Below are 54,464 nucleotides of genomic sequence, written 5' to 3' on the forward strand. Positions count from 1 at the left end.
GAACGCCCCGCTGAATCAGGCCAGCGTGGTCTCCGTAGGCCAGGGCCCGACATTCACCCACACCAACACCAACAACGGCAATGAAGGTGGCTACTCCTCGGTCAACGACCGTCAGTTCGCCCCGGACAACGTGAAGACGGTGTACGTCAACGTCAAGTAACGGCCGACGACCTCGAGACGGGCGCCCAAGCGGGCGCCCGTTTCGTGTGTGAGGGAACAACCCCCGGCACGCATGCCGGCGGTCAGCCGTGCAGCGCCTGCAACAGCCGATCGACATCGTCGTCGGTGTTGTACAGATGAAAGCCCACCCGCACCCGCCCGGCCCGTACCGCGGCCCGAATCCCGGCCTGCCTCAGGCGGATCGACACCGCGTCGGTATCGGCAACGGTCAGCGACACAATGGCCGAGTCAACGGCCGGCATCGTCAGCTCAGCGCGCACACGGTTGGCCAACCCCACGGTGTGCGCGTGCACGGCCGCACGGTCCAGACCGGCCAGCCAAGGCAGGCTCGCGCCCGCACCGATGGCGCTGACCCACGACGGCGACGCGTCGAGACGCCTGGCACCGGAGGCCAGGCGCAGCGGGAGGCCGTAGACGGTGGCCCAGGGGTTGTCCCCCGCATACCAATTCGCCGCGTGCGGGGTCAGCTTTTCGAGCACCGAGTCGCGGACCGACATCCAGGCCATCCCGCGCGGCGCCAGGAGCCACTTGTACGCCCCACCCACCGTCACGTCCGCCCACGACAGATCCACATCGCACCAACCCAGCGCCTGCGTGACATCGATGACCGTCAGCGCCGTCCCGGCCTGGGCGCGAAGCGTCTCGACGTCGAGCACCGATCCGGTCGCCGACTGCGCCAGACTGACCGCCACCGCGTCGAACTCCCCCGCCCGTCGCTCCAACTCACCGGGAGCCAACTCGGTGACCGTCACTCCGCGCGCCGCTTGCGCGGCGAAGGGGAAACTCACACTGGTGAACTCGCCGGCCAACGTCGCGACCCGAGCACCGGCGGGCACCGCGGCCGCCACCAACCCCAGCAGCGCCGACACACTGCCCCCGATCGCCACGGCGGCGGCCGGCACGCCGACCAGCGCGGCGTAACCGGCACGGGCCGCCTCGACGTCCCGGTCGAAGTCGGGCGCATACACCGCACCCCGGCGCCACGCATCCACATGAGCAGCGACTGCCTCGGCGACGAAGGTGGGCGGCAGCCCGACCGTGGGCGAGTCCAGGTAGCCGTCGGCGCCCGAGAACTCGGCACCGAACGCGACCCGGCTCAGGAGGAACTGTCCTCACCGCGCAGCCGCGCCTGCAGCTGTGCGCGGTCACGCTTCCGCCGTTCGTCGACGGCGGCGATGCTGGCGGTGGCCCGCTTGCGCAACGGCGCGAAGATCCAGATGCCCAACGGGAGCGCGATCACGATGGCGAAGAGCAACGCGATCACCACCGGGAACTCCTCGATCCCGATCAGCTGGGCACCGAAGAAGATGGCCGCCGCCAGCACTCCCACCAACAGCAGCCGCGCAACCAGGTAGGCCAGTACATCGATCATCATCTGACTGGTCCGGGGCTGTTCAACCACGAACCCGAGCCTACCGACGCGCGTATATTCGGACCAAGGAGGTTATTCGTGTCGTTCCTGGTCCTCATGCTTCTTCTGGCCGCAGCGGTGTACGTCGGCTGGCGGGTCTACAAGGCTCGCGCGGACCGTCCGAGACCCCGAACCATCGGGCCCGACGACGATCCCGAGTTCCTGTGGCGGCTCAACCACCCGGACAACAAGCCGCGGTCGTAGAGCTCAGAAGCGCGTATCTGCACCACGATTCGCGCTGGGAAATCCATCGGCGACCACAGCTGCCAGTTCGATCAGGGACTCCCGGGTGTCTCGCCGCAAGCGCTCCAGATCGATCTCCGCGCCCTCCTCGAGATGCGGGTCGAAGGGCACCAGCTGCACCGCCCGGCACCGCCGCGAGAAGTGATCCACCACCTTCTGGATGTCGATCTTGGCCGACCGCGGCCGCACCGCATTGATCACCGCGACGGAGTTGCGGACCAGCTCCTGATGGCCGTGCGCGTCGAGCCAGTCCAGCGTCGCCGAAGCGCTGCGGGCACCGTCGACCGAACCGGAGCTGACCACCACCAGGGTGTCCGCCTTCGCCAGGACGGCGGACATCGCCGAGTGCATCAGCCCGGTCCCGCAGTCGGTCAGCACGAGGCTGTAGAAGCGTTCGAGTACCTGCAGAGTCCTGGCGTAGTCGTCGCCGCTGAACGCTTCCGACACGGCGGGATCGGTCTCCGAGGCCAGCACCTCGAGCCGGCTGGGACCCTGCGAGGTGTAGGCCCGGATATCGCTGTAGCTCTGGATCCGCGCCGCGTCGTGCAGCAGGTGGCGCACCGTCGCCTGCGTCTCCAGTGGCACCTTCTGGCTGAGCGTGCCCCGGTCGGGGTTGGCGTCCACGGCGATCACCCGGTCCCCGCGCACCGAGGCGAAGGTGGAACCCAGTGTGGCGGTGATGGTGGTCTTGCCGACGCCGCCTTTGAGCGACACCACCGCGATGCGATAGCAGCCCGCCAACGGCTGCCTGACATGCGCGACGAGATTGTTGCGATGAATGTCCTTCGGACTCTCACCGACATTGATCAGCTTGCCCGAGGCCAGGTAGAGCGCGCGCCGCCATCCGCTCGACGGTGGCGGTTTCACCTCCCGCAACAGCGAACTGCTGGACAAGTCGGGGTACGGCGTCTGCGGGATCTCCGGCCGGTACGGCACGGGTAACGCGCTGGGCGGCTGCCCGAAATCGGGCTGGGCATACTCGGGCTGCGCATACTCGGGCTGCCCAAACTCGGGCTGGGCATACTCCGGAGCCGGGTAGTCCGGGCGAGGTGCACTCGGCGGCGACACGAAGTGAAAGCGTTCGGTCTGCGGTTCCGACGACTGCTGGTGCTGTGGGACATCCGGCCATTCCGGTGGCGGCGGGTTCCAGCGCGGCGCGGGCGCCCCGGACAGTCCGGTGGGCTCGCTGAACCGCTGCTCGGACCGGAACCCACTCAGCGGCCGCGGTGGGCCGTCGCTGACGGCCGGCGTGCCGTACCCGGGCGTGTGGAACTCGGTGTAGGTGGTCGGCGGCTCGGGCTTCTCGTGCGCCGGCGAGTCGTGCTGCTGCTCCTCGGCGGGCTGCTCGGCGAACCATGTTGTCGGCTCGTCCTTTTCAGGATCGTTTTCCCGACCGTGGCGGCCTTCAGGGCTGTGCGACGGGACCTCCTGCTCCCGGCCCTGCGTCGCCCTCGTCCCTCGGTCTCCTGGACCGGTCAGGGTCTCCTGCTCCCGGCCCTGCGTCGCCCTCGTCCCTCGGTCTCCTGGACCGGTCGGTAGATCAGACAACACTTCTCCTTCGAATAAGTCAGCTCACCCCGGCGTAGGAGTGCAGACCCACGGTCACCAGGTTGATGAAGAACAGGTTGAACACCATCGCCACGAAGCCGACGATGTTGATCCAGGCCGCCTTACGGTCGCGCCACCCGGCCGTCGAGCGGGCGTGCAGGTAGGCGGCGTAAACCACCCACGCGATGAACGACACCGTCTCCTTGGGGTCCCAACCCCAGTAGCGGCCCCATGCCTCCTCGGCCCAGATGGCACCGAAGATCACGCCGAAACCGAACACCGGGAACGCGAAGATGGTGGTGCGGTAGGCGATTCGATCCAGGGTCTGCGCGTCGGGAAGGCGCTGCACCACACGTGCCACCGCCCCGTCGCCATTACCGAATCGTGACATTTTCAGCAGGAACAGGATGCTGGCCACACCGGCGATCAGGAACACCCCGGAGCCCAGGCTGACCACCGACACGTGGATGGGCAGCCAGTACGACTGCAACGCGGGCATGACCGGGGCGGCGTGGCTGTAGAGCCACTTGCCGGACACCGTGAGCAGGATCAGCACCGGCACCAACACGAACACCCACAGCGACCGGTACTGCGGTTTGCGCAGCACCACCACCGAGCCGATCAGCCCGCACAGGCAGGTCAGGTTGATGAACTCGTACATGTTGCCCCACGGCACGCGTGAGGTGGACAGCCCGCGCAGCACGATGCAGGCCAGCAGCGCGGCGATACCGACGTACACCAGCGCGATACCCGTGCGGCCGATGCGTTCGTCGACGGGCCGCCGCGGAGTGTCGGCCACCAGGCCCGGGCGGTCGCTGTCGACCGCGACCGATCCGTTGTGTGAACCGGCCATCACCAGTTCGCGTTCGGTGACCTTGCGGCTGCGGCTGTAGGCCAGCTCGACGGCCAGCAACAGCAGCGCGACCACCAACACCACGACCGACGACGTGAAAGCCCAGTCCGAATACCGGGCCAGCCCGATGTCGACGGCATCTGAGTTCATCGAACCTTCTCTCTAGACGGGGCCGGTGACGCGTCGGTGGAGGCCAACAGTCGCTCCGTCAACTTCTCGAACTCGTCTCCCCAGCCGGAGTTGTCGGTCCGCGCCAAGCCGCCGAGCTCGACGTTCACGGTACCGTTTGCGCTGGCTGGGGCAATCCGCACCCAGATCCGGCGCCGGCGGATGATCAGCGACACCATCAGCCCGCCCATCATGGCCAGCGAGAACACCAGCACCCAGATCTGACCTGGGTCGTGTGAGACCTGCAGGTTGACGAACGGGGTGGCCCCGTCGAACCGGACCGTGGTGCCGTCCTGCAGCCGGACCTCTTCCCCGGCGCGCAGGTTCACCCGTTCCTCCCGGGTCAGCCGGCCCTGGTCGATCAGCTGCGGATCGAGGTCCCAGATCGACTGCGGGCGGCCGCTGTCCAGGCCGGCGTCACCACGGTAGATGTCGACGGCGACCGCGGGGTCGTTGAGCTCCGGCCAGCTGGACGACAGCAACGTCCCGTCGAGCTGAGCGGTGGGCGCGAACAGCCCCTGGATGGCGATCTGCTGGTTGCGTCGCTCATCAGGGTCCGGGTACATACCCGCGGGCGGATCGATGCGCACCGCACCGGAGGACAGGAACGTGGTCTGGTCCTCGGGGCGCCACTGGATGGTCTGGCTGCGGGTCTGCCCATCCGGGAACGTGACAGTGAAGCTCGGCGCGAAACCGCGGCCCTGCAGATACACCCGGTCGCCGCCGACCCGCAGCGGATGGTTGACCTCCAGCCGGTACGGCTGCCAGGTGTCGGTGGTCAGGTCCTCGCCGTACTGGTATTCGATATCGGCGGCAAACGAGGTGGCCTGCCCGTTGGACAGGTACTTCGCCTCGAAGTCGTTGACGCGCACACACATCGGGTTCAGTGAGGTGCCGTCGACGGTGTTGCCCGCGCGAAACGAATCGAAGGCCGCCGGTGAGGCCGAGCAGAATCCCGGGCCGCCGGTGATCACGATGACATTGCCCTCGTAGCTGAACAGCTTGCCCGCCGCGACCGCAACCAGGATCCCCAGAAGGGAGAAGTGGAACACCAGGTTGCCGAACTCGCGCAGGTAGCCCTTCTCGGCGGAGATCTCGGTGATCTGGCCGGTTTCGTCTTTCCGTATGGTCTTGCGCCAGCCTCGCAGCCGTCCGGCGATCTTCTCGGCCAGCTGATCGGGCTCGGCTTCGACCGTCGCCTCGTGATGCTTCGGCAGCCGGGCCAGGTTGCGGGGCGCGGGCACCGGGACGGCCCGCAGGCTACGGGCGTGTTCGACCATCCGCGGGGTCAGGCAGCCCACCAACGAGATGAACAGCAGCACGTAGATGGCGGTGAACCAGAAGCTGGAGAACACGTCGAAGAACTGGAAGCGGTCCAGCCACGGCCCGATGGTCGGATGCTCGGCCAGGTATTCGTCGACCTTGCCGGCATTGAGGCTGCGCTGCGGCACCAGCGCGCCGGGCACCGCGGCCAGCGCGAGCAGGAACAGCAGCACCAGCGCTGTGCCCATCGAGGTGAGCGCCCGCCAGGTGTTGCGAATCAGGGCGAGGAGCCTTCTCAAATCGGCAGCCTCACGTCACTGACGAAAGCGTCGCGCACATAGGACACGAAGTCGCTCCACAGTCCGGTGACCAGCGCCAGGCCGACGAGGATCATCAGCACTCCCCCGATGATCTGGATGGTGCGGGTGTTGCGGCGCAGCCAGCCGAGCCCGCCCACGGCCCACGACGACCCGAACGCCAGGATGATGAACGGCACCCCGAGGCCCAGGCAGTAGGCGATCACCAGCGTCACGCCGCGCGCCACGCTCGCGCCGTCGGTGGCGGAGGCCACCGTGATGACCCCGGCCAGCGTCGGGCCCAGGCACGGCGTCCAGCCCAGCCCGAACACCGCACCCAGCAGCGGTGCGCCCGCCACCGACGACACCTGCCGCGGGGTGAACTTCGCCTGCCGCTGCAGCGCGGGGATGAAGCCGATGAACGCCAGGCCCATGATGATGGTCAGCACACCACCGACCTGTTGCAGCACAACCTGATTGGTGATCAGTGTGGTGGTCATGCCGAGCACGGCGACGGTGCCCAGGATGAACACGGCGGTGAACCCGGCCACGAACAGGACCGCCGACCCGGCGATGCGGACCTTCGAGACGGTCTTGACGGTGCCCCGGTCATCGACGCCGACGACGGCCGCGAGGTAGGACAGATAGCCCGGCACCAGCGGCACCACACACGGCGACGCGAAGGACACCAGCCCGGCCAGCACACATGCGCCGAGCGCCAGCAGCAGCGGCCCGGTGGCGGCGAGTTCGGTGAAACCGGTCATTGTGTCGAGCCTTCTACACCCTCTTCGGCGGCCAGCCGTTCGACCACCGGTTGCAGGTCCTCGGCCAGCAGCTCGCGCAGGAACACCGCGGCCACCCGATGCTCGCGGTCCAGCACGATGGTCGACGGGATGACCGTGGTCGGGTACTTGCCGCCGAAGGCGATCATGGTCCGCATCGCCGGGTCGTAGATCGACGGGAACGTGATGTTGCGGTCTTTGATGAAGTCGACGGGAGCGTCTCGGTTGTTGTCACGCACGTCGATACCGAGAAACGCCACGCCGCTGGCTTTGGTGGCGTCGTAAACCTGCTGCAACTGGGTGATCTCGGTGCGGCAGGGGGCACACCACTGGCCCCACACGTTGATGACGACGACGTCGCCGGCGAAATCCTCCAACGACAGGGTGGTGTCGGGATCCATCAGATCCGGGCCGCTCAACGGGCCGGGGGTGCCCCGGTCGGCGGGCGGGTCGTAGAAGATGTCGGTCTGCCCGCCCGGCGCGACGAACTCGAAGGTGCCGCCCTGAGCCACGGCGTCGTCACCGGTCGAGCATCCGGTGAGTGCGAGCAGCAGCACGCACCCCAGGATCACCAACCGACGCATCACAGGTGTCCAGCCGGCTCCGCGTAACCCCAGCCGATCAGCTGGTCACCGTCGAACTCGAACGACGTCAGCGACGCCAGGTTGCACATCCGGGCGCCCTTGGTGGGCAGGTGGGCCAGCCGCTTGCCCGTCATCGCCCGCCGCAACGTCTCGACGGGTAACTGGTGGCTGACGCACACCGCCTCGTGGCCTTCGGCTTTGACCCGCGCCCGGTGCACGGCCGCGATCATGCGCGGGGCGACCTCCTTGTACGGCTCCCCCCACGACGGCTTGAGCGGGTTGCGCAGTTTCGGCCAGTTGCGGGGATCGCGCAGCGCACCGTCACCCGGGGCCACCCGTTGTCCCTCGAAGATGTTCCACGACTCGATGAGATCGGCGTCGGTGTCGATGTCCAACCCGTGCCGCGCCGCGGTCGCGGCGGCGGTTTCCTGCGCACGCTCCAGCGGCGAGGCCACCACGTAGGTGATGTCGCGGTCGGCCAGCCAGTCCGCGACCGCTCTGGCCTGCTCGCGGCCCCGGTCGGACAGGTGGTAGTCCGGCAGCCGGCCGTAGAGCAGTTTGTCCGGGTTGTGCACCTCGCCGTGGCGCATCACGTACACCCGTGTCTTCACGCGTCGGGGCCCTCCGCTGTCGCCGCGGCGCGGGCGGCGTTCGGCAACGCCGCCGCGATGTGCTCGAACGCGTCGTCATCGAGAGCGGCTGATACGAACCAGGTTTCGTACGCGCTGCACGGCGGATAGACACCGGCGTCGAGCAGCGCGTGGAAGAACGGCGGGAAACGCCAGGTCTGGGTGGCCCTGGCGCCGGCGAAGTCGGTAACCGGCGCGTCGGTGAAGAAGACACTGAGCATGTTGCCGGCGCGCTGGATGACGTGGGGCACAGACTCTTTGGACAACGCCTCGGACAGCAGGGCATCGAGGCGGTCGGCGTTGGCGTCCAGCCTTGCGTAGGCGGCGTCGTCGGCGTTGCGCAGCGTCGCCAGCCCTGCGGCCATGGCCACCGGGTTACCGGAGAGGGTGCCGGCCTGATAGACCGGGCCCAGCGGCGCCAGCCGCTCCATCACCTCGGCGCGACCACCGAACGCGGCGGCCGGCAGGCCACCGCTCATCACCTTGCCGAAGGTGAACAAATCGGCATCCACGGGGTCGACGCCGTACCAACCGCTGCGGCTGACGCGGAAGCCGGTCATCACCTCGTCGAGGATCAGCAGCGCGCCGTGCTCGGCGGTGATACGCCGCAGTGCCGCGTTGTACCCGGGCCCGGGCGGCACGGTGCCCATGTTGCCGGGGCTGGCCTCGCTGATCACCGCGGCGATCTGGTCACCGAAGTCCTTGAAGGTCTGCTCGACGGCGGCGACGTTGTTGTAGGGCAGCACGATGGTGTCGGCGGCCTGCGCTCCGGTGACCCCCGGCGACGACGGCAGTCCCAGGGTGGCGACACCGGAGCCGGCGTCGGCGAGCAGCGCGTCGACGTGGCCGTGATAGCAGCCGGAGAACTTGACGATCTTGGGCCGGCCGGTGAAACCGCGGGCCAGCCGGACCGCACTCATGGTGGCTTCGGTGCCGGAGTTGACCAGCCGGACCTTCTGCACCGGCGCGACGCGGCTGATGATCTCGTGCGCCAGTTCCGACTCGCACGGAGTGGGCGCCCCGAAGGACAGGCCGTGCTGTGCGGCGTTGGTCACGGCTTCGACGATGGCCGGATGCGCATGCCCCAGGATCATCGGGCCCCACGAGCACACCAGGTCGACGTAGCGGTTGTCGTCGGCGTCGGTGAGCCAGTAGCCCTGGCCTTTGACCAGGAAGCGGGGGGTGCCGCCGACCGAGTTGAACGCTCGGACCGGCGAATTCACGCCGCCGGGGATCACCGCGGAGGCATCGGAGAAGAGCTTGGCGGACCGCTCGGTACTGGTCTTGGTACTGCTCACGACCACCAGTGTCCCAGTTCGGACCAAATCGTCCACTACAGGGTGTAGTTGACTGGTCCGACGCATTCACCGAAACGGTGACGCAGACCACACTGCCGGGGCAACACTGAACCATGCGCGTCGCGCTGACATTGGCGTCAGTGATCGCGCTGATCTGCGCCTGCGCCACGGCACCCCAGCCGGCCACGGCCTGGCGAGGCTGCGGTGACCACCTGGAGTGCGCCACGGTGACCGTGCCGGTGGACTGGGCGCGACCCGATGGGCCGACGCTGGAGCTGGCAGTGGCCCGCTACCCCGCCGCCCACCACCGGCAGGGCACCGTGTTCTTCAATCCCGGCGGCCCCGGCCTGTCCGGCGTCGACGCCCTGCGGGAGCGCGGCGCCCAGTTGTCGGCCCTGGTGGGCGGCCGGTTCGACATCGTGAGTTGGGATGTGCGGGGCAGCGGCGGGAGTTCCCCGATCTCCTGTGCCGACGGCGAGTCCACGCCGCTCGACTACGGGACGGGCCCGCTGCCGGCCGACTTCGCCGCCCGGTGTGGTGCATTCCACGGCGAACTGCTGGCACATCTGAGCACTGCGGCCACCGCCCGCGATCTGGACCGCTTGCGGGTGCTGTCGGGCGAATCCCGGGTGTCGTTCTACGGCGAGGGTTACGGCAGCTTCCTCGGGCAGACCTACGCCAACCTGTTCCCGCAACGGGTTCGGGCCATGGTTCTCGACGGCATCGTCGACCCGGTGGCCTACACCGCCGGCGCCGAGGAACGGGTGGCCAACACCTTGTCCGATGCGGCCCGGGTGTTCGACGAGTTCGCGCGGCTGTGCCGCCGGGCGCACGGCTGCCCGCTCGAAGACGCGAACGAGACGCTGGCCGGTGTCCTCGAGGCGGTGACGTCGACGCCGCTGGGCCTGCTCACCTACGAAGCAGCGCTGGTGGCGCTGCACAGTTACCTCGGCACCCCCGCCCGGTGGCCGGAGATGGCCGCCGCCCTGGCTGCCGCCGCGGACGGCGACGGGTCCGCGCTGGCACAGCAGGCCCGACGGCTACGCCCCGGCCTGGCGGCATCGATCCCGCCGGCGGCCGGCATCGGGTGCGCCGACAGCCCCGCCCAGGTGTCGCGGTCGACGTCGCCGGCGCGGCTGAGTCTGTTCACCGCGATGAGCCCGGTGGACGGGCCGCTGGCGACGTGGTGGTCCTGGATGCCGTGCGCGTCCTGGCCGGTGCACGGCGCTGAGGTCTACACCGGCCCCTGGAGCACCCGCACCGAGACCCCGATCCTGGTGATCGGCACCACGGCAGATCCCGTCACCCCGTACCGCAACGCGCGAACCGTCAGCGCGCTGCTCGGCAACGCGGTGTTGTTGACCCACACCGGTTACGGCCACCCGAGCGCCGCCGATCCCAGCGACTGCACAACGGCCGCGGTACGCGAATACCTGGTGTTGCTGCGCGCACCGCGCGACGGCACGGTGTGCCCGTCGAACCACCAGCCGTTCGACCCGGATTTCGGCCGGTGAGGTCAGGGGGTGGCCAGGAACCGGTGCCGCATCAGCCGCGCCACCACGCCGTCGGGCATGGGAATGCTGCCGCGCGCCAGCTCGACGGGCACCGGTGGCAGATCGCCGTGCACGTCCCGGTGCAGCCGCTCCATCTCGGTGTCCAACCGGGCCGCGGTCACGGCGGCCTCTTCCAGGCTCCGGGAGATCTCGGCGGGCACCTCACCATCGAACTTGTAATAGATCTTGTGCTCGAGGCTGGCCCAGAAATCCATGGCGACCGTACGTAGCTGCACCTCCACCGGGACGGTGACAGCGCCGGTGGACAAGAACACCGGCACTTCGACGATCAGGTGCAGGCTGCGGTAGCCGTTCGGTTTGGGCTGGCGCACATAGTCTTTGACCTGCAACACGGTGACGTCGTCTTGACGGGTCAACGCTTCGGACACTCGGTAGACGTCTGAGGTGAAGGAGCAGGTGACGCGCACACCGGCGATGTCAGTGATCTTTTCGCGGATGGTCTCGAAGCGCGGCTCGCAGTTCTTGCGCTGGATCTTGTCCAGCACGCTCTCCGGTGTCTTGAGCCGACTGGTGACGTGCTCGATGGGGTTGTACTGCTGCAGGTGCTGGAATTCCTGTTGCAGGATGCCCACTTTGGTGGCGATCTCCTCCATGCCGAACTTGTAGGAGAACATGAAGCGCGAGAACTCGTCGCGGAGCTTCTGGAATTCTTCGAGATCCCACATCGGTTCGGCGTCGATTACCTCGCTCATGCCACCAGCATGCCGGTTGAGGCTGTCAGCCCTGTTCAGAGCTGTCGGCCCTTGCCCGGTCAGACGTGCGCAGCCGATGATGACCCCATGCAACTGCCGCAGTGGCTGGCCGAGTTCAACCGGTACGTCACCAACCCGATCCAGCGGCTCTGGGCGGGATATCTGCCGATGATGGGCATCCTCGAGCACGTCGGCCGCACGTCGGGCCGCACCTTCCGTACGCCGCTGATCGTGTTCCCGACCCAGGAGGGCGTGGCGATCCATCTGACCTACGGGCCGGACCGGGACTGGCTGAAGAATCTCAGGGCCGCCGACGGCCGGCTGCAGCGGCACGGCCGGACGTTTGTGGTGACTGACCCACGGGTGGTGCCCAAATCGGAAGCCACACAGCAGGTCACCGGAGTCGCGCGGCTGTTGTTCGGGCGACTGCCGTTCGACCAGAGCGTTCTGCTGCGCAGGCTCTGATGCGGTTCGCCGATGCTCGCGCCCGGTTCAACCGTCGGGTGGTCAACCGGGTGGTGCGCCCCCTGTCGGGTCGGGTGGCGCTGTGGTCGCTGGTGGAACACGTCGGTCGGCGCAGCGGCACGGTCTACCGCACTCCGGTGTCGGCGTTGCGCACACCCGACGGCTTCGCGGTGCTACTGCCCTACGGCGAGAACCGCGACTGGGTGCGCAATCTTGTTGCTGCCGGTGCGGGACGAATCATCGTGGGTGGACATACTTTTCAGGTGCGGTCTCCGCGGATCGTCTCAACCGCGGATGTCGTGCCGCTGCTGTCGCCGCCGTGGCGGACGGTGGTCACCCGGCTGTGCACACCGTCGGCGCTGCTTCTCAGCCGGGTGTGAGCGGCGGCGCGGTACTGGTCCGGATCACGAACCTCTCCGACGCGGCCGATCTGGTCACGCGCGCCAGGTGAGCAGCTCCCCCGCGCCCTGCGTCATCACCGTGCCCTGCATGAGGCGCAGCCGCGTCGGGGTCAGCTTCCAGCCGGCGAACGCGTCCGACGTCGGCCCGTCACGCCAGGGTTCGATGATCGCGGGGTCGTAGCCGACCGGCTCGGGTCCGGTCTTGAAACGCTCCCAGAGCGCGATGCGTTCGTCGTCGTCGAAGATCCAATCCACCGTACATTCGGCGCTACAGGTGTCGTGCGACGGCGACCAGTAGTTGATCGAGATCTCGGGGTGGGCGGCGATGTGCGCCTTCTTGATCGGGGTGGGAGCGGTGGCGATCCAGCCCGTCAGCTGCGCGCCGTCCCACTCCCAGATGGGGTGCAGGACGCGGCTGCGGGGCCGACCGTCGGCGTCGACGGTGGCCACCGACGCCCAGACGATGGTGTGAGCCATGTCGACGAAGGCAGGGGCTACTTGATCCAGTGACGTCATGGGCTCAAAGTTAACTGCCTAGACCGATACGGTGCGAAGCATTTCCGGCAGGCTCGGCAAGAAATGCACGGTGGCGAAGTCCCGCAGATCGTCGGCGGTGTCCAGCGGCCGCGCACCCGGCAGCAACAAGGCCATCATTGCGTACCGCAGAATCGCGTCGGCCAGGTCGTTGACCACCGCGGGCCCCATCCGCTGCACCAACGCGGCAGGGAAGATCACCTCGAGCGCGGTGGCGATCCGCAGTACCGCCGCTCCATAGTGCTCGCGGGCCAGCTCCAGCGCCAGGGCCGGGTCGTCGCCGATCAGCTGGTTGAGCACCCGGTGGTTACGGAACTTCAGGATGGCCGAGGTGAACGCTTCGACATAGTAGTTCGACTGCGGCCCTTGGTTTTTGAGTTCATCGGCGATGTCGGCGCACAGGGCGACGTTCTCGCGGTCGATCACCGCGGCCACCAGCTCGTCGCGGTTGGCGAAGCGGCGGTAGATGGTGGTGCGGCTGACCTTGGCGCGTTTGGCGACGTCGTCCAGGGCAACCCGACGAAAGCCGTGCCGGTCGAACTCTGCGACGGCGGCGTCGAGGATCCTGGTGGTAACCGGGTCGTCGGCGACGGTGATCATGCGCTCTCTCGGGAGAACCCGGCGGCGGCGATTCCGTTGTAGCGCACTGAGATCGGAAGCTGGTCCCACAGCCAGTTGACCGGACGCGAGCGCCAGAACGCCGCGAAACGCTGATAGCGCTTCTCCTGCTTGGCGTTCCAGGGGAGGTTGAGGGTGGCGCGGGCCTGCGGCGGCATTCCGCCAGTGGTGAGGAACGCGGCCAGCGGGTTGAACACGCGCCTGAGCACCGCCCACGCGGCGGGATGCATACCCTTGGGTTTCGGGAAGCCCTTGGTGACGTAGCCGACACTGTAGGTGGCCGACGGGTGGGCGGTCACCACGTCGTCCAGCATGCGCTGCCAGTACTTTTCGAAGTCGGCGTAGGTGGCGGGCATCGGCCGGTCACTGACTCCGTAGCGCCGGTACCAGGTCTTGGACTCCAGGTACATCTGCTCCTTCTCGGCGTCGGTCAGCCGCTTGACGAAGGTGTCGGCGAAGTAGAAGACCTGATCCAGGAAGGTGGCGTGCGCCCAGAAGTAAGTGTCGGGATCCAGTGCGTGGTAGCGCCGCCCCTGCTCGCCCGGCATCTCGCCTTTGATGTCGTGGTGGAAGTCGCGGACCTGCGGGCCGGCGTTGTCGTCCTCGGAGCCGTACACGGTCCGAAAGATCGGCGGCAGCGACCGTTTGATGCGCGCCGCGGTGTCGGCGAAGAACACCGAATGGTCCTGCACACCCTGGCCGAGTTCGGCGAGCATCAACTGCAGGACGCCGGGGCGCGGGCCGATGAGGAACATCCGGTTGTCGCCGAAGTAGCGCCAGATGAGCGAGTCGGCGCCCAGCGGCAACGCGTCGGTCTCGGCAGGGCGGTCCGCGAGTTCAGTCACTGCAACAGTGTTACAGATTCTGCACTTTGTTCCAACTCGGGGTTCCCACTCGGGGTTCCCACTCGGGGTCGCCGAGCGCACGCATTTGTACGCGACACGCCGCGTGGGGCGGTACAGACACGCGCGCTCGGCCTTGAGTGGGGTCAGGTGAAACGGCGCAGGCGCAGGCTGTTGCCCACCACCAACACCGACGACGCCGCCATGGCCGCCCCGGCGATCATCGGATTCAGCAGCCCCAACGCCGCCAGCGGAATGGCCGCGGTGTTGTAGGCGAACGCCCAGAACAGGTTCACCCGGATGGTGCGCAGGGTGCGCGAGGCCAACCGCAGCGCCGTCGGCACAGTCCGCAGGTCACCGCGGACCAGCGTGACGTCACCGGCCTCGATCGCCGCGTCGGTGCCGGTACCCATCGCCATCCCGATGTCGGCGGTGGCCAGGGCCACCGAGTCGTTGACACCATCGCCGACCATCGCCACTTTCGCGCCGTCGGCCTGCAGGCGCTTGACGGCCTCGGCTTTCTCGGTGGGCAGCACGCCGGCGATGACGTTCTCGGGCGCGATACCGATCTCGCCGGCGACCGTGCGCGCGACGGTGGCGTTGTCGCCCGTCAGCAGTACCGGGGTGATGCCCATGGCCTTGAGCTCGGCGATGGCCTCAGCGCTGCTGGGCTTCACCACATCCGCCAGGCGGATGGTGCCGCGGACGCGACGATCCCACACCACCTCCACGCCGGTCCCCGGCGCCGCCGCAGCCGGTGCCAGCAGGTCCAGCCCGGCGATCGAGCCCTCCCTCTTCACGCTCACCCGAACGCCGTCGACCACACCGGCGACACCGATGCCGGGCTGGTTGGCGAAGTCGGTGACCCCGGGGATGTCGAAACCGCGCTCCCGTGCGGCCGCGACGATGGCGGCGGCCACCGGATGTTCGGAGGCCGCCTCGACGGCTGCGGCGAGCCGCAACACCTCGTCGGCGTCCTCACCCGGGCGAGCTTCGACGGCGCTGACGGTCATCCGGCCGCTGGTCACCGTGCCGGTCTTGTCCAGCACCACGGTGGTGATACCGGTGACGGTTTCGAGCACCTGCGGATCTTTGATCAGCACGCCGAGCTGGGCGCCCCGGCCGGTGCCGACCAGGATGGCCGTGGGTGTGGCCAAACCGAGCGCGCACGGGCAGGCGATGATCAGCACGGCCACCGCGGCGGTGAAGGCGGTGGACGGTGCGGCGCCGGCGAGCAGCCAGCCGGCGACGGTCAGTGCGGCGATCACCAGGACCGCGGGGACGAAGACCGCCGACACCCGGTCGGCGAGGCGCTGAATGGACGCCTTGCCGTTCTGCGCGTCGGTGACCAGCCGGCCCATCCGGGCCAGTTGCGTGTCGGCGCCGACCTTGGTGGCCCGTACCCGGATACGGCCGTAGGTGTTGACGGAACCGCCGAGCACCGACGACCCTGCCCTCACATCGACGGGCACGGATTCGCCCGTCATCGCCGAGGTGTCCAGAGCGGAATCGCCGTCGACCACGTCACCGTCGGTGGCCACCCGCTCCCCCGGCCGGACCACGAAGACGTCGCCCACCTGCAGCTCCGACACCGGGATCTGCACCTCGGCGCCGTCGCGCACCACCACCGCGTCTTTTGCGCCCAGTGACAGCAGCGCCCGCAGCGCCGATCCCGCCGAGCGTTTGGCCCGTGCCTCGGCGTTGCGACCCGCCAGCAGGAACACCGTGACGGCCGCGGCGACCTCGAAATAAACGTGTGCGTGGAAGTGCGGTCCCGGGTTGGTGACGACGGCGAACGTCGACCACAGGAAGGCGGCCAGCGTGCCGAGGGAGACCAGGGTGTCCATGGTCGAGGCGCCGTGGCGAGTCGCACGAACCGCGGCGCGATGGAACGGGAAGCCGCCCCACACCACGATCGGGGTGGTCAGCGCCAGCACCACCCACTGCCAGCCCGTGAACTGCCATGCCATCACCATCGACAGCACGACCACCGGGACCGCCAGCACCGCCGAGCCGATGAGCCGGGGGCGCAGATCGGTTTCCCCGGTCTCCTGCACCGGCGCGTCATCGCCGGGGGCACGAACAGCGGAGGCCTGATACCCGGTGGCTTCGACGGCCTTGATGAGCTGACCGACCGTGACGGCGGGATCGTGCTCGACGTGGGCGCGTTCGACGGCCAGGTTGACGCTGGCGCGCACACCGTCGAGGTCGTTGAGGCCACGTTCGACGCGCGCCGCGCAGGACGCACACGTCATCCCGCGCAGATCGAGATCGGTTGCGACAGTCACCGGTGCGTTGGCCATGCCGCCATAGTACCCCTAGGGGGTATGGGTTTGTGACCTCCGCCAGCGAGCTACTCCGACCACGGCCAGGATGCCGGCGACCGTGACCAACAACAACGCCAGGACCAGTGGTGGAGCGTGCCACGCCACCGAGGTGGTGGCCGGCTCCCCCTCGGTGATGGGCGCGACGGCTACGACTGCACGCACATTGGCCGCGCTGATCACGGCTCCCACAACAGCCACCGCCGCCAGGACCACCTCGACGATGGCGCGACGCCGCGCCGTCATGCGTGCTCGCGGCGGCGCTCGACCAGCTCGGTCAACGCCGCCCGCAACTCGGAGTGCCCGCGCGCCCAGGCCTGCGCGGTGCGTCCACCGGTGAGCTTCAACCCGATTCCGGTGCGCCCGCGCGGCACGCCGGTGAGTTCACCGAGCGCCCGCGACGACTGCCACTTCTCCACCACCGCGGCATCGTCGCGGGGCGGGGCCTTGGTGGGTTCGTCCGGGATCTCCGCGGGATCCAGGCCCGCTTTTTTCATCGCGCGGTTGGCCAGCGCATTGTTTCGGCCCGAACTCTTGGCGGCGGTCCTGTTCAGCCGGCGGTCGTCGTAATAGCTGCGCATCGTGTTCGTGGGGGCGGGATAGACGGCGACGATCTCGTCGACCCCGATGGTCTGCATGCCCTGCCGCAACGACGTCTCCGTCAGTTCGACCGAGGTGTGGATGCGGGCAGCTTTGATCTGCACCGCGATGAAGCCGGACACCAGCACCAGGAATGCCAACGGAACGATCCACTGCACGCCGACCCCACTGGTGATCTGAATGGCCAGCATGGCCAACGCGGCGCCCGGGCCCGCCAGCACCCAGTACCAGCTGGCACCGTTCTCGGAGAACAGGATGTCCTCGTCAGCCATGCGCGGCGTCCTGTTCGTTGAACCAGGCGATGGCCGGTGGCCGAATGAGCGCCACGGTGCCGAAGAGAATCGGCAACACCGCCACCAGCGCCAGCAGATGAACGATCTTGATCAGCACCGCGACGCCGACGACGAGCACTGTGATGGCGACGGCGAAGGCAATGGTGGCGCGACGGAACCGTGGATCGCCTTTGCGGGTCTTGCCGGCCAGGAAGCCCAGGGCGGCGCCGACGACGATGGAGAAGATCCCGATGCTGCGCTGGAAGGTCAGGTAGCTCCGCAGCTTGTCGTCGCTGATACCGGCGTCCGCGACGGACCGGGCGGTCTCGAAGTTCAGCGTTGTCGCCATCAATCCGTTCACCACCAGGAGGACGGCGCCTGCGATGAGCAGCCAGAATGCGATGTCCACCACGCGCGGTCGTGGAGTGGCCGGAGTCGAGGTCATGGTCGCGCCAGCTTACGCCCGGCGATCGATCGCCCGAGGGACGAGGGCGTGAGGAGCGGGCACTTCAGCCACGCCCGGCGATTGACCGCCCGTGTTTCGCGCACATATATGTGCACAGCTACGTCCGACCGGCGTGTCGCGTCGTAAACCACATATGTGTCGCGGACCGCCCGGCACATATATGTCCCCAGCTACGCCTGACCGGCGTGTCGCGCCGTAAACCACATATATGTCGTGGAAGGCGACGCCGACGCCGACAGCGGGCGGAGACTCAGCGAGTGAAGAAGGCGTTGGCTTCCTTGCGGTGCAGCAGCACGATCCCGCCGCCGATCAGCACCGCACCGACGATGCCGCTGACGGCGAAGATCACCGCGGCCACCGCGGGCCGTCCGGTGGCGAACAGGCCGAAGCCCATCGAGACGATCGCGGCCATGCCACCGGCGGTCAACACCGTCCGCGTCCACCGATAGCCGGACCGCATGAGGATCAGGAACGTCACCACCAGCGAGTCCGCCACGACGAGGAACAGCAGCGAGATCCCGATGGCCAGCGGCACCCGGCCTTCGGCGGACAACACGTCGGCGATGTAGTTGATGGTCATCAGCGGCACGGCGATCACCCAGAGCCAGAAACCGGTGTCGACGTCTGCGGGACGCTCCGGCTTGGGCTTGGGCTTGGGCTCAGGCGAGGGCGGCTGGTGATACTGCGGTGCGGGAAAGCTCACGCCAACCAACCTGCCACGTCGGCGGCCCAGTAGGTCAGCACGATGTCTGCGCCCGCGCGCCGGATACCGACGAGCGACTCCAGTGCCGAGGCCTGCAGATCGATCCACCCGTTGGCCGCGGCGGCGCTGATCATCGCGTACTCACCGGAGATCTGATAGGCGGCCACCGGCACCGGCGAGATGTCGGCACACGCGCGCACCACGTCCAGATACGACATCGCCGGCTTGACCATCACCATGTCGGCACCCTCGGCGAGGTCGAGTTCGATCTCCCGCAACGCTTCCCGCGCGTTACCGCTGTCCTGTTGGTAGGTACGGCGATCACCTTGGAGGCTGGAACCGACCGCCTCGCGGAACGGCCCGTAGAACGCCGAGGCGAACTTGGCCGCGTACGCCAGGATCGCCACATCGGTGTGCCCGGCAGCGTCCAGTCCGTCGCGGATCTCGGCCACCTGACCGTCCATCATGCCGCTCGGCGCCACCACGTGTGCGCCCGATTGTGCTTGCGCCACAGCCAGTTTGATGTACTGCTGATTGGTGGCGTCATTGTCCACCCGGCCGCGGTCGTCGAGCACACCGCAGTGACCGTGGTCGGTGAACTCGTCCAGGCAGGTGTCGGCCATGATCACGGTGTCCTCACCGAGATCTTTGACCAGGTCACGCAACGCCACGTTGAGGATGCCGTCGGCCTCGATGCCGATGGACCCGCGCGCGTCCTTGTCCTCGTCGCGGGGCACACCGAAGAGCATCAGCCCGCCCACCCCGGCGGCCACCGCATCGGCAGCCGCCCGGCGCAAAGAGTCTCGGGTGTGCTGCACGACACCCGGCATGGACGAGATCTGTCGCGGTTCGTCGATACCGTCGGCCACGAACATCGGCAGCACCAGATGCCTTGGCTCCAAGGAGGTTTCGGCCACCAACCGGCGCATGGCCGGCGTCGACCGCAACCTGCGTGGACGTTGACGCATACCTAGCGGCTTACCGTCACCGACGACGGCTCTTCTTACGCGGCGGAGGCAACGCACCCTCGGCACGCAGCCGGGCGGCGTGCTCGGCGAGCGCCTCGACCAGCGGACCGACGGCGGCCGTCTCCGGCTGCACGTCCACCCGCAGACCGAATTCGGCTGCCGTCTCGGCGGTTTTCGGGCCGATGCACGCAACGATGGTGCGCGCGTGCGGCTTTCCGGCGATGCCGACGAGATTGCGCACCGTCGAGCTGGAGGTGAAGCACACCGCGTCGAACCCACCGGTCTTGATCATCTCGCGGGTCTGCGCCGGCGGCGGAGCCGCACGCACCGTGCGGTAGGCCGTCACGTCCTCGATCTCCCAACCGCGGTCACGCAGCCCCTCGGCCAGCGTCTCGGTGGCGATGTCGGCACGCGGCAGCAACACCCGGTTCACCGGGTCGAAAACGTCGTCGTACGGCGGGAACTCGTCGAGCAGGCCCAGCGAGGACTGCTCACCCGACGGCACCAGCTCGGGGCTGATACCGAAGGCACGCACCCGGTCGGCGGTCGCCTCACCCACGCAGGCGATCTTCACACCGGAGAACGCACGGGCGTCGAGCCCGAACTCACCGAACTTCTCCCACACGGCGCGCACCGCGTTGGTGGAGGTGAACACCACCCACTGGTAGCGGCCGTCGACCAGACCCTTGACGGCGCGTTCCATCTGGGCGGGGCTGCGCGGCGGCTCGACGGCGATGGTGGGCACCTCAATGGGCAGCGCGCCATGGCTGACCAGACGGTCACTCATCTCGCCGGCCTGATCCTTGGTGCGCGGCACCAGCACGGTCCAGCCGTAGAGAGCCCGGCTCTCCCACCAGTTCAGCTTGGCGCGGTGCGAGACGGTCTTGCCGATGGTGACCACCAGCGGTCCGGTCAGCGGGCCCGCGGGCTCGCTGGCGCCGATGGCGGCGCGATCGGTCAGCTCATGCAGGGTGGCCTCCACACTGCGCTGTGCACAGGTAGTGCCCTGGGCGGTGACCACACAGGGGGTGCTCTCGACCAGTCCGTGTTCGATCAGCGTGCGCGCCGAATCGGCGAGATGCTGCGGTGTGGCGTGCAGGATCAGGGGGCCCGGTGCGGCGGCCAGCGCGGCCCAGTCGACGTCACCGCGCACGTCGGCCACGGTGTGCGCCGAACCCAGGGGCAGGCCGGCGTAGGTGGGCACCGCGGTCGCGGCGGGCAGGCCAGGCACGATCTCGAAGGACAGGTTGGTCTTGGCGACGGCGTTGACCTCGGCGAGCACCGAGTCCAGCGACAACGGGTCACCGGCCACCAGGCGCACCACGTCGACGCCGGTCACCCGGGCCTCGTGCGCCAGGGTCTTGGCCACCTCGGCGGGATCACCGAGCGCCGGACGGATGTCCGGGCCCAGGTTCACCACCGGCGGGGCGATCTCCTCGGCGACGACGCCATCGGCCCCGGCCTGCGGCCCGGTGTCGTCGCCGCCCTTGGTGGCCTTGGTGTCCTTCTCCGGCGCCGGCGCCGGACCGGAGGCCGGTGGCAGCTCGGAACCGGCCAGTGCCAATACTGGTTCGGGTACGTCGGGATCGGTGAACACCAGTGCGGCGTTCACCAAGACGGTGCGCGCCCGCGTCGTCAGTAGGCCCGGATCCCCCGGTCCCGAACCGACGAACAGGATGCGTCCCGGCTTCGGCTTACGGCCTCGACCACTAGATAGGGAGGTCATGTGTGACTCCTGCTCTCATCGCGTGTCCGAAATGAGTTCACGCGCTCCCAGCTCGAACAACTCCGTAGCCACCGCGAGCCCTAGCTCGTCGGCGCCTGCGGGAGTCCCGATGCCGGACGCACGAATCACGTCGGATCCGTCCACCGCCGCCACGCAGCCGCGCAGCGACAGTTCGTCGAAAACGTGCCCGTCCTCATCGATCGACTCGACCACCTCGGCAATCGCGCCTACCGGTGCGGAGCAGCCCGCCTCCAGCTTGGCGAGCAAGGTTCGCTCTGCGGTGACCGCAATCCGGGTGTCCGCGTCATCCAAAACGGCCAACGCTTTTTCCAGATCGGTGTCGCCGGCACGGCACTCAACGGCCAGTGCCCCCTGAGCCGGTGCCGGCAACATCTGTACCGGCTCCAACGTCTCGGTGACCGCGTCGAGGCGTCCGATACGGGCCAACCCCGCTCGGGCTACCACGATGGCGTCGAGATCTCCGCTGCTTACCCTGTTCAACCTGGTATCTAGGTTGCCTCTTAGGGGGCGGATTTCCAAACCGAGACCCAGTGCTCTAAGCTGCGCGGCCCGCCGCAGGCTCGAGGTGCCGATCACCGAACCGGCCGGCAACTCCCCCAGCACCAGCCCGTCGCGGGCCACCAACGCGTCGCGGGCGTCCGCACGCGGCGGAATGGCCGCGATGACGAACCGGGGGTCCTGCGCCGTCGGCAAATCCTTATAGGAGTGCACGGCCATGTCCACCTCTCCCGAGGCGATGGCTTCGCGGAGGGCAGCTGTGAAAACACCCACCCCGATCTCGGCGATAGGGGCCGACGAACGGTCGCCATCGGTGGAGATGATGACGAGTTCGGCCGCGTGCCCGGCGGCGATGAGAGCGTCTCTGATGGTGCCCGCCTGCGTCGTCGCGAGCAGGCTGCCACGGGTACCGATGCGAATCACGGGTGTCGGAAGCCTTGTAATTATCCGGCTGCCTCGGGTTGTGGACCTTCGTAATCGGTTGGCACCAAAGGCAATTCACCCGCAGTGGCAACTGCGTCAACGGCGGTCGGGTCGAGTTCGAACAGTTCACGAAGCGCTTCGGCGTAGCTGTCGCCGCCGGGCGCGCTGGCCAGCTGCTTCACCCGGACGGTCGGCGCGTGCAACAGCTTGTCGACCACTCGGCGCACCGTGTTGGCCACCTCGTCACGGTGAACGGTGTCCAGCCCGGGCAGCCGGTTGTCCAGGCGCAGCAACTCCGCTTCCACCACGTCGGCGGCCCGCTGCCGCAGCGCGGTGACGGTGGGCGTGACCTCGGACATGCGCTGGCCGGCCAGGTAGGTGGCAACCTCGGTGGCCACGATCTGACGAGCGGCGTCGGCGTCGGACGCTGCCGCACGTGCCGACGGCTCCCGCTGGATCCGGTCCATGTCGACCACCCAGACCCCGGGCAGTCCGACCACGGCGGCGTCCACATCGCGGGGCATACCGAGATCGCAGATGACCAGTTGCCGGTTGTCGCCGTCAGCGCGGTGGGCCAGGGCGTGGTGGACGTCGGCCAGCGACACCACCGGGCGCACCGCGCCGGTGCTGGTGATCACCACATCGACGTCGACCAGGGCGACGGCCACCTCGTCCAGGCCGTGAGCGTGGGCGTCCACCCCCTGCTCCCGGAGGTTCTCGGCGAGACGCTCGGCGCGCTGCATCGACCTGTTGAGTACGCGGACCCGGCCGATGCCGGCACGCACCAGATGTGCGGCGGACAGCGCACCCATGGAACCGGCGCCGATCACGGCCGCGGTGCGGCCGACGAGGCTGTCCAGACGGGTCTCGGCCATACCGAGCGCGACCGACACCACCGAGGCACCGGCGGCGTCGATGCCGGTCTCGCTGTGCACCCGCTTGCCGACCGACAGTGCCCGCTGCGACAACTCGTGCAGCGTGCGGCCGACGGTGTGGTTGGCCTCGGCGGAGGCGTAGGCGCGCCGCACCTGGCCGAGCACCTGCTGCTCGCCGATGACGGCGGAATCCAGCCCGGAGGCCACCGAGAACAGGTGCTCGACGGCAGCCTCGGCGTAACGCACGTAGGCGTACTTGGTGAGATCACCCATCGACATACCGGAGTGCTCCGAGAGCACCTGCCCGATCACCGACAAGCCGCCGTGGAACGCCTCGACCACGGCGTAGACCTCGACCCGGTTGCAGGTCGAGAGCACCATCGCCTCGGTCACCAACGGTGACTGCAACACCTGATCGATGATCTTGGCCTGATCGGCTTCGTCGGTCGACAATTGCTCCAGAACGGAGACCGGTGCACTGCGGTGCGACACTCCGAACAGCAGGACGCTCACAGACACGCCACCAATCGAGCGATCACCCAGCACGCTCCCTTGCCGCCAACGGTGAAAAAGCTTGCCAACTTCGGCAGAAACTGACACCCACGGTAACCGTCCGCGTTGCAGGCCACCAAATTGATGGCTGTTTTCTTTCTCACGTACCCCGAGCTGCCAGGTCTGCGCGCAACTGGGGTTCGTCGACATCCCAATAACTGTGTTCGGACCCGTCGAGCATCACCACCGGCAGCCGGTCCCCGAACTCGGCACGCAAGCTGGTGTCCCCCGCGGCGGCGAGTGCGTCGACGTCGACCGTCGTCAACTCGAAATCCAGCTCGGCAGCCAACGCGGCCAGCCGTTCCCGGACCCGCACGCAGATACTGCAGCCGTCCCGTGTCAGCAATTGCACCTGTGCGCGACTCACCTGAGTCAGTCTCCCATCCCAGCCCAGCTCACCCGTCTTAGTAGGGTGAACCCTGCGGCAGGTAGGCGCAGGAAGGGGGTCCGCGATGCTCGGGCGCCACGTCGACGGTGCACAGGGGGTCGCGGGCGAGGCCAGCGCTGAACGGGCAGCACAAGGCCTTTCCGAGGCCGAAGCCGCCGAACTCGACTCCGCGGCACCGCCTCCCCCACCGCCGGCCGACCTGACCGCGGCCGCGTTCTTCGACGTCGACAACACCCTGGTGCACGGATCATCCTTGGTGCACTTCGCCCGCGGCCTCGCCGCGCGCAAGTACTTCACCTACAGCGACGTACTCGGATTCGTTTACGCGCAGGCCAAGTTCCAGCTGACCGGCCGGGAGAACAGCGACGACGTGGCCGAGGGACGACGCAAGGCGCTCGCATTCATCGAGGGCCGGCCGACCTCCGAGCTGGTGGCCGTCGGTGAGGAGATCTTCGACGAGATCATCGCCGACAAGATCTGGCCGGGAACCCGTGCACTGGCGCAGATGCATCTGGACGCCGGACAGCAGGTGTGGCTGGTGACGGCCACTCCTTACGAGCTGGCGGCGACGATCGCGCGCAAACTGGGCCTGACCGGCGCGCTGGGCACCGTTGCGGAGTCCGAGAACGGGGTGTTCACCGGCCGACTGGTCGGCGAGATCCTGCACGGCACCGGCAAGGCGCACGCCGTGCGGGCGCTGGCCATCCGGGAAGGCTTGAACCTGCGGAGGTGCACCGCCTACTCGGACAGTTACAACGACGTGCCCATGCTGACGTTGTGCGGTACCGCGGTGGCGATCAATCCCGATGCCGACCTTCGCGACCTCGCCCGAGAGCGCGGCTGGGAGATCCGCGACTTCCGCACCGCCCGCAAGGCGGCCCGCATCGGGGTGCCGTCGGCCCTGGCGCTGGGCGCTGCCGGCGGGGCCCTGGCGGCCATCGCATCCCGCCGACGATGACCCCACCCCACCCGGCGTTGATAAGCTGCGCCGCTGAAGACCAGTGCAAAGGACGCGTCACCAAGCCATGGCCATAGCTGAAGAGATCATCGGCACGCATTACCGGTATCACGACTGTTTCGTGGTGGGCCGGGAAAAGATCCGCGAATTCGCCAGTGCCGTCAAAGACGACCATCCCGCACACTACGACGAACAATCCGCCCAGGAACTCGGCTACGACGCCGTGGTGGCCTCACTCACCTTCATCGCGGTCGCCGGCCGGCGGGTGCAGATGGAGATGTTCAAGAAGTTCGACGTGGGCATCAATCTGGCGCGGGTGCTGCACCGGAACCAGAAGCTCGAGTTCCACCGCCCGATCGTTGCCGGTGACAAGCTGTACTTCGACTCGTACCTCGATGACGTGACCGAATCCCACGGCGCGGTGATTGCCGAGCTGCGCTCTGAGGTGACCGACGCCGAGGGCAAGCCGGTGCTGACCACCGTCGTCACCATGCTCGGAGAGGCCGTCAGCGACGCCGATACCGATGCACAGGTCGCGGCAATTGCGTCGCGGATCACCGGAGCATAGTGTCGGCGCCTATGCCCAAGGCCAGCGAGCACTCACATGACGGCGCACTGACGCCTCACTTCGAGGACGTGCAGACGCACTACGACCTGTCTGACAACTTCTTCCGGCTGTTCCTGGATCGCACCCAGACCTACAGCTGCGCGTATTTCGAGAAGGACGATTACACCCTGGAGCAGGCGCAGATCGCCAAGATCGACCTGTCGCTGGGCAAGTGCGATCTCAAGCCGGGCCAGACGCTGCTCGACATCGGCTGCGGCTGGGGTGCCACCATCCACCGCGCGGTGGAGACCTACGACGTCAACGTCATCGGCCTGACACTCAGCGAGAACCAGCACGCGCATGTGCAGCGGCTGCTGTCCGACTCGGAGATCGTGAAGAAGTCCGGTCGCAGCGCCGAGGCACGCCTGCAGGGCTGGGAGGAGTTCAACGAGCCCGTCGACCGCATCGTGTCGATCGGCGCGTTCGAGCACTTCGGCCGCGACCGCTACGAAGCCTTCTTCGCCAAGGCCTACGATCTGCTGCCCGACGACGGCGTGATGATGCTGCACACCATCGTCAAGCCCAGCGATGAAGAGTTCGCCGAGCGCGGCCTGCCGCTGACCATGCGCAAGCTGAAGTTCTTCAAGTTCATCATGGACGAGATCTTCCCCGGCGGTGATCTGCCGCAGGTGACCAAGGTCGAGCAGCGCGCCACCGAGGCGGGCTTCACCGTGGCGCGGGTGCAGCCGCTGCGACTGCACTACGCGCGGACGCTGGATTTGTGGGCCGAGGCGCTGGAAGCGCGCAAAGACGAGGCCATCGCGATCCAGAACGAAGAGGTCTACGAGCGGTACATGAAGTACCTCACCGGCTGTGCCGAGCTGTTCCGCGAGGGCTACACCGATATCTGCCAGTTCACGCTGACCAAGGGACGCTGACAGCCCGGCTTTCTGGTTGACACTGCGCTGACGCCCGGCTTTCGACGCAAACTCGGGCGTGAGCGCAGTGTGAAACCGAGGCGCGCGTCTGCGACTCGACCTCAGCCGACCTTTCTGGGCTGAGGCTCTTCACCGCAGACTCGTACCTCGTCTGCGACTCGACCTCAGCCGACCTCTCTGGGCTGAGGCTCTTCACCGCAGACTCGTACCTCGTCTGCGACTCGACCTCAGCCGAAGAACATGTTCCGGCGGCCCGCCAGCAGCTGATACAGCGTCTGCTGGATGGTTTCGCGCACCTGATCGGTCAACTCGAAGGTGACCATCGGGTCATCGGCGGCCGCATCGTCGTAGTCGGCCGTCTCGATGGGCGTACCGAATGCAATGTGCCACTTCGACGGCAGCGGAATGAGCCCGACCGGGCCCGCCCACGGAAACAGCGGTGTCACAGGGAAATACGGCAATCCGAGCAGCCGCGCCAGCAGCTTCACATCGGCGAGCATGGGGTAGATCTCTTCGGAACCGACGATGGAGCACGGGATGATCGGAGCCTTGGTATGCAACGCCGCGGAGACGAACCCGCCGCGGCCGAACCGCTGCAGTTTGTAACGGTCCTTGAACGGCTTGCCCAGCCCTTTGTAGCCCTCCGGGAACACCGCGGTGAGCTCGCCGCCGGCCAACAGGCGGTGCGCGTCGGCCGTGCAGGCCATGGTGTGACCGGCCTTGCGGGCAGCATGTCCCAGCACCGGCATGTCGAACACCATGTCGGCGGCCAGCAGCCGCAGGTCGCGGCGGGTGGGGTGGTGGTCTTTCACCGCCACCGACGTCATCAACCCGTCGAACGGCAGCACCCCGGCGTGGTTAGCCACCACCAGGCCCGCACCCGTCTCCGGCAAGTTCTCGATACCGCTGACCTCGACCCGGAACCACGACTGGAACAGCCCTCTCAGCAAAGGGAGGAACACCGCCTCGTTGAGGTGCGGATCGAAGCCGAACTCGTCCACCACGTAGTCCCCGGTGAAACGCTTGCGTGCGAATTCGGCAACCGCCGCGATCCGCTGCGCGAGCTCATTGGGGACGTCGTTCTCGGCGGAGGTGGCGCCGGCGAAGTTGCGGTGGGCATCGATCTCGCGGACCACCGCGGCCATCTGCTCGGCCGACGCGCGGTCGGCGGGATCGGACAGCAGCGACGGATGTCTGCGAGCCGCCTCAGCGCGCAGACCCGCCCGCCGCGCTGCCGCCGCTCGACTCGAATTGCCATGCAGCGGAATGACTTTCGCTTTGGGCTCACCCGACACGATGGCCACCCTTTCCCCACCCGATTGAATCCATACTCAGCTTCCCCAGCGCTGCGCTGCCGCCACTGCGCGACTCTCCACTGAGCGTACCCACCGCGGGTCGATAATCGGAGTCAAACCTCGACCTCGCACGTAGTCATCGAAGGCCTCGACCGTGGTCCACTTCGGTTCGTACCCAAGCTCTGTGCGCATTCGCGTGGTGTCCATGACGCGGCCGTAGCTCATGTACGCCAGGTGATCGCGATTGAATTCCGTAGCGTTGGTAGCGCGTAACAGCGAATCCATGGCACGCACGCCCACCGACGGAAGCGGCAGAGCGAGACGCCCGGAGCGCCGGATCGCCTGCGACATCATGATGATCCCGGTGGCGCCGACGTTGAATGTGCCCGGCTTCCCGGCCATCGTCGCGCGCTCCAGTGCCCCCAGGGCATCCTGTTCGTGTAGCAATTGCAGACGGGCGTCCCGGCCCACGACGGTGGGCACCACGGGGCCCGCCAGGTAGCGCGACAGGGCGGTGTCCATGGCCGGCCCGATCATGTTCGCCAGCCGCAACAACGTCACCGCGATGTCGGGGCGCCGCCGGTACAGGCCGCGGGCGTAACCCTCGATGTCGATGCTGTCGCGGGCGAAACCGTCCCGGGGCGGACGTCGGCTGCTGCTGTCCTCGGTGAACATCACCGGGTCGTACGGACTGGAGCCGTACACCTCCGACGTGGACTTGAGCACCACCCGCCGCACCGACGGCGCTTTCTGGCAAGCGGCGAACAACTGCATGGCGCCCATGACGTTGAGTTCTTTCAGCGTCGCTCGCCCGCCGGATCGCGGCGCGTAGGAAGCGGCGGCGGCGTGCACCACGGTGTCGACGTCGCCGTTGCGAATCACCTTGGCGATGAACGGGTTCCGGATATCGGCGCGGACGAATTCAGCCCGGCCCATGCGCCGGAGCATGTCCTTGCTCGGAGTCACCGCATCCACGGCGATGACCCTGTCGATCGAGGGGTTGGCCGCCAACCGGGCAGTCAGATATCCGCCCAGGAACCGGCACGCACCAGTGACGAGCACAACCTTCGGTGGGTGCAAGGGGTTTCTGGGATCTGCGGTGTCGCGGTCGCCGCCGCCCGATTCCATCCAGCCAGGTTACCGGCCGGTCACGCCGACGGCATCACTACTCGGAGACTGGCAGGCAACCCACCAGGGTTGCACAGGACGATGCGGGCCCACCCCCAGGCAGGCCCGCATCTCCGATGCGTTTACTTACCGAGTTTTCTGCGCTGCACCCGGGTGCGACGCAGCAGCTTGCGGTGCTTCTTCTTCGACATCCGCTTGCGCCGCTTCTTGATAACTGAACCCATGAACTCCGCTGCCTACCTGCGCGCTTTCGGCGCGCTCACTGACACGACTGAACCTGGCCACCTTACCGAAAGAGTGGCCGCTTACGGAAAACGGGCTCCGGGGCCGCCTGGGCGCCCTGTGCCCGCCCCCTGATCAGCCCGCGTCGAAGTACGAGGTCTCCAGCAGGTCGTGGACCGCTTTGGCGTGCACGCGGAACGAGCGCCCCACTCGCACGGCCGGCAGTTCGCCGTTGTGCACGAGTCGATACACCGTCATCTTGCTGACCCGCATGAGCCCGGCGACTTCGGCGACAGTGAGGAACTGCGTTCTGGCAGCCGGTTGGCCGTCACCGGCTCCACCGTCACGCTTGCCGCTCGCAGAATCCCGTGCCGATGGCCCGTTCATAGACGTCATCGCAACCCAATCAATCAGGCACGGCCAGTTCCAGCGGCTTCCCCACCGCTGGCACGAACACGCGCTTACAACGAGGAGAATAGCGGGGCAGATGGGGTTACTGCGACGGGTGTGGGGTTATCGATCGAAAATTCCTGAACTACTCAGATGTAATTCCCAGCTGCTCAGAGCGCTTTTTGGCGGCTTCGACGGCGTGTGCCACCGCTGCCCGCAAACCTCCGCGCTCGAGCTCGCGCAGTCCTGCCGCGGTGGTCCCTCCCGGCGACGTGACAGTTGCGCGGAGCTGGGCCGCCGTGGTGTCCGGGCCACTCGACACGCCTCCGCCGACACCCCCCTCAGCGGCGGCGCGTCGCCCGTCGTCGATCTGTTCCAGCAACATCGCCGCCGAGCCCGCCATGGTTTGCACGGCCAGATCCGTAGCAACCGATCTGTGCAGCCCGGCATCGACCGCGGCGTCCACCAACGCCTCCACCATCAGGAAAAAATAGGCCGGCCCGGACCCCGATACGGCGGTCACGGCGTCCAGCTGACTCTCGGCGACTGTGAGCACTCCGCCCACGCAGTCGAACATCTCCGCGACGCCCTTGAGTTGCTCCGCAGAGGCGAACCGTCCGCGGGCCAGTGCGGTCACGCCGCCCCCGACGAGAGCCGGTGCATTGGGCATCGCACGCACGACAGGTGAGCCGGCCGGAAGACGCGATTCGTAGAACGACGTCGCGACCCCCGCGGCGATACTCACGAACACCTGCTCCGCGCTGTCTGCGTCGGCCTGAGAGGCCGCCTCGGCCACCTCGGCGACGACCGACTCCACATCCGACGGCTTGACGGCGACCACGATGTACTGGGCGTGCTCGGCGGCGTCGCGCGGCGAGGTGACGAGCACCGAGTACTTCTCGGCGAGATACCTGGCGCGCTCGGGCATCCGCTCGGACACCACGAGATCCTTGACCTGTCGACCGGCCCGCAGCAGGCCGGCCAGCAGCGCCTCACCCATGTTGCCGCCGCCGATAATCGCGATTCTTGCCATGTGGGGCAATCTAGCGCCAGGTCCGCCGCGGCCCGGTCACGAGGCCGGGTGAGACTCGTCGCAGTGCGCCTCTAGCGCCGCTGTCGCAGCTCCGACGGATCACGGGCGGGCACCAGGGCCAGCTGACGGGTCTGCACGACCACACGGCCCGCACAGTCGACCACGAGGTAGTCCTGGTCGAACCAGTGCTGCCCGATCTGCGTCGTGGTCGACAGCACCCGTAACCACCCGTCGGCGGGCCGGCCGCGCAGGTAGGCGGTGAGCTGCACCGTCGGCGCCCAGCCGCGGCGGTCGACGGCGAACGTCACCGGCGCGGAGATGTCACCGCACAGCAGCGCGAACAGCACATCCGGGGCCTCGTCGCGCGGACGCACCCAGATGCGGGTGTGCGGCGTCGCCACACCCGGCTGCAACTGCGACAGATCGGGCCGGATATCGCACCCGGCGACCAGATGGTTGACCCCGGCCAGGGGATGTCCGGGTCCGATCGGGTCGACGTCGGCGGGCGGCTCCGGGCTCATGAGCCCGGGCACCGGATTGGTCTCCAGAAGCGGCGCAGCGTGCGGTTCAGGGATCCCGACGGTGACAGCTGCGCGTACGGCCACCCGCCCGTCCTGGGTGAGATCGACGTCGACGAGGTTGACCTGGCGTCCGCGCTTGCGGACGGTGACCTCCAATTCCACCGGCCCTGGATCCGGCGCCCGCAGGTAGTTCGCCGACACCACGAGCGGTTCGGCGTCCTGCCCGACCGCTGTCCGCGCCGCCTTGGCGCACAACGCCAGCATCACGCCGCCGTGGATCTTGGGGCCGATGGTCCAGTGCTCGTTGAGGTTGCCCGCGAAGACCGCGGAGTCCTCCTCGTGCGTGCTCAACTGCAGGGTCATGGCATGGGAGAACAACGTGGGTGCCGTCATCAGATCCTTCTCAGCGCAACAGATGCGTCCGGGCGAAGGTCAGCGATTCGGTCAGGAGTTCCTCCCGCTCGGCTACCGACCTGGCCCCCGATGTGGTGACCTCCAGGATCACATGCCCGGCGAAGTCGCTTGCGGCCAGCATCTGGCAGATCTCGGCGGTGGGTTGCGTGCCGCGTCCGGGCACCAGGTGCTCGTCGGTGGACGACCCCTTGCCGTCGCACAGATGCAGGTGCACCAGGCCATCGGGCCCATCGATGCCCATCCGCTCCGCCATCTCGATGGCATCGGTGCCCGCGGTGGCGGTGTGCGACAGATCCAGCGTGTAATGCGCGTGGTTGCCGTCCAGCGGGTCATAGGACGGTGCGAACGCGGAGATCCCGACCCCCGGCCCGCCGCCACGTTTGCGCATCCGCTCGATCGACGATTGTCCGGTGCCGAAGAACCGGTCGGCGCGGAACGGGAACATGTTCTCCACCGCAACCAGCACCTCGCTGCCGGCCTCCAGCTCGGCCACCTGGTCGCTGAACCCTTCGGCGTAGCGCCGTTGCCAGCGAAACGGCGGATGCACCACCACGGTCTGCGCACCCAGCTGCTCGGCGGCGCGCACACTGCGGTCCAGTTTGGTGATGGGGTTGGCCCCCCAGACCCGCTGTGAGATCAACAGGCACGGAGCATGTACCGACAGCACCGGCATCGAATACCGGGCGGAGAGCTTCTCGATGGCGGCGATGTCCTGGCTGACCGTTTCGGCCCAGACCATCAACTCCACACCGTCGTAGCCGAGGCGTGCGGCGTACTCGAACGCGGCCTCGGTCCGCAATGGATAGACCGAGGCCGTGGACAAGCCGACCTTGATTGCAGGGCGCACCGGTGGATCGCCTGGGCGGGCGCTAGCTGGCCTGCAGCAACGCCAGCGGCCCGAAGGTGACCAGAGCCCCCACCGCGACCGCAGTCAGCGTGCTGCCGATGTCCTCGGTCTTGCGTACCACCCGGACACCGACCACCAGACCCAGGATGACCAGGACGCCCAGGATGAGGGCGACGATGCTGTTCCACTTCCACAGCTGGTCGAAGGCGATGAACAAGCCGGCACCGAACGCCACCGCCACGATCGACTGGACCGCGATCAGCAGACCCCGCACCGCCAACTGTCCACGCGTGGGCCGGTCCTCGGCCGTGGTGGGTTCTCCGGCGGTATCGACCCGGGTTTCGGTGTCGTCGTCGGTGTCGTCTTCCAGGGCCTCGGCGACCTCGAGCTCGTCGCCGACCGCCAGCTCGGAGTCCTCGGTGCCCCGGCGGGCCAGATCATCGGCCACCGTCTGGCCGCCGAACAGCGGTCCGCTGGTGGCACGTAGGTAGGTCTGCAGGTAGGAGGCGTCACCGATCCCGAGTTCGTCGGGCTTCTCCTCGGTGTCGGGCACCTCGGTTTCGGCCGAACCCGGCGCACGCAGCTCGGTGTCGGGCGTCTCGGCCTCCGGGACGTCGGCGTCCACCGCATCGTCGACGACCGGGTCCGGGCTCATGGTCTCGGCGTCGGCCGGAGTAACACCCTTACGGGCCACCAACGGGAAATGGCTGCGTTCCGGTTTGACCGCGGGTCCGCGCCGGGCCACCGGCGCATCCGCCAGCTCCGGTCGGCTGCCCGGGCGGGCTTCCGGTGCGGCGGCGCTGCCGTTGCCGTTGGTCCGCGCTGCGGGCTCCGCGTCGACCGGCTTGGGTGCCGGTTCCTGCGCCGGGGCCTCCGGCTGCGCGTCGGCCTGCGGTTCTTCCTTGACCGGCTCCTCCACCACGGGGATCTCGCCGGTGCGCACGATCGGGATCTCGCCGGTGAGCTCGGCGACGGTGACGGCATCACTGTTGCCGCGGCGACGGCGGCGACGTCCCCCTGGCGGGGCTGCGCCGATGGTGCCGTTCTTGGCGAGCAGCTCAGCTACCGAGATGGGCCTGGTGCTGGCTTCGCTGTCGTTTGGTCCAGTCATCGTCTGTTGCCTCTCGACCGGTTGTCACGCCGATCCTGCGTGCGGCCTCCAGCATCGCGCACCGGAGTCTCCACAAGAGCCGTGCCGTCGGCTTCGCTGTCCAGTTTGCGCAGGATCAGTCCCTCGCGCAGAGCCCACGGGCAGATGTCCACGGATTCGATCGACAGCGCTCGCATGGTCGCCTCGGCCACCAGCGCACCCGCCACGATCTGCGGGGCGCGCTCGGTGCTCACTCCTTCCAACTCCGCACGGTCAGCCGCGGTCATCCTAGAGATGAACGCTATGAGCTGTCTGAGACCGTTGGCCGTCAGCGTCCGCTTCACTCGCGGGCCCGCACCCGACGGGGCGGCCCCGGTCAGGCGCGCCAGCGACCGGAATGTCTTCGATGTCGCCACCGCAAGATCCTGACCGCCCGCCTTGAGCAAGGTGGCACTCGCGTCGGCCAGCTCGCTGTCGAGCCAGTCCTGCAGCGCCCCGATGGTACGCCGGCTCGGGGGGTCGTCAGGAAGCCACTCGCGGGTCAGCCGGCCGGCCCCCAACGGGAGCGACAACGCCGCATCGGGTTCCTCGTCGACGCCGTTGGACAGTTCCAGGGAACCGCCGCCGATGTCGATGTTGATGATGCGGCCCGCGCTCCAGCCGTACCAGCGGCGCACCGCCAGGAACGTCAGACGGGACTCGTCGACACCGGTGAGCACTTGCAGTGCCACCCCGGTCTCGGCGCGCACCCGCGCGATCAGCTCATCGGAGTTGGTGGCGTCGCGGACCGCCGACGTCGCGAACGCCATCAGCTCCGCGCACCCCGAGCTGGCCGCGATGCGAGAGAACTCGTCGATGGTGGTCACCAGTTTGTCGGCGCCCTTGCGGGTGATCTTGCCCGAGTTGTCGATCGCCTCGGCCAGCCGCAGCGCGGCCTTGGTCGAGCTCATCGGTGTCGGGTGACCGCCGCGGCGCGCATCGACCACCAACAGATGAACTGTATTGCTGCCCACGTCGAGCACGCCCAATCGCACGCACTCAAACCTATACCCAGGGATGTCGCGCCTGGCTGCATGTCTTGAACAACGGCGATAGGCGGTTTCGTCTACCGTTGGACCTCGTGACAGCCTGGCACCCTGACCATCCCGGCGAAGTCGACCTCGACTTCCCCCGGGAATGGGTGGAGTTCTATGACCCCGACAACGCCGAGCACCTGATCGCAGCCGACATGACCTGGCTGTTGTCGCGGTGGACGTGCGTGTTCGGCACCCCCGCATGTCAGGGCACGGTGGCGGGGCGCCCCGATGACGGCTGTTGTTCGCATGGCGCGTTCCTGTCCGACGACGACGACCGCGCGATGCTCGACGACGCGGTGAAGAAACTGACGGATGACGACTGGCAGTTCCGGGACAAAGGCCTGGGCCGCAAGGGTTATCTCGAGATGGACGAGTACGACGACAAGCCGAACCTGCGGACGCGCAAATACAAGGGCGCCTGCATCTTCCTGAACCGGCCCGGCTTCAAGGCCGGGATCGGCTGCGCGCTGCACACCAAGGCGCTCAAGCTGGGCGTGGAGCCGCTGACCATGAAACCCGAGGTGTGCTGGCAGCTGCCGATCCGGCGCACCCAGGACTGGGTGACCCGCCCCGACGGGGTGGAGATCCTCAAGACCACGATCACCGAATACGACCGTCGCGGTTGGGGTTCCGGCGGCGAGGACCTGCACTGGTACTGCACCGGCGACCCCGCCGCGCACGTCGGCAAGAAGCAGGTCTACCTGTCGTATGCACCCGAGCTCACCGAACTGCTGGGCGAGAAGGCGTACGCCGAGCTGGCCGCGATGTGCAAGCGCCGCAGCGGTTTAGGCCTGGTCGCGGTGCACCCGGCGACCCGCGCCGCCGAGTCCCACGCCTAGCCGCCGTCCCCGTCGTTGGTTTCTGCATCTGGGTTGTGATCCGTGCGGGTCCACAGCCCTGGCGCAGAAACAAGCCCCGGGCCCTAGCCTTATCACGCCCGGCCCGCTCTCCCCGGCTCGTACCTCGCCGCCTCGGCGACCGGGCTGGGTCTAGCCTTCCAGCTTGTAGCCCAGCCCCCGCACCGTGACCAGATGCACCGGGTTGGCCGGGTCGGATTCGATCTTGCTGCGCAGTCGCTTGACGTGCACGTCGAGGGTCTTGGTGTCACCCACGTAGTCGGCACCCCACACCCGGTCGATCAACTGGCCACGGGTGAGCACCCGCCCACTGTTGCGCATCAGGTACTCGAGGAGGTCGAACTCCTTGAGCGGCAACGTGATCTGCGTACCGCTGACACTGACGACGTGCCGTTCGACATCCATCCGCACGGGCCCGGCTTCGAGCACCCCGTCGGCCAGCCCCAGGTCGTCACTGTCACCGCCGCGACGCAGCACCGCACGAATCCGGGCGATCAGTTCGCGGGCGGAGTACGGCTTGGTGACGTAGTCGTCGGCGCCGAGTTCCAGCCCCACCACCTTGTCGATCTCACTGTCGCGCGCGGTCACCATGATCACCGGAACACTGGAGCGGGCCCGCAGTTGTTTGCAGACGTCGGTGCCCGACATCCCCGGCAGCATCAGATCGAGCAGCACGATATCGGCTCCGGCACGATCGAATTCGGCCAGTGCGGAGGGACCGTCGCCCACCACCGTGGCTTCGAAGCCCTCCTTGCGCAGCAGAAACGCCAGGGGATCAGCCAGCGACTCCTCATCTTCCACGATCAACACACTGGTCATCGACGTCATCATTCCTCTCCGTCGGTGTAGAAGTCAGTTTCGAGGTCTACCTGTCCGGTGAAGGCCGGGATCGATAAGGTGAACGTCGACCCGGTTCCCGGTTGGCTCCACACCCGGATGGACCCGTTGTGGTTGGCGGCGACATGCTTGACGATCGCCAGTCCCAGTCCCGTGCCACCGGTTTCGCGCGACCGCGCCTTGTCGACGCGGAAGAATCGTTCGAACACCCGTTCCTGATCGGCGCGGGCGATCCCGAATCCGCGGTCGGTGACCGCGATCTCGATATTGTCGCCGCGACGGCGCCGGCTCACCGACACCGTCGAACCGTGCGGCGAATACGCGATGGCGTTGGAGATCAGGTTGGCCAGCGCGGTCACCAGCAGCGGCTGATTCCCCAAGACCCGCAGCCCCGTCGGGGCGTCGGTGGTGATGTCGATGTCGGCGTTGTCGGCGGCCACCTTGTATCGCGAAAGCGCTTCGGAGACAACGGTGTCGACGTCGACCGGTTCCAGATCCGGCAGCCGCTCTGCACCTTGCAGACGGGACAGTTCGATCAGCTCGCCCACCATGTTGGCCAGCCGGTTGGATTCGGCGAGCACCTTCCCGCCGAACCGGCGCACCAGTTCGGGATCCTCCGGTGAGGACAGCAGGGCTTCGGCCAGCACGCCCATGGCGCCGACCGGTGTCTTGAGTTCGTGGCTGACGTTGGCGACGAAATCGCGGCGGGTGGCCTCCATGCGCGCGTGCTCGGACTGGTCGTCGACGTAGAGGACGGCAAAGCGTGCGTCCTCCTCGGCCAGCAGCCGCACCTGCCCGCGCACCGAGAGTCCGGACCGTCCCGACGGGCCGGGCCGGCGCGGTGACAGGTCGATCTCACCGGGCTCACCGGTGGTCAGCGTGCGTTGGGCGGCCAGCCAAGCCCGGTCGTCGAGCAGCCGGTCCCGGACCACACCGAGCGCAACCGCCTCGTCGTTCATGAACACCACGTCGCGGTGGATGTCGACCACCACGATGCCCACCGGCGCGAGTGAGACCAGCCGTCGCAGCATCTCCGAGACGGTGATGCCATGGGCCAGGGCGGCCGCACGCCTACGACGTTCCACTATCCGGGGCACCACGGCGGCGCCGATAGCGATACCTGCCGCCAGCGCGACCAGGGCGCAGACCCCGGCGACGATGAACGCCGACAGCACACTCACGCGAAAATCGTACGCATCGAGTGAACGCCATCCCAGCAGCGTGAGGCCATTTCGGGACAAGTCACACGGCCACGACCAGGTGTTTCTCCCCCGTTTGGGAGCCGTTCACCTGGGTTCAACCGGTGTTTGCCCACTGCCCGCTACTCCCGGGGCTCGCCGGCTACTTGGCTCCCTGGCTCGCCACCGCGGCAGCGCCCGCGGCCGCGGCCTCCGGATCCAAATAGGTGCCGCCGGCGACCAACGGTTTGAGCTCGCTGTCCAGGTCGTAGCGCAGCGGGATACCGGTGGGGATGTTCAGGCCCACGATGTCCTCATCGGAGATGCCGTCGAGGTACTTCACCAGCGCGCGCAGCGAGTTGCCGTGGGCGGCGATCAGCACCGTCTTGCCGGCTTGGAGATCGGGCACGATGGTCTGCTCGAAGTACGGCACGAAGCGGGCCACCACGTCGGCCAGGCATTCGGTCAGCGGACCACCGTCGATGTCGGCGTACCGCGGATCGGTGTCCTGGCTGAACTCGCTGCCCTTCTCGATCGGCGGCGGCGGGGTGTCATAGCTGCGCCGCCACGCCATGAACTGCTCTTCGCCGTACTTCTCTTTGGTCTCGGCCTTGTTGAGCCCCTGCAGGGCGCCGTAGTGCCGCTCGTTGAGCCGCCAGTCGCGGTGCACCGGGATCCAGTGCCGGTCGGCGGCATCGAGGGCGAGGTTGGCTGTGGTGATGGCACGGCGCAGCAGCGAGGTGTACAGCACGTCCGGCAGCACGCCTTCCTGCACCAATAGCTCACCACAACGGACCGCTTCGGCTCGGCCCTTCTCGGTCAGATCGACGTCCACCCAGCCGGTGAACAAATTGAGCGCGTTCCATTCGCTCTCGCCGTGACGAAGAAGCACCAAGGTCGATTCAGCCATGGCGCAAGTCTCTCACGAGGGCAGGTGTTCAGTCGTCGATGAGGTGCTCGAACGCCTTGAGGTTCTTCAGCGATTCACCGCGCGAGACCCGCCACTCCCATTCCTTCTGGATGGAGGTGCGAAAACCCAACTCCAGCAACGTGTTGAAGTCCTGGTCGACGGCTTCGAGCACCTGGCCGAGCACCCGGTCGATCTCGTCGGCGGTCACCGACTCCAGCGCCATCCGCCCCACCAGATAGATGTCGCCGACGTTGTCCAGGGTGTAAGCCACGCCGTAGAGCCGCCGGTTGCGCTTGAGCAGGAATTTGTAGACGCCCTCGAAATTCTCGTCGGGTCTGCGGCAGACGAACGCCTCGACCCGCACCGAGTGCTCGCCGATGCTGAGGATGGTGTTGGTCTTGAGTTTGCGTTCGCCGGGAAGTTCGACCACCAGGCCGGGCAGGCCGCCGTGCGCGCCTTCGTGGCGGGTGTACACCAGCTCGCGGTCGTCCAGTGCGGTTTCGATGACATCCTGCACCTCTGTCATGCGCGGACCCCGCGCCGACGGCTCCACCGGCGGGCACCTCGACGTCCCGCCAGTTCCCTCACCGGGTCGCGGTGATGGGTACGGGCGTAGTCACTGACGGCCCGGCCATAGGCGGCCAGCAGGTCATCGACGGTGCGTTCCCACGAGAAGTTCGAGGCGTGCGCGACGGCGGCGCGGCCCATGGACCCGAGGTCACCGGCCAGCAGAGCTTCGATGCCGTCAGCCCAGCGCCGGGGATCGTGTCCGGACACCAGGGCGCCGGTGGCGCCGTCGCGGACCGCGACCGGCAGCCCGCCGACGGCGGCGGCCGCAACCGGGGTGCCGCACGCCTGCGCTTCGATGGCCACCAGCCCGAAGGATTCTGAGTAGCTGGGGACGGCCACCAGGTCGGCGGCGCGGTACACCTGCACCAACTGATCCCGCGACTGCGGAGGAAGGAAGGTCACCCGGTCCGAGATACCCAGTTCGGCGGCCAACGCAACAAGTCCGTCTGGCGTGGCGAGGCCGGTGCCGGATGGACCGCCGGCCACCACCGCGCGCAGGTGCGGCACCAGCGCCACGGCCCGCAGCAGCACATCGGGCGCCTTGAGCGGCTGGATCCGGCCGACGAACGCGACAGTGGGTGCGCTCGGATCCAGTCCGAGCGCTTTGCGCGCCTCGACTTTGGAGCCCGGGGTGAAAGTCGCCAGGTCAACACCTGGATGCACGATGTCGATACGCGCGGGATCGGCGTGATGCAGTGAAACCAGTTGGCGCGCTTCGTCATCGGTGTTCGCGATCAGGCGGTCGGCCTCGTCGACCACCTGTTGCTCCCCCACCGAGCGCAGCGGCGGTTCCGGGGAATCCCCGTCGGCCAGCGCGGCATTCTTCACCGCCGCGAGGGTGTGGGCGGTGTGCACCAGCGGCACGGCCCAGCGGTCGCGGGCCAGCCACCCGACCTGACCGGAGAGCCAGTAGTGACTGTGCACGATGTCGTAGTAGCCGGGCTCGTGGGTGGCCTCGGCGCGCAGCACCCCGGCGGTGAAGGCGCACAGCTGCGTCGGCAGATCGTTTTTGTCGAGGCCCTCGAACGGCCCGGCCACCACGTTGCGCACCAGCACCCCGGGGGCCACCTGCACCACCGGCTCGTCGGAGGACGAGGTGGCCCGGGTGAAGATCTCGACGTCGACGCCGCGGCTTGCAAGGTGCAGGGCACTTTGCATGACGTAGACGTTCATCCCGCCGGCGTCACCGGTACCGGGTTGGGCCAACGGCGAGGTGTGGACGGACAACACGGCAACGCGCACACCCCCATCCTTACACCCCGGCCGGTCGACGATGCGGGCGAGGAACGAGTCCCGAGGAGGAAGGGCCGGCCGAAAAGGCACCCCGGCCGGTCGACGATGCGGGCGCGGGGGTTCCCCCAGCGAAGCGAGGGGGCGAACGAGTCCCGAGGAGGAAGGGCCGGCCGAACCGCGGTTCAGGCGGTGGCCTCCGGCGTGGCGAGCACCCGCGCGCTGGTCGCGGCGCGCCGCATCGCCGCCAGCGGGTCCGCATACAGTCCGCCGAGCGAGACGATGCCCGCGCCGGCTTCCTGCACCCGGTTGCCGAAGGCGCTGACCCGGATGTCGCGGGCCGGCAGCACCGAACGCGCGGCGAACGCCGCCTCGACGTCTTCCATGGCTTCGGGGTACTCGGTGAACGCCTGCCCGCCGACCACCAGATCGTCGGGGTTGAGCAGGTCACGCAACAGCGCCACCGCTTCGCCGAGCACCCGGGCCCGCTCGGCGAGCAGTTCACGGGCGGGTTCACTGCCGTCACGAGCGGCCCGCAGCACCGTGGCGATCGAGGCATTCGGCGTGGTGTCGGAGACGATGCCGAGTCGTCGGGCCGCCGATAGCACCGCTTCGTCACTGACGGTGGACTCGAGTTGCCCTGAGCCACCGAGCAATTCGGACTGGGCAGGCAGATTGGCGATGGTGCCGGGACCGCTGACCGGACTGTGCACCCGGCCGCCGATCACCAACGCGTAGCCGACGGTCTCGCGGGCGTAGACGTACAGACTGGTGGCCGAGGGATTGGCGAAGCGCCGCATGCCCAGCAGCAGCTCGGCGCCGGCCATGGCGTCGACGTGCGCGGCCACCGACACCGGAAGACCGAGCGTCTCGGCCAGCACCGGACCCACGGGAGCCTGCGTCCAACCAAGGCGCTGATGGTCGACATGGCCGGTGTTGCCGTCGACGGTGCCGCCGATCGCCACGCCCACCCACAACGGCCGACGGCGGTGCCAGCGGGCCAGGTAGCGGCGGGCGCTGCCGGCCAGCGATGCCAGCGCCTGCCCCTGGGGGCCACGCGGCGTCGGGGTCTCGACGACATCGAGGGTGCGGCCGAAGAGGTCGGTGGCGACGATGCTGGTGGTGCGGGCGCCGATGTGCACACCGAGAGTCAGGTAGGGCTCGTGGTTGACCTCGACGGGCACCCGGGGCCGGCCGATGGCGCCGGAGGCGGCGAGGTCAGCGCGCTCGCGCAGCAGACCGGCGTCCAGCAGAGCGGTGACCTGGCGGTTCACCGTCGCGATCGACAGCGAGGTGACCTGGGCGATGACATCGCGGGCGATCGGACCGCGCAGCCGTGCGGCGTTGAACACCGCTGCCGCGGCGGCGTCACCGATGCGCAGCGCCGGCGCGACGATGGCGTGCCGAGTACGCAGGGGATGTGCCGAGCTACGCGGTTTGGCGCTCTCGAGGGGACGAGCAGCCCTGCCGCTGACGGTGGAAGCGGTCTTGCGGGTGATTGCTGCAGTCATGGGAAATGTCCTCGGTTAGTCGAAGCGGGCGGGCTGCGGGCCACGCCGTGCGACTCGGGAAACTCCCGGGGTGCGTCAGGCGCAGCAATGACCGGGACAACAACACATCCCGGTAAGCGCGCTCTGGACTCCCATCAACACGTAGAGCAACTTAGCACGGTTACTAGAGTTGGGCCGATGACGACGCCTTCGAGTTCCAGTAATGCCGCCGACCGCCGGGTGGCCGTAGTGACCGGCGCCAGCTCGGGGATCGGCGAAGCTACTGCCAAAGTGCTTGCGGCCCAAGGCTTTCACGTGGTTGCGGTGGCTCGCCGAGCCGATCGCATCGAGGCGCTGGCCGCGGAGATCAACGGCACCGCTGTTGTGGCGGACGTCACAGACGATGCCGCGGTGGCAGCGCTGGCCGACCAACTGCCCGGCCCGGTGTCGGTGCTGATCAACAACGCCGGTGGCGCCAAGGGCCTGGCCCCGGTCGCCGACTCCGATTACGACCACTGGCGCTGGATGTGGGAGACCAACGTGCTGGGCACGCTGCGGGTCACCCGCGCGCTGCTGCCCAAGCTCATCGACTCCGGTGACGGCCTGATCGTCACCGTCACCTCCATCGCCGCGTTCGAAACCTATGACGGCGGGGCGGGTTACACCGGGGCCAAGCACGCCCAGGGCGCCCTGCACCGCACTCTGCGCGGAGAGCTGCTCGGAAAGCCGGTGCGTCTCACCGAGATTGCCCCGGGTGCGGTGGAGACCGAGTTCTCCCTGGTGCGGTTCGGCGGCGATCAGGACCGCGCCGACAAGGTGTACGAGGGCATCACCCCGCTGGTGGCCCAGGACGTCGCCGAGGTGATCGGGTTCGTCGCTTCCCGGCCGTCGCACGTCGACCTGGACACCATCGTCATCCGGCCGCGCGACCAGGTGGCCAACGGCCGCTGGAACCGGAAGGTCTAGGGACCGCCCAGCTGTGAGGGACGGCGCGAAAGTCAGCCGCCCGGCTGGCCCGTCGGCACCGGCGCACCGGTCGGTGTCACGGGCGCGGTGCTCGGCAGGTTGACCGGCGCTGCCTCCGAACTGATGGCCGACATGGATTTCCACTCGTCCCACGGCACCGCCCAGTCCCAGATGTCACCGTCGGCGTAGGACAGCGGGATACGGGTGCCGGTGACCTCCACCGGGTCGCCGTATAGCGCGGAGTTGAAATACTGCTCGGCGTCGGTGATCGACAAGTTGATGCAGCCGTTGGTCACGTTCGAGTTGCCCTGCGCGCCGGAGCTGGCCGGGTTGGCGTGGATGAACTCGCCGTTGTTGGAGATCCGCACCGCGAACCGCTCGCGGACGTTGGCGTACCCGGCGGCCGGGTTCGTCATGTAGAAGTCCTCGTACTTCTCGGTGACGACGTGGATACCGCTGCGGGTGACGTTACGGTCCAGGTCACCTTCGCCGTAACTGCACGGGAAATCCATGATGACGCCGGCGTCGGTGAGCACCTGGATGCGGTGGCTGGAGGCCTCGGCTTTGACCAGCTGGAATCGCCCGACGGTGAAATCCAGCGTCGAGTCGGCGGCGCCGTAGGCGTCCTGACCGAACGGCACCCCGTAGAAGTTGGCGTCGACGTGCACGGTGGTGCCGGCCGGGTAGTACTCCTTGGTGCGCCAGTGCATCCGGGAGCCACCCGCCTCGTCGGGTAGCCAGCCCCAACTGCCCTCGACCTCGGGTGTGGTGGTCACCTTGACGGCCTTCTCGACCTCGGCGCGGTCCTCCTCGGCGATCGACGCGTCGAACTGCAAGATGATGGGCGCCGCCACACCGACGGTCTGACCGTCGGCCAGCTGGAACTGCCCGCTGACCGTGGTGACGGGCTGCACGGTGGTGAAGCTGCCGGCGACGGGCACCGACTTGCCGTCCTCACCGACCGCCGACCCGCTCCAGGTGTACTCGACTCCGTAGCCCAGGGGTTCGGCGGTGGTGAATTCGTTGCGGTCCCGGTTCAGATTGCCCGCGACGACCTTGCCGTCGGGGTTCGTCAGGGCGATCCGCTGGAACCAGCCGTCCTTCACCTGCACCCGGATGGGCTCGGTGGGGGCGACGTCGGTCGCGGACACTTCCGGGCTGAACGTCAGCGTGGGTTCCGGCGGTGGCCCCTGCACCGCCTCCTCGATTTTGTCGGTGGCCTCCGCGCAGGCGGCCAGCACTCCCGGTGCCGCGACGCCGAGCGCCAACGCACCGAGTGCGCGGCGCCGGTTCAGCAGCTTGGAGGCGGGCAGGTCACGGTCGGGGGTCACGTCGTCCCAGGGTACGGACGGGTCTGACAGTGCGCGAAATCGAGCAGCTCAGATGACACAACCGACGAGCACCGGCTCCGGCTCGAGCCGCACCCCGAAGGTAGCAGCCACCCCGTCGCGGATCTGGCGGGCCAGCGCAAGGACATCCGCGCTGGTCGCCCTACCACGATTGGTCAGGGCGAGCGCGTGCTTGGTGGACAGCCCGGCCGGCGCATCCGGGCCGGGGAATCCCTTGGCGAAACCCGACTGCTCCACCAGCCAGCCCGCGGCCAACTTCACCGCCTCGCCGGCCGGATAGTGCGGTACCGGACCTACCGCGATGCCCTGGATGCGTTCGAAGTCGGCGACGCAGACCACGGGGTTGGTGAAGAACGACCCGGCACTCCAGGTGTCGTGATCGAGGTCGTCGAGCACCATGCCCTTGCGGCGGCGCAGCGCCAGCACCGCCGCCCGTACCTCCGCGGGGTCGGCGCGCTCCCCGGCGTCGACTCCCAGGGTGGTGGTGAGCTCGCCGTAGCGCAGGGGCGCGCTGAGGCCCGACGCGTCGAGCGCGAACTCGACGTCCAGCACTACCGGCGCCGGGCCGGGGGTGATCGGGTGTTTCAGGATGCTGGTCCGGTAGCCGAAGCCGAGTTCAGCACCGTCGACCCAGCGCGTGTCGCCACTGACGCGGTCGAGCAGGCACACCCGGGTCAGGGTGTCGGACACCTCGGCTCCGTAGGCGCCCACGTTCTGCACCGGGGTGGCACCCGCCGAACCCGGAATTCCCGACAGGCACTCCAGACCGCCGAGGCCGGCGGCGATGGCGGTGACCACCACGTCATCCCAGACCGCACCCGCTTCAGCGCGAATGAGATTGCCGTGCAGGCTGATTCGAGGCGTCGCCAGATGCACCACAGTCAGATCGTCGAGGTCGTCGGCCACCAGCAGATTCGATCCGCCGGCCAACACCAGCGGCTGCTCGTCAGTCAGCGCCCGCAGGGTTTCGACCACCTGCTCGGTAGTGGTGCAGGTGATCACGCGGCGCGCCACCGGCCCCACCCGCAGAGTGGTCAGGGGCGCCAGCGGCACCTCGTGGGCCACCGCCGCGCCGCCGAATGGCAAACCGCTCACAGCCGGTAACGGTAGCCTCACGGGCTATGCCGCGTTCATTCGACATGTCCGTCGAGTACGAGGGCAGCGTCGAGCAGGTCCACCAAGCGTTCAGCGACGAGCAGTACTGGCTGGCCAGGCTCGCCGAGGCCGGACCCGGGGACTCGACGCTGGATTCACTGGAAGCACTCGACGACGGCAGCGTCGTCATCGCCACCACCCTGGTGCTGCCCCGTGAGTTCCTGCCCGCCGTCGCCACGCAGTTCCTCAGCGGCGATATGCACATCTCCCGCCGCGAGACCTGGGCCCCGGTGAGCGACGGCAGCGCTTCCGGATCCGTGGACTGCGCGATTGTGGGCGCACCCGCCACCATGCGGGGCACCAGCACGCTCGCGCCCAACGGCGGCGGCGCCCGGATGGATCTGCACGCCACCGTGGAGGTGCGCATCCCGTTGGTGGGCGGCAAATTGGAGAGTTTCATCGGAAGTCAGTTGACGAACCTGCTCATCGAAGAACAGCGCTTCACCACAGCCTGGCTTGGTTAGGTCCGCGATGACCCGCCGCATGGAGTACGTCGTCACCTTCGACGCGCCCGCCGAGAAGGTCTATCAGGATTTCGTCGACCGCGAGTTCTGGGAGGCGCTGATGGACGCCTACCGGTGGATGAAGACGGATTCGCAGTTGACGTCGTTCACGTCGGGCGAGTCCGGCACCGACATCGAGTTCCGGCAGGTGATGCCGCGCAGCGAGCTGCCGCCGGTGGCCCGCGCCGTCATGCCCGTCGACATGGTGGTCACCCGCGAACAGCATTTCGCCCCGTATGACCACCAGACCAATGAAGCCGAGGGTTCCTACCGAGCCACCATCCCGGCCGGTCTCGGCCACTTCGGCGGCCGGTACTTCCTCAGCGACACCGTCACGGGTAGCCAGCTGCGGCTGGCCAGCGTCTGCAAGGTGCACGTCCCGCTGCTGGGCGGCACACTCGAGCAGCTGATCCTGTCGAACATCACCGGCCTGTTCGATGCCGAGGGCGCTTTCATGGCCGACTGGGTCTCGAAGCACCATTGAAACGACAGCACCACCGGAGGAAAGCACCACGCCATGAAACCGCTGGGGTCCATCACCCGCGGCACCACCGGCCGTAACCGGTTGCGCCGCTGCGACCGCTGGATGGTGCACTCCCCGCTGGTCCGCGACGCACTGCAGGGCGCCGCCGACCCGCTGGTGGTCGATCTGGGTTACGGCGCGCTTCCGGTCACCACGCTCGAGATGGCGGCGCGTCTTCGGACGGTGCGCCCCGACGTGCGCGTCGTCGGGCTGGAGATCGATCCCGAACGGGTGCGGGTTGCCCGGGAAGCGGCCACTGAAGTCGAATTCCGTTTGGGCGGTTTCGAATTGGCGGGTCTGCGACCGGTGCTGGTGCGGGCGTTCAACGTGCTGCGGCAGTATCCGGTCGAGGAGGTGCCGCAGGCCTGGTCGACGCTGCAGGCCGGGCTGGCGGCCGGCGGGCTGATCGTGGACGGCACCTGCGACGAGCTGGGCCGGCGCTGCTGCTGGGTGCTGCTGGACCGCGACGGACCGGTCAGCCTGACGTTGGCCTGCGATCCGCACGACATCGAACGTCCCTCCGATCTGGCCGAACGCTTGCCGAAAGTGCTGATCCACCACAATGTTCCAGGCCAGCCGATCCACGCCCTGCTGGATGCGGCCGACCGCGCCTGGGCGGCCGCAGCCGGTCACGGGGTGTTCGGCCCGCGGGTGCGCTGGCGGGCGATGCTGACGGCCCTGCGCGACAACGGTTTTCCCGTTGAACAGCAACGGCGCCGCTTGCGCGACGCCGTGCTGACCGTTCCGTGGGCACTGGTGGCGCCCTAGTTCGCCGAGCAGGAAAGTCCGAGACCCAGCCCGTGGTCTACACGGGATCGAGTTCCGGCCGTGTTGCCGGGGTTTCGTCCAGTGCATCGTCGAGGTCCTGGGCAGTGGAGATGTCCAGCCCCCGCAGGTGGGCAGGCGGCGTCGCCAACGACACCCCGACATAGGTGAGCAGTCCCGCCGCGAACGCGATGAATGTCGGCCATCCGTCGAACGACGCGCTGATGAGATCGTTCGGAATGTAGAGGATGGTGTTCTCCACTCCGAACATCGTCGGCGTCATCACGAACAGCACGATCCGAACCACGAACCCGACGGCGATCGCGGCCACCGCAGCCGTCGTCGTCCCCCGGCGCCACACCAGCCCGAGGATGAACGGGACCGCCAAGCAGGCCAGCATCAGATCGAAGGCCAGGGTGAGCAGGATTCCCGTCTGCTGGACGTAGATGGCGAACAGGATCGAGAACAGCGTCATCGGCACCATCGCGATGCGGGTGGCCCGCAGCAGCGGATCCCGCTGGCCGGGTACCTGCACGCGGCGCACTCCGCCGAGGTTGCGCACACAGACGTTGGAGATCGCCAGAATGGCGCCGTTGGCGGTGGACATCGACGCCCCCACCAGGCCGCAGAGCACCAACACGGTCAGCCCCACCGGGGCGTACTGGTCCAGCAGCACGAACAGCACCGGGCCGTCGAGTTCGGCGGGCATGAAGGAGTGCGCGGCCAGCACGACGAGTCCGAACGGCACACAGATCGTCACGGTGCCCGCGGCCGCGGTGAAACAGGCCTTGCGGGCGGCTTCCGGCGATTTGGCGGAGAACACCCGGGCCATGAAGTCGATCGCGACGATGTCACCGATGCCCAGCGCGATCAGGGTCGCCCAGTTGATCACCGCACCCTGGGCGGGGTCAGACAACTGGCCCAGCGCCAACGGCCCCATGCCGTCGGCGATCTCGAGGCCGTGAGTGTTCATCATCCAGAAGAACAGCCCGAGCGCGCCGATCAGGATCAGCGCCATCTGGATGATCGCGGTGTAGGCGTCGGCGATCAGCCCGCCGGTGCCGGTATAGGCCACCGCGATCGCGGCGATCAGCACCACGCCGAGCCAGTACGGCATGCCGAGGAAGTAGTTGAACAGGAAGCCGCCCGCCACCAGGTTGCCGGCGACCAGCATGCAGAACGCGACGGCCAGCAGGACTGACGCGGCCACCTCGACGGAGCGGCCGAAGCGCAGCCGATAGTAGTCGGGGAACGACGTCAGCCCCATCCGGTTCATCGGCTTGGCGAAGAACAGGCCAGTGATGGTCAGGCAGAGCGCCAGGCCCAGTGGCAGCGCCGCCCCGGCCCAGAACCCGAATTCGAAGGCAAGGTCGGTGTTGCCGAGGGTGGCGTTGGTGTCGACGGCCGCACCCATGAGGGCGCCACCGACGAGCCAGAAGGGCAGCATGCGGCCGCCGACCAGGAAGTTCGAGCTGTCGCCTTCGATCCGCTTGGACACGTAAAAACCGACTGCGACAACGACAGCAATGCTGATGGCAACGCAAAGAAGAATCACGCGGAGCCTCCCGTAAACGATGGAGTCTCCCGGGCTTTTGTCCCGCCGTGGAGCGACCTGCGCCGTTGCCTGCCGCCTGCACCTCTTGGACCAGACCTGCCACCGCAGCGGAACCCTAGGCGCGCCTCATAGCAATATGAGTCAACTGACAGGTAATCGTCGCTGGGTTACGCCGAGGGGCCTCCGGTGTAAATCCCGTGTTTCGGTGTGCGCACAGCACCCGCCTCATCCCTTCGGAGGGCGGCTCACCTCCCCGGCCTCGTCCCTCACCCGCCTCGGCGCCCGCCGCCTACCCTGAAGTGCATGCGCATCGCCCTCGCCCAGATCAAGTCCGGCACCGACCCCGCGGCCAACCTGAAGATCGTCGAGGACTACACCCGGCGGGCCGCCGACGACGGCGCCTCGCTGGTGGTCTTTCCCGAGGCGACCATGTGCCGGTTCGGTGTGCCGCTGGCACCGATCGCCGAGCCGGCGGACGGCCCGTGGGGCGACGGTGTGCGGCGCATCGCGGCGCAGGCCGGGGTGACGGTGGTGGCCGGGATGTTCAGCCCGGCCCCCGACGGACGCGTGACGAACACGCTGGTGGCGGCGGGGCCGACGGCCGACGCACACTACGACAAGATCCACCTCTACGACGCGTTCGGGTTCGCCGAGTCGAAGACGGTGGCGCCGGGCCGCCAGCCTGTGCTGATCACCGTCGACGGCGTCACGGTTGGGCTGACGACGTGTTACGACATCCGGTTCCCCGAGTTGTACGTGACGCTGGCGCTCAGTGGGGCCTCACTGATCACCGTCAGCGCCTCCTGGGGCGCCGGGCCCGGAAAGCTGGACCAGTGGACGCTGCTGGCCCGTGCCCGGGCGCTCGACACGGGCAGCTTCCTCGCCGCGGTGGACCAGGCCTATCCCGGCGACGACATAGCCGCCAGCGCGCCCACCGGCATCGGTGGCAGCCTCGTGGTGTCCCCGCTCGGTGAGCCGGTTGCCACCGCAGGCGCCGATCCTCAACTCCTGACCTGCGATGTCGACATCGCCAAGGTGGACAAGGCCCGGGAAGCTCTGGCCGTGCTGCGTAACCGCTCAGAGTTCGCTCAATTGGATAAGGCAGAATCGCGACGGTGACGAATCCGCCACAGGGCCCCGACGATCAGACGTCGTGGGCCCGGCCCCCGCAAGGTCCCCCGCCCTCTCAGCCCACGGAACGTTTCCCACGGCAGGGCGCCCCGGACCCGGCAACTCAGTACATCCCGCAGTCCCGGTTCAATCCACAGAGCCCGATGGACGACCCCACCCAGGCGACGCCGCAGTGGTACCCGCCGCAGGACCCGTCGTACGCCGGACCGCAGGCCGGCGGCGCTGCGCCACCCGTTGACGGCGGCGACGGCGGCGACAAGGACCGCGGCCTCCTCGGCTGGTTGAAGGATCCGTTGTCGCTGGTCCTGGTGCTGGTCATCGTGGTGGCCCTGGCCGCCGCGGGCGTGATCGCCGGCGAGTTGTACGCCCGTAAACGTGCCGATGAGGTGGTGGGTGCGGCCGTGGCGTGCATCGTCAAGGACCAGGCCACCGCATCCTTCGGGTTCACACCGCCGTTCCTGTGGCAGCACATGACCGGCCACTACACCAACATCTCCATCGAGACGGCGGGCAACCAGATCCGCGAGGCCAAGGGGATGAAGCTCAACATCGACATCAAAGATGTCCGGCTCGAGGACTCCGGCAACTCGGGCGGCAGCATCGGCTCCCTGGTCGGCAACGTCACCTGGAGCGCCGAAGGCATCAAGCAGACGGTGCAAGGTGTCATTCCGTTGTTCGGGGGCATCGTCTCCGAGGTGACCACCAATCAGAACGACGGCACGATCACCTTGGAAGGCGCACTGGGTAGCGTCACGGCGCGGCCCACCACCGTCAACGGCGGGCTGTCCCTCGAAGTGCTGCAGGTCAGCGGTCTGGGCTTCACCCTGCCGCGCGAGACCGTGCAGCCCGCGCTCGACGTGTTCACCGGCGAATTGACCAAGAACTATCCGGTAGAGATCCAGCTGCAGAACGTGCAGGTCACCGATTCCGGTGTGACCAGCCAGTTCTCGGTGCAGAACTCCAGCATGCCGCGTGGCGGCGAGGATCCCTGCTTCGCCGGGCTCTAACCGAGTCCGTCGAGCACGGTGCGCGTCGCCGACAACCCGAGCCGGGTGGCGCCGGCATCGAGCAGGGCCACCGCGTCGGCGGCCGTGCGGATACCACCGCTGGCCTTGATGCCCAGCCGTCCGCCCACTGTGTCGGCCATCACCGCGATGGCGGGCACCGAGGCACCGCCGGCCGGGTGAAAGCCGGTCGAGGTCTTGACGAAGTCGGCGCCGGCATCGGCGGCCGCGCGACAGACAGCGGCCAGGGTGTCGGCATCGGCCAGGCTCAACAGCACCGCCGATTCGACGATCACCTTGAGCAGCGCCGAGGGGATGGCTGCGCGTACCGCGGCGATCTCGGCCCGCACCGCCGCGAAGTCGCCGTCGAGCGCCGCCCCGACGTCGATCACCATGTCGACCTCGGCGGCGCCGTGGGCGACGGCGAGTTCGGCTTCGGCGGCCTTGATCGACGGGGCGTGCTTACCGGACGGGAAGCCGGCCACGGTCGCGACGGCCAGTGAGGGTGGGCTGGCGGCGGCAGCCGCAGCGACCACCGACGGTGACACGCAGACGGCAAAGACACCGAGGTCGACGGCTTCTTTGACCACGGCGGTGACGTCCGCCGCGGTGGCCTCGGGTTTGAGCAACGTGTGGTCGACGAGCGCGGCCACCCGGTCCCTGGTCCACGTCATCAAAAAGGCTCTTCGGTGCCGCCGGGGTTGCAGTTGGCCTCGTACATCTCGGCATCACTGACTTCCGGCCGCCACGGCTCGAGGTTCCAGCTCACCTTGCCCGGATTCACCAGTTCGGCGAATCCCCAATGGCAGAGGAACTGCTCGCGCATCCCGGGAATGGCCGCGTCAGGTGAGAGGGCCAGCACCTCACCCCAGGCCTGTTCGCCTGCGGTGCGGTGGCCGATTTCGCCCGCGAGCACGCGGCCCGCGGCGGTGGGATAGACCCGCAGGCTGGACAGGTCACCCCACTTGGCCCACTCGACATGAGAGATGTAGGGCGGCGACGGGTTGTCGGCGCCGGCCGCCGGTGCCGTCACAATGCCCACGCTCAGGCAGGCTGCTACCGCAGCCGCAGTCAGATACCGCATGGATTCAGCGCGACTTTCCCTGGATCTCAAGCAGTTTGGGCCGGACATCAACCAGGTAGACGCCGGCGGCGCACGCGGCGATGGCCGACCCGAAACCGGGACCCATCACCACGGCCAGCAGCAGCGCCACACCGAGGATGATCAGCCACACCGGCTTGGTCAGTTTGTCGACGGCGGTGTAGGCGTCGGGCCGTTGCAGAGCGGCGTGCACCAGCGCGTACAACGTCGCGATCAGGACGCCGATATGCACCGCATACAGAACGAGACCCGCCACACCTTGAAGCATCACGGCTCCAAGCGTAGGCGGGTCCCGTACCGCGCGTCGAGTTGCTACTTCTGGGTGACCTTCTTGGCCGGTGCCTTCTTGGCCGGGGCGGTCTTAGCGACGGTCGCCGGCGTGGCTTTCTTGGCGGGGGCAGCCTTCTTGGCCGGAGCGGCCTTCTTGGCGGCCGGCGCCGGAGCCTTCTTGGCGGCCTTCTTCACCGGAGCGGCGGCATCCTCGGCCTTCTTGGGCAGCTCGACACCCACCAGCTTGGCGGCGCGCTCGCCGACCGCGCGGGTCTGGGTGGCGACGGTGCCCAGCGCGTCCTGCGTGAGCTCGACGGCCTGGTCGACATAGCCTTCGGCCCGCTCGGCGGCCTCTTCCAGCGCCGGCTGCGCGCGCAGACGCTCGATGGCGGCCTCACCGCGCTCGATCAGCCTGGTGTAGGTGGTCTGCGCCTGCTCGGCGTAGCCCTCGGCGACCTTGCGCAGTTCGTCGGCGGTCAGCTTCTCCTGCAGCTCGCCGAACTGCTTGGGCAGGTCTTCCTGGAGCTTGGTGATGCGATCACGGGTCTCGTCCACCGCGGTGGTCAGTGCGGCGCGACGCTCCTCGGCGCGTGCACTGGCGTCGGCGCGGGCCTCTTCGGCACGCTCACGCAGGGTGGCGACGATCTCGTTGACGGTGGCCAGCGCAAGATCAGCAGCGCCGACGGCAGCGAGCAGCGGGGCTTTGAGGTCTTCGACAGTGGGGTTGTTCTCAGCCATGGTGGCTCCTTTCGTGGTTGCAAGATTCGTTGTCATGAATGTTGGCTTTTCTCAGCAGTTTTCGAATGCGGAGGAATCAGTCAGTGGTGAACTCCTCACCGGCAGCTTCAGATGCCTCGGCGGCAGCCGCTTCGTTCTGCTGGATGAAGCTGGCATAGATGTCGAGCAGCACCTGCTTCTGCCGCTCGGTGATCGCCATGTCGGTGACGATGGCATCGCGAACCGCGTTGGGCTCACCGGGTTCCAGGATTCCCGCCTGCACGTAGAGCACCTCGGCAGAGACCCGGAGCGCCTTGGCGATCTGGTTCAGCACTTCAGCGGAGGGCTTACGCAGGCCCCGCTCGATCTGGCTGAGGTAGGGATTGCTCACTCCGGCCTTTTCGGCCAATTGCCGTACCGATACCTGCGCCGCCTCGCGTTGCGCCCGGATGAAACTGCCGATGTCGGACGCAGCGTGGGTCACCACAGCGGCAAGATTTTCGTCTTGCGACATCTGGTTTTCCCTTCCTCGCGTACCGGGTATCAATGGAGTGTCTGGAACTGACAAAATCCACGGTACGTGAGGGTGCTAGCTTTTGCAAGCACTAGTTAGCGCAGGTCAGAATATGATTTGTGCCACTGAATAGATCACCAGGCCGGCAAGTGCGCCCACCACCGTGCCGTTGATCCGGATGAATTGAAGGTCACGGCCCACGTGCAGCTCGATCCGCCGGCTGGCCTCGTCGGCGTCCCAGCGTTCGATGGTCTCGGTGATGATCGCAGTGATCTCCACCCCGTACTGCGACACCAGGTGCTGCGCGCCGCGGATGATCCAGTTGTCCACCTTGTCCCGCAATTCGGCGTCACTGCACAGTGATTCACCGATTCGTATCACCGAATCGGCGATCCGGGTGCGCAGCGCCGACGACGGATCGTCGACCCCTTCCAGCACAAGCCGTTTCAATGTCCGCCAGGCCGTTTCAGCGGCATTGGAAACCTCGTCGCGGGCCATCAACTGCTCTTTGACCGATTCCGCCTTGGCAATGGTGGCCGGGTCGTTCTGCAGGTCGTCGGCGAACTCGAACAGGAACCGGGTAGCCGATTGGCGCAGTTCATGATTCGGGTTGCGGCGCACCTTGTCGGTGAAATCCATCAGCTCACGGTGAATCCGGTCGCCGAGCAACTGGTCGACGAACTTCGGTGACCAACTGGGGGAATCCCGGATGACCACGCGCTCGATGGTCTCCCCCGCATTCAGCGACCACTCGAATGCCCTGTCGCACAACAGCTGGATCAGCGCCTCCTGCCGGTTCTCGGCCAACAGCGTCGCCAGCACCCGCCCCACCGGCGGTCCCCATTGCGGTTCGGCGATCCGGCGCACGATCATCTTGTCGATCACGTGCTGGATGTCCTCGTCACGCAGCAGTTCCACCCCGACCCGCAGCACCGTGGCGGACTCGCTGGCCACCCGCGTCGCGTTGGCCGGCTCGGCCAGCCACTTGCCGAGCCGCCCAGCGATTTCGGCATCACGGATCTTGGTCTCCACCACCGGCGGCGACAAGAAGTTCTCCCGGACGAAAGTGCCGAGGCCCTCGCCCAGTTGATCCTTCTTGCGCCGGATGATCGCCGTGTGGGGAATCGGAATGCCCAGGGGATGTTTGAACAACGCCGTCACCGCGAACCAGTCGGCCAGCGC

Annotated in this window: 61 protein-coding genes, 2 pseudogenes and 1 riboswitch (2 of these 64 cut by a window edge); of the genes and pseudogenes, 15 read left to right on the forward strand and 48 right to left on the reverse strand. The window is 67.9% G+C overall.

The annotated features are described in order from the left end of the window. Window positions 1–160, forward strand: the 3' end of a protein-coding gene (locus AC3A6P_RS11675) for a hypothetical protein (RefSeq protein ID WP_487691651.1). 164 nt of this gene lie to the left of the window's left edge; the window shows 160 of its 324 coding nt (coding positions 165–324); its start codon lies beyond the left edge, outside the window; its stop codon occupies window positions 158–160. Window positions 161–242: 82 nt separating this feature from the next. Here the strand turns inward: AC3A6P_RS11675 and AC3A6P_RS11680 are convergent, their stop codons facing one another. Both AC3A6P_RS11680 and AC3A6P_RS11685 read right to left on the reverse strand, forming a co-directional pair. After that, on the reverse strand, window positions 243–1,280 hold the full coding sequence (locus AC3A6P_RS11680; protein ID WP_487691951.1) for an aminotransferase class V-fold PLP-dependent enzyme: 1,038 nt from the start codon (window positions 1,278–1,280) through the stop codon (window positions 243–245). After that, window positions 1,277–1,555: a DUF4229 domain-containing protein gene (locus AC3A6P_RS11685; RefSeq protein WP_487691952.1), complete on the reverse strand. Its 279-nt coding sequence runs from the start codon at window positions 1,553–1,555 to the stop codon at window positions 1,277–1,279. Before AC3A6P_RS11685 ends, AC3A6P_RS11680 begins: the two co-directional genes overlap by 4 nt. A 75-nt stretch (window positions 1,556–1,630) precedes the next feature. On the opposite strand from AC3A6P_RS11685, the gene AC3A6P_RS11690 reads away from it, so the two are divergent. Continuing rightward, window positions 1,631–1,795 (forward strand): hypothetical protein, encoded by a 165-nt coding sequence (locus AC3A6P_RS11690; RefSeq protein WP_487691652.1) that lies wholly within the window; start codon window positions 1,631–1,633, stop codon window positions 1,793–1,795. 3 nt (window positions 1,796–1,798) lie between these two features. On the opposite strand, the gene AC3A6P_RS11695 is transcribed toward AC3A6P_RS11690, so the two are convergent. From AC3A6P_RS11695 to hemL, 7 genes are all read right to left on the reverse strand, one after another. Then, window positions 1,799–3,052 (reverse strand): MinD/ParA family ATP-binding protein, encoded by a 1,254-nt coding sequence (locus tag AC3A6P_RS11695; RefSeq protein ID WP_487691953.1) that lies wholly within the window; start codon window positions 3,050–3,052, stop codon window positions 1,799–1,801. 349 nt (window positions 3,053–3,401) lie between these two features. Beyond that, the gene (gene ccsB / locus AC3A6P_RS11700; protein ID WP_487691653.1) at window positions 3,402–4,385 is read right to left on the reverse strand and encodes a c-type cytochrome biogenesis protein CcsB; all 984 of its coding nucleotides are present in this window, start codon (window positions 4,383–4,385) and stop codon (window positions 3,402–3,404) included. Continuing rightward, window positions 4,382–5,914 carry a cytochrome c biogenesis protein ResB gene (gene resB, locus AC3A6P_RS11705; protein WP_487691954.1) on the reverse strand — a complete coding sequence of 511 codons (1,533 nt, stop codon included), beginning with the start codon at window positions 5,912–5,914 and terminating at the stop codon, window positions 4,382–4,384. Before resB ends, ccsB begins: the two co-directional genes overlap by 4 nt. 47 nt (window positions 5,915–5,961) lie before the next feature. Continuing rightward, window positions 5,962–6,726 (reverse strand): cytochrome c biogenesis CcdA family protein, encoded by a 765-nt coding sequence (locus AC3A6P_RS11710; RefSeq protein WP_487691654.1) that lies wholly within the window; start codon window positions 6,724–6,726, stop codon window positions 5,962–5,964. After that, window positions 6,723–7,328, reverse strand: coding sequence for a TlpA disulfide reductase family protein (locus AC3A6P_RS11715; RefSeq protein ID WP_487691656.1), 606 nt, complete (start codon window positions 7,326–7,328; stop codon window positions 6,723–6,725). Before AC3A6P_RS11715 ends, AC3A6P_RS11710 begins: the two co-directional genes overlap by 4 nt. After that, window positions 7,328–7,918 carry a histidine phosphatase family protein gene (locus AC3A6P_RS11720; RefSeq protein ID WP_487691955.1) on the reverse strand — a complete coding sequence of 197 codons (591 nt, stop codon included), beginning with the start codon at window positions 7,916–7,918 and terminating at the stop codon, window positions 7,328–7,330. The genes AC3A6P_RS11715 and AC3A6P_RS11720 overlap by 1 nt, the downstream gene beginning before the upstream one ends. A 17-nt stretch (window positions 7,919–7,935) precedes the next feature. Beyond that, on the reverse strand, window positions 7,936–9,255 hold the full coding sequence (gene hemL, locus AC3A6P_RS11725) for a glutamate-1-semialdehyde 2,1-aminomutase (protein WP_487691657.1): 1,320 nt from the start codon (window positions 9,253–9,255) through the stop codon (window positions 7,936–7,938). Between the two features lie 113 nt (window positions 9,256–9,368). On the opposite strand from hemL, the gene AC3A6P_RS11730 reads away from it, so the two are divergent. Continuing rightward, complete coding sequence (locus AC3A6P_RS11730; RefSeq protein WP_487691658.1) at window positions 9,369–10,769, forward strand: alpha/beta hydrolase; 1,401 nt, start codon at window positions 9,369–9,371, stop codon at window positions 10,767–10,769. A gap of 2 nt (window positions 10,770–10,771) precedes the next feature. Here AC3A6P_RS11730 and AC3A6P_RS11735 read toward each other — a convergent pair whose 3' ends face one another. After that, window positions 10,772–11,521 carry a GTP pyrophosphokinase gene (locus tag AC3A6P_RS11735; RefSeq protein WP_487691659.1) on the reverse strand — a complete coding sequence of 250 codons (750 nt, stop codon included), beginning with the start codon at window positions 11,519–11,521 and terminating at the stop codon, window positions 10,772–10,774. Between the two features lie 87 nt (window positions 11,522–11,608). Between AC3A6P_RS11735 and AC3A6P_RS11740 the strand changes: the two genes are divergently transcribed. Together AC3A6P_RS11740 and AC3A6P_RS11745 are read left to right on the forward strand one after the other, a co-directional pair. Next, window positions 11,609–11,986 carry a nitroreductase family deazaflavin-dependent oxidoreductase gene (locus AC3A6P_RS11740; protein WP_487691660.1) on the forward strand — a complete coding sequence of 126 codons (378 nt, stop codon included), beginning with the start codon at window positions 11,609–11,611 and terminating at the stop codon, window positions 11,984–11,986. After that, the gene (locus tag AC3A6P_RS11745; protein WP_487691661.1) at window positions 11,986–12,366 is read left to right on the forward strand and encodes a nitroreductase family deazaflavin-dependent oxidoreductase; all 381 of its coding nucleotides are present in this window, start codon (window positions 11,986–11,988) and stop codon (window positions 12,364–12,366) included. Before AC3A6P_RS11740 ends, AC3A6P_RS11745 begins: the two co-directional genes overlap by 1 nt. A 54-nt stretch (window positions 12,367–12,420) precedes the next feature. Here AC3A6P_RS11745 and AC3A6P_RS11750 read toward each other — a convergent pair whose 3' ends face one another. From AC3A6P_RS11750 to AC3A6P_RS11815, 14 genes and pseudogenes are all read right to left on the reverse strand, one after another. Beyond that, window positions 12,421–12,903, reverse strand: a complete 483-nt coding sequence (locus AC3A6P_RS11750; protein ID WP_487691662.1) for a pyridoxamine 5'-phosphate oxidase family protein — start codon at window positions 12,901–12,903, stop codon at window positions 12,421–12,423. A gap of 18 nt (window positions 12,904–12,921) precedes the next feature. Continuing rightward, window positions 12,922–13,521 carry a TetR/AcrR family transcriptional regulator gene (locus tag AC3A6P_RS11755; protein ID WP_487691663.1) on the reverse strand — a complete coding sequence of 200 codons (600 nt, stop codon included), beginning with the start codon at window positions 13,519–13,521 and terminating at the stop codon, window positions 12,922–12,924. After that, window positions 13,518–14,384, reverse strand: a complete 867-nt coding sequence (locus AC3A6P_RS11760; RefSeq protein WP_487691664.1) for an oxygenase MpaB family protein — start codon at window positions 14,382–14,384, stop codon at window positions 13,518–13,520. Before AC3A6P_RS11760 ends, AC3A6P_RS11755 begins: the two co-directional genes overlap by 4 nt. Before the next feature lie 143 nt (window positions 14,385–14,527). Beyond that, window positions 14,528–16,414, reverse strand: a pseudogene (locus AC3A6P_RS11765) (copper-translocating P-type ATPase); the annotation flags it as partial. Between the two features lie 53 nt (window positions 16,415–16,467). Further along, window positions 16,468–16,684 (reverse strand): annotated as a pseudogene (locus AC3A6P_RS11770) (heavy-metal-associated domain-containing protein); the annotation flags it as partial. A 15-nt stretch (window positions 16,685–16,699) separates the two neighbouring features. Beyond that, window positions 16,700–16,951 carry a hypothetical protein gene (locus AC3A6P_RS11775; RefSeq protein ID WP_487691666.1) on the reverse strand — a complete coding sequence of 84 codons (252 nt, stop codon included), beginning with the start codon at window positions 16,949–16,951 and terminating at the stop codon, window positions 16,700–16,702. Beyond that, on the reverse strand, window positions 16,948–17,577 hold the full coding sequence (locus tag AC3A6P_RS11780) for a DUF3093 domain-containing protein (RefSeq protein ID WP_487691667.1): 630 nt from the start codon (window positions 17,575–17,577) through the stop codon (window positions 16,948–16,950). Before AC3A6P_RS11780 ends, AC3A6P_RS11775 begins: the two co-directional genes overlap by 4 nt. Continuing rightward, window positions 17,570–18,022, reverse strand: a complete 453-nt coding sequence (locus tag AC3A6P_RS11785; protein ID WP_487691668.1) for a hypothetical protein — start codon at window positions 18,020–18,022, stop codon at window positions 17,570–17,572. The genes AC3A6P_RS11780 and AC3A6P_RS11785 overlap by 8 nt, the downstream gene beginning before the upstream one ends. A 271-nt stretch (window positions 18,023–18,293) precedes the next feature. Beyond that, window positions 18,294–18,746, reverse strand: a complete 453-nt coding sequence (locus AC3A6P_RS11790; protein ID WP_487691669.1) for a hypothetical protein — start codon at window positions 18,744–18,746, stop codon at window positions 18,294–18,296. Further along, window positions 18,743–19,714, reverse strand: a complete 972-nt coding sequence (gene hemB / locus AC3A6P_RS11795; RefSeq protein WP_487691670.1) for a porphobilinogen synthase — start codon at window positions 19,712–19,714, stop codon at window positions 18,743–18,745. The genes AC3A6P_RS11790 and hemB overlap by 4 nt, the downstream gene beginning before the upstream one ends. 16 nt (window positions 19,715–19,730) lie before the next feature. Beyond that, window positions 19,731–21,440 (reverse strand): bifunctional uroporphyrinogen-III C-methyltransferase/uroporphyrinogen-III synthase, encoded by a 1,710-nt coding sequence (locus AC3A6P_RS11800; protein ID WP_487691671.1) that lies wholly within the window; start codon window positions 21,438–21,440, stop codon window positions 19,731–19,733. Window positions 21,441–21,455: 15 nt separating this feature from the next. Beyond that, on the reverse strand, window positions 21,456–22,382 hold the full coding sequence (gene hemC, locus AC3A6P_RS11805) for a hydroxymethylbilane synthase (RefSeq protein ID WP_487691672.1): 927 nt from the start codon (window positions 22,380–22,382) through the stop codon (window positions 21,456–21,458). Window positions 22,383–22,402: 20 nt separating this feature from the next. Then, window positions 22,403–23,770, reverse strand: coding sequence for a glutamyl-tRNA reductase (locus tag AC3A6P_RS11810; protein ID WP_487691673.1), 1,368 nt, complete (start codon window positions 23,768–23,770; stop codon window positions 22,403–22,405). A 139-nt stretch (window positions 23,771–23,909) separates the two neighbouring features. Next, window positions 23,910–24,176, reverse strand: coding sequence for a glutaredoxin family protein (locus AC3A6P_RS11815; protein ID WP_487691674.1), 267 nt, complete (start codon window positions 24,174–24,176; stop codon window positions 23,910–23,912). A gap of 85 nt (window positions 24,177–24,261) precedes the next feature. Here AC3A6P_RS11815 and AC3A6P_RS11820 point away from each other — a divergent pair, with 85 nt between their 5' ends. The 3 genes from AC3A6P_RS11820 to AC3A6P_RS11830 all read left to right on the forward strand — a co-directional run bounded on the left by AC3A6P_RS11820 (window position 24,262) and on the right by AC3A6P_RS11830 (window position 26,640). Next, entirely contained in the window at window positions 24,262–25,155 is an 894-nt protein-coding gene (locus AC3A6P_RS11820) for an HAD family hydrolase (protein ID WP_487691675.1), read from the forward strand. Between the two features lie 67 nt (window positions 25,156–25,222). Next, the gene (locus tag AC3A6P_RS11825; protein ID WP_487691676.1) at window positions 25,223–25,723 is read left to right on the forward strand and encodes an FAS1-like dehydratase domain-containing protein; all 501 of its coding nucleotides are present in this window, start codon (window positions 25,223–25,225) and stop codon (window positions 25,721–25,723) included. Between the two features lie 11 nt (window positions 25,724–25,734). Continuing rightward, window positions 25,735–26,640 (forward strand): cyclopropane mycolic acid synthase family methyltransferase, encoded by a 906-nt coding sequence (locus AC3A6P_RS11830; RefSeq protein ID WP_487691677.1) that lies wholly within the window; start codon window positions 25,735–25,737, stop codon window positions 26,638–26,640. A 227-nt stretch (window positions 26,641–26,867) separates the two neighbouring features. Here AC3A6P_RS11830 and AC3A6P_RS11835 read toward each other — a convergent pair whose 3' ends face one another. The 9 genes from AC3A6P_RS11835 to AC3A6P_RS11875 form a co-directional block, all read right to left on the reverse strand. Further along, window positions 26,868–27,944 carry a lysophospholipid acyltransferase family protein gene (locus AC3A6P_RS11835; protein ID WP_487691679.1) on the reverse strand — a complete coding sequence of 359 codons (1,077 nt, stop codon included), beginning with the start codon at window positions 27,942–27,944 and terminating at the stop codon, window positions 26,868–26,870. 27 nt (window positions 27,945–27,971) lie between these two features. Further along, on the reverse strand, window positions 27,972–29,063 hold the full coding sequence (locus AC3A6P_RS11840) for an SDR family oxidoreductase (protein WP_487691680.1): 1,092 nt from the start codon (window positions 29,061–29,063) through the stop codon (window positions 27,972–27,974). 122 nt (window positions 29,064–29,185) lie between these two features. Then, entirely contained in the window at window positions 29,186–29,287 is a 102-nt protein-coding gene (locus AC3A6P_RS11845) for a 30S ribosomal protein bS22 (RefSeq protein WP_003402602.1), read from the reverse strand. A gap of 133 nt (window positions 29,288–29,420) precedes the next feature. Next, a complete protein-coding gene (locus tag AC3A6P_RS11850) occupies window positions 29,421–29,681 on the reverse strand; it encodes a helix-turn-helix domain-containing protein (RefSeq protein WP_487691681.1) in 261 nt (86 codons plus the stop codon). 139 nt (window positions 29,682–29,820) lie between these two features. Continuing rightward, window positions 29,821–30,708, reverse strand: a complete 888-nt coding sequence (gene proC / locus AC3A6P_RS11855; RefSeq protein WP_487691682.1) for a pyrroline-5-carboxylate reductase — start codon at window positions 30,706–30,708, stop codon at window positions 29,821–29,823. A 71-nt stretch (window positions 30,709–30,779) separates the two neighbouring features. After that, window positions 30,780–31,622: a thioesterase family protein gene (locus tag AC3A6P_RS11860; protein ID WP_487691683.1), complete on the reverse strand. Its 843-nt coding sequence runs from the start codon at window positions 31,620–31,622 to the stop codon at window positions 30,780–30,782. A 10-nt stretch (window positions 31,623–31,632) separates the two neighbouring features. Next, window positions 31,633–32,490 (reverse strand): sugar phosphate isomerase/epimerase family protein, encoded by an 858-nt coding sequence (locus AC3A6P_RS11865; protein ID WP_487691684.1) that lies wholly within the window; start codon window positions 32,488–32,490, stop codon window positions 31,633–31,635. Between the two features lie 22 nt (window positions 32,491–32,512). Further along, window positions 32,513–33,601, reverse strand: a complete 1,089-nt coding sequence (locus AC3A6P_RS11870) for a hypothetical protein (protein WP_487691686.1) — start codon at window positions 33,599–33,601, stop codon at window positions 32,513–32,515. Then, on the reverse strand, window positions 33,598–34,614 hold the full coding sequence (locus tag AC3A6P_RS11875) for a Ppx/GppA family phosphatase (RefSeq protein ID WP_487691687.1): 1,017 nt from the start codon (window positions 34,612–34,614) through the stop codon (window positions 33,598–33,600). The genes AC3A6P_RS11870 and AC3A6P_RS11875 overlap by 4 nt, the downstream gene beginning before the upstream one ends. An 86-nt stretch (window positions 34,615–34,700) precedes the next feature. Here AC3A6P_RS11875 and AC3A6P_RS11880 point away from each other — a divergent pair, with 86 nt between their 5' ends. Beyond that, complete coding sequence (locus AC3A6P_RS11880) at window positions 34,701–35,495, forward strand: DUF3109 family protein (RefSeq protein WP_487691688.1); 795 nt, start codon at window positions 34,701–34,703, stop codon at window positions 35,493–35,495. A gap of 150 nt (window positions 35,496–35,645) precedes the next feature. Here the strand turns inward: AC3A6P_RS11880 and regX are convergent, their stop codons facing one another. The 6 genes from regX to AC3A6P_RS11910 all read right to left on the reverse strand — a co-directional run bounded on the left by regX (window position 35,646) and on the right by AC3A6P_RS11910 (window position 41,749). Continuing rightward, window positions 35,646–36,332, reverse strand: a complete 687-nt coding sequence (gene regX, locus AC3A6P_RS11885; RefSeq protein ID WP_487691689.1) for a two-component sensory transduction protein RegX — start codon at window positions 36,330–36,332, stop codon at window positions 35,646–35,648. A gap of 8 nt (window positions 36,333–36,340) precedes the next feature. Then, window positions 36,341–37,531: a sensor histidine kinase gene (locus AC3A6P_RS11890; RefSeq protein WP_487691690.1), complete on the reverse strand. Its 1,191-nt coding sequence runs from the start codon at window positions 37,529–37,531 to the stop codon at window positions 36,341–36,343. Window positions 37,532–37,691: 160 nt separating this feature from the next. After that, on the reverse strand, window positions 37,692–38,438 hold the full coding sequence (locus AC3A6P_RS11895; protein WP_487691691.1) for a phosphoglyceromutase: 747 nt from the start codon (window positions 38,436–38,438) through the stop codon (window positions 37,692–37,694). Window positions 38,439–38,466: 28 nt separating this feature from the next. Continuing rightward, entirely contained in the window at window positions 38,467–38,964 is a 498-nt protein-coding gene (locus AC3A6P_RS11900; protein ID WP_487691692.1) for a type III secretion system chaperone family protein, read from the reverse strand. Then, complete coding sequence (gene mshA, locus AC3A6P_RS11905; protein ID WP_487691957.1) at window positions 38,961–40,283, reverse strand: D-inositol-3-phosphate glycosyltransferase; 1,323 nt, start codon at window positions 40,281–40,283, stop codon at window positions 38,961–38,963. Before mshA ends, AC3A6P_RS11900 begins: the two co-directional genes overlap by 4 nt. A gap of 140 nt (window positions 40,284–40,423) precedes the next feature. Then, window positions 40,424–41,749, reverse strand: coding sequence for an ROK family protein (locus tag AC3A6P_RS11910; RefSeq protein WP_487691693.1), 1,326 nt, complete (start codon window positions 41,747–41,749; stop codon window positions 40,424–40,426). Between the two features lie 177 nt (window positions 41,750–41,926). On the opposite strand from AC3A6P_RS11910, the gene AC3A6P_RS11915 reads away from it, so the two are divergent. Beyond that, complete coding sequence (locus tag AC3A6P_RS11915; protein WP_487691694.1) at window positions 41,927–42,694, forward strand: SDR family NAD(P)-dependent oxidoreductase; 768 nt, start codon at window positions 41,927–41,929, stop codon at window positions 42,692–42,694. Between the two features lie 32 nt (window positions 42,695–42,726). On the opposite strand, the gene AC3A6P_RS11920 is transcribed toward AC3A6P_RS11915, so the two are convergent. Further along, window positions 42,727–44,025 (reverse strand): L,D-transpeptidase, encoded by a 1,299-nt coding sequence (locus AC3A6P_RS11920; RefSeq protein WP_487691695.1) that lies wholly within the window; start codon window positions 44,023–44,025, stop codon window positions 42,727–42,729. 48 nt (window positions 44,026–44,073) lie between these two features. Then, entirely contained in the window at window positions 44,074–45,138 is a 1,065-nt protein-coding gene (locus AC3A6P_RS11925) for a UDP-N-acetylmuramate dehydrogenase (RefSeq protein ID WP_487691697.1), read from the reverse strand. A gap of 26 nt (window positions 45,139–45,164) precedes the next feature. On the opposite strand from AC3A6P_RS11925, the gene AC3A6P_RS11930 reads away from it, so the two are divergent. From AC3A6P_RS11930 to AC3A6P_RS11940, 3 genes are read left to right on the forward strand one after another with little or no spacing between them, the layout of a single operon-like run. After that, window positions 45,165–45,662, forward strand: a complete 498-nt coding sequence (locus AC3A6P_RS11930; RefSeq protein ID WP_487691698.1) for a DUF2505 domain-containing protein — start codon at window positions 45,165–45,167, stop codon at window positions 45,660–45,662. 7 nt (window positions 45,663–45,669) lie between these two features. Beyond that, entirely contained in the window at window positions 45,670–46,185 is a 516-nt protein-coding gene (locus tag AC3A6P_RS11935; protein ID WP_487691699.1) for a DUF2505 domain-containing protein, read from the forward strand. Between the two features lie 33 nt (window positions 46,186–46,218). Then, window positions 46,219–46,992, forward strand: coding sequence for a class I SAM-dependent methyltransferase (locus tag AC3A6P_RS11940; protein WP_487691700.1), 774 nt, complete (start codon window positions 46,219–46,221; stop codon window positions 46,990–46,992). 37 nt (window positions 46,993–47,029) lie between these two features. Here AC3A6P_RS11940 and AC3A6P_RS11945 read toward each other — a convergent pair whose 3' ends face one another. Then, window positions 47,030–48,544, reverse strand: coding sequence for a high affinity choline transporter 1 (locus tag AC3A6P_RS11945; RefSeq protein WP_487691701.1), 1,515 nt, complete (start codon window positions 48,542–48,544; stop codon window positions 47,030–47,032). A gap of 24 nt (window positions 48,545–48,568) precedes the next feature. After that, a riboswitch (guanidine-I (ykkC/yxkD leader) is annotated at window positions 48,569–48,674 on the reverse strand. A gap of 173 nt (window positions 48,675–48,847) precedes the next feature. On the opposite strand from AC3A6P_RS11945, the gene AC3A6P_RS11950 reads away from it, so the two are divergent. Both AC3A6P_RS11950 and AC3A6P_RS11955 read left to right on the forward strand, forming a co-directional pair. Further along, complete coding sequence (locus AC3A6P_RS11950; RefSeq protein WP_487691702.1) at window positions 48,848–49,663, forward strand: carbon-nitrogen hydrolase family protein; 816 nt, start codon at window positions 48,848–48,850, stop codon at window positions 49,661–49,663. Then, the gene (locus AC3A6P_RS11955) at window positions 49,660–50,682 is read left to right on the forward strand and encodes an LmeA family phospholipid-binding protein (RefSeq protein ID WP_487691703.1); all 1,023 of its coding nucleotides are present in this window, start codon (window positions 49,660–49,662) and stop codon (window positions 50,680–50,682) included. The genes AC3A6P_RS11950 and AC3A6P_RS11955 overlap by 4 nt, the downstream gene beginning before the upstream one ends. Here AC3A6P_RS11955 and deoC read toward each other — a convergent pair. The 6 genes from deoC to AC3A6P_RS11985 all read right to left on the reverse strand — a co-directional run. After that, window positions 50,679–51,353: a deoxyribose-phosphate aldolase gene (gene deoC / locus AC3A6P_RS11960; protein ID WP_487691704.1), complete on the reverse strand. Its 675-nt coding sequence runs from the start codon at window positions 51,351–51,353 to the stop codon at window positions 50,679–50,681. The genes AC3A6P_RS11955 and deoC overlap by 4 nt on opposite strands. Beyond that, the gene (locus tag AC3A6P_RS11965) at window positions 51,353–51,763 is read right to left on the reverse strand and encodes a DUF2599 domain-containing protein (RefSeq protein WP_487691705.1); all 411 of its coding nucleotides are present in this window, start codon (window positions 51,761–51,763) and stop codon (window positions 51,353–51,355) included. The genes deoC and AC3A6P_RS11965 overlap by 1 nt, the downstream gene beginning before the upstream one ends. Before the next feature lie 4 nt (window positions 51,764–51,767). Continuing rightward, entirely contained in the window at window positions 51,768–52,049 is a 282-nt protein-coding gene (locus AC3A6P_RS11970; RefSeq protein ID WP_487691959.1) for a DUF2516 family protein, read from the reverse strand. 44 nt (window positions 52,050–52,093) lie between these two features. Then, window positions 52,094–52,789: a heparin-binding hemagglutinin gene (locus AC3A6P_RS11975; RefSeq protein ID WP_487691706.1), complete on the reverse strand. Its 696-nt coding sequence runs from the start codon at window positions 52,787–52,789 to the stop codon at window positions 52,094–52,096. Window positions 52,790–52,865: 76 nt separating this feature from the next. Then, entirely contained in the window at window positions 52,866–53,282 is a 417-nt protein-coding gene (locus AC3A6P_RS11980; protein WP_487691707.1) for a helix-turn-helix domain-containing protein, read from the reverse strand. A 105-nt stretch (window positions 53,283–53,387) separates the two neighbouring features. Then, on the reverse strand, window positions 53,388–54,464 hold the 3' portion of the coding sequence (locus tag AC3A6P_RS11985; protein WP_487691708.1) for a DUF445 domain-containing protein. Its footprint extends 249 nt past the window's final position; the window shows 1,077 of its 1,326 coding nt (coding positions 250–1,326); its start codon lies off the right edge, out of view — the gene reads right to left on this strand; the stop codon is at window positions 53,388–53,390.

The sequence above is a fragment of the Mycobacterium sp. Soil_C_30 genome (genome assembly GCF_057656995.1).

Excerpts from the sequence above, each read along its gene's own strand:
- AC3A6P_RS11900 (WP_487691692.1), bottom strand. The coding sequence starts at position 38,964 with ATGACAGAGGTGCAGGATGTCATCGAAACCGCACTGGACGACCGCGAG.
- AC3A6P_RS11710 (WP_487691654.1), bottom strand. The coding sequence starts at position 6,726 with ATGACCGGTTTCACCGAACTCGCCGCCACCGGGCCGCTGCTGCTGGCG.
- hemB (WP_487691670.1), bottom strand. The coding sequence starts at position 19,714 with ATGCGTCAACGTCCACGCAGGTTGCGGTCGACGCCGGCCATGCGCCGG.
- AC3A6P_RS11975 (WP_487691706.1), bottom strand. The coding sequence starts at position 52,789 with ATGGCTGAGAACAACCCCACTGTCGAAGACCTCAAAGCCCCGCTGCTC.
- AC3A6P_RS11755 (WP_487691663.1), bottom strand. The coding sequence starts at position 13,521 with ATGATCACCGTCGCCGACGACCCGGTTACCACCAGGATCCTCGACGCC.
- AC3A6P_RS11825 (WP_487691676.1), top strand. The coding sequence starts at position 25,223 with ATGGCCATAGCTGAAGAGATCATCGGCACGCATTACCGGTATCACGAC.
- deoC (WP_487691704.1), bottom strand. The coding sequence starts at position 51,353 with ATGACGTGGACCAGGGACCGGGTGGCCGCGCTCGTCGACCACACGTTG.
- AC3A6P_RS11970 (WP_487691959.1), bottom strand. The coding sequence starts at position 52,049 with ATGCTTCAAGGTGTGGCGGGTCTCGTTCTGTATGCGGTGCATATCGGC.
- AC3A6P_RS11950 (WP_487691702.1), top strand. The coding sequence starts at position 48,848 with ATGCGCATCGCCCTCGCCCAGATCAAGTCCGGCACCGACCCCGCGGCC.
- AC3A6P_RS11845 (WP_003402602.1), bottom strand. The coding sequence starts at position 29,287 with ATGGGTTCAGTTATCAAGAAGCGGCGCAAGCGGATGTCGAAGAAGAAG.
- AC3A6P_RS11820 (WP_487691675.1), top strand. The coding sequence starts at position 24,262 with ATGCTCGGGCGCCACGTCGACGGTGCACAGGGGGTCGCGGGCGAGGCC.
- AC3A6P_RS11735 (WP_487691659.1), bottom strand. The coding sequence starts at position 11,521 with ATGAGCGAGGTAATCGACGCCGAACCGATGTGGGATCTCGAAGAATTC.
- AC3A6P_RS11715 (WP_487691656.1), bottom strand. The coding sequence starts at position 7,328 with ATGCGTCGGTTGGTGATCCTGGGGTGCGTGCTGCTGCTCGCACTCACC.
- AC3A6P_RS11965 (WP_487691705.1), bottom strand. The coding sequence starts at position 51,763 with ATGCGGTATCTGACTGCGGCTGCGGTAGCAGCCTGCCTGAGCGTGGGC.
- AC3A6P_RS11720 (WP_487691955.1), bottom strand. The coding sequence starts at position 7,918 with ATGCGCCACGGCGAGGTGCACAACCCGGACAAACTGCTCTACGGCCGG.
- AC3A6P_RS11745 (WP_487691661.1), top strand. The coding sequence starts at position 11,986 with ATGCGGTTCGCCGATGCTCGCGCCCGGTTCAACCGTCGGGTGGTCAAC.
- proC (WP_487691682.1), bottom strand. The coding sequence starts at position 30,708 with ATGGCAAGAATCGCGATTATCGGCGGCGGCAACATGGGTGAGGCGCTG.
- regX (WP_487691689.1), bottom strand. The coding sequence starts at position 36,332 with ATGACCAGTGTGTTGATCGTGGAAGATGAGGAGTCGCTGGCTGATCCC.
- AC3A6P_RS11740 (WP_487691660.1), top strand. The coding sequence starts at position 11,609 with ATGCAACTGCCGCAGTGGCTGGCCGAGTTCAACCGGTACGTCACCAAC.
- AC3A6P_RS11940 (WP_487691700.1), top strand. The coding sequence starts at position 46,219 with ATGAAACCGCTGGGGTCCATCACCCGCGGCACCACCGGCCGTAACCGG.
- AC3A6P_RS11980 (WP_487691707.1), bottom strand. The coding sequence starts at position 53,282 with ATGTCGCAAGACGAAAATCTTGCCGCTGTGGTGACCCACGCTGCGTCC.
- AC3A6P_RS11685 (WP_487691952.1), bottom strand. The coding sequence starts at position 1,555 with ATGATGATCGATGTACTGGCCTACCTGGTTGCGCGGCTGCTGTTGGTG.
- AC3A6P_RS11935 (WP_487691699.1), top strand. The coding sequence starts at position 45,670 with ATGACCCGCCGCATGGAGTACGTCGTCACCTTCGACGCGCCCGCCGAG.
- AC3A6P_RS11930 (WP_487691698.1), top strand. The coding sequence starts at position 45,165 with ATGCCGCGTTCATTCGACATGTCCGTCGAGTACGAGGGCAGCGTCGAG.
- AC3A6P_RS11830 (WP_487691677.1), top strand. The coding sequence starts at position 25,735 with ATGCCCAAGGCCAGCGAGCACTCACATGACGGCGCACTGACGCCTCAC.
- AC3A6P_RS11800 (WP_487691671.1), bottom strand. The coding sequence starts at position 21,440 with ATGACCTCCCTATCTAGTGGTCGAGGCCGTAAGCCGAAGCCGGGACGC.
- AC3A6P_RS11775 (WP_487691666.1), bottom strand. The coding sequence starts at position 16,951 with ATGACGGCGCGGCGTCGCGCCATCGTCGAGGTGGTCCTGGCGGCGGTG.
- AC3A6P_RS11750 (WP_487691662.1), bottom strand. The coding sequence starts at position 12,903 with ATGACGTCACTGGATCAAGTAGCCCCTGCCTTCGTCGACATGGCTCAC.
- AC3A6P_RS11840 (WP_487691680.1), bottom strand. The coding sequence starts at position 29,063 with ATGGAATCGGGCGGCGGCGACCGCGACACCGCAGATCCCAGAAACCCC.
- AC3A6P_RS11730 (WP_487691658.1), top strand. The coding sequence starts at position 9,369 with ATGCGCGTCGCGCTGACATTGGCGTCAGTGATCGCGCTGATCTGCGCC.
- AC3A6P_RS11785 (WP_487691668.1), bottom strand. The coding sequence starts at position 18,022 with ATGACCTCGACTCCGGCCACTCCACGACCGCGCGTGGTGGACATCGCA.
- AC3A6P_RS11910 (WP_487691693.1), bottom strand. The coding sequence starts at position 41,749 with ATGACTGCAGCAATCACCCGCAAGACCGCTTCCACCGTCAGCGGCAGG.
- AC3A6P_RS11870 (WP_487691686.1), bottom strand. The coding sequence starts at position 33,601 with ATGACTGGACCAAACGACAGCGAAGCCAGCACCAGGCCCATCTCGGTA.
- AC3A6P_RS11895 (WP_487691691.1), bottom strand. The coding sequence starts at position 38,438 with ATGGCTGAATCGACCTTGGTGCTTCTTCGTCACGGCGAGAGCGAATGG.
- AC3A6P_RS11780 (WP_487691667.1), bottom strand. The coding sequence starts at position 17,577 with ATGGCTGACGAGGACATCCTGTTCTCCGAGAACGGTGCCAGCTGGTAC.
- ccsB (WP_487691653.1), bottom strand. The coding sequence starts at position 4,385 with ATGAACTCAGATGCCGTCGACATCGGGCTGGCCCGGTATTCGGACTGG.
- resB (WP_487691954.1), bottom strand. The coding sequence starts at position 5,914 with ATGGGCACAGCGCTGGTGCTGCTGTTCCTGCTCGCGCTGGCCGCGGTG.
- AC3A6P_RS11850 (WP_487691681.1), bottom strand. The coding sequence starts at position 29,681 with ATGACGTCTATGAACGGGCCATCGGCACGGGATTCTGCGAGCGGCAAG.
- AC3A6P_RS11860 (WP_487691683.1), bottom strand. The coding sequence starts at position 31,622 with ATGACGGCACCCACGTTGTTCTCCCATGCCATGACCCTGCAGTTGAGC.
- AC3A6P_RS11915 (WP_487691694.1), top strand. The coding sequence starts at position 41,927 with ATGACGACGCCTTCGAGTTCCAGTAATGCCGCCGACCGCCGGGTGGCC.